Genomic DNA, 57,671 nt, shown 5'->3' with positions numbered 1-57,671 from the left:
AGCCGCGGCAGCAGGAGCTGCCGCTGGAGCTGGCTCAGATCCTTGGCCGGCTGCGGCGAGGACATCCTGCTTACGGATGCGACCGCCAACACCAGTTCCTTCGATTGCATTGAGGTCAACGCCGTGCTTGTCTGCAAGCTTGCGAACCAACGGAGTCACGTAAGGAACATTCTGGTTATTGACTGGCTTTGCAGCCTCCTTAGCAGGTGCTTCCTCTTGCTTAGGCTCTTCCTTGGCAGGCGCTGCCTCTGCCTTGGGGGCTTCTTCCTTAGGCTCTTCCTTGGCGGGTTCTGCCTTGGTTTCTGGTTCGGAGCCTGGTTCGCCGATGCGGACGATGACCTCGCCGACGTCAACGGTGTCGTCTTCGTTGAAGAGGACTTCTAGGATGGTGCCTGCAACGGGGGAAGGGACCTCGGTGTCTACCTTGTCGGTGGAAACCTCGAGCAACGGCTCGTCAACGTCGACGGTGTCGCCGACAGACTTGAGCCATTGGGTGATTGTTCCTTCGGTGACGGATTCGCCGAGTTCTGGCATGACCACGTCGGTGGAGGAACCGGAGCTCTTGGGTGCTTCCTTGGCTGGTTCTTCTTCCTTTGGCTCTTCCTTCTTCTCATCGGAATTGCCAGCTGCAGGAGCCTCGCCTTCCTCACCGATGATAGCGATAACCTCGCCGACATCAACGGTGTCGTCTTCGTCGAAGCGAGCCTCCAACAGAACGCCCGCAACTGGGGAAGGAACCTCGGTGTCAACCTTGTCAGTGGAAACCTCGAGCAACGGCTCGTCAACGTCGACGGTGTCGCCGACAGACTTGAGCCACTGAGTAATTGTTCCCTCAGTGACGGATTCGCCCAGCTCAGGCATTTCAACGGAGTGCGCCATAGTGTTTAGACTCCTCGAAAGTCGTGTAGATCAAAAAGCTAATACCTAACGAGCGTACCGCCTAACCCAAACAGATGTGATGTTAAGGGGGGATTCTCTGTAGATTTTGCCCCTACAATGAACTTCTGTGTTCAATTTTTTCGGACGAAAGACCCCCAGATCTAACATCAAACCGCCCCGAGGGCCGGGCGACACTGTTCGTGAAAAAGACTTGCTCTACCTCAAACAATGGAGCGAGTCGCGCGCAGTGGTTGAGGGTTTTGTGGAGCCTGAGACCATTGTCAACGAGATGTCGATGGTGCTTGTGGACATTACGGGCGATTTCACGCGACGTAGGATTGGCGGCCCTAAAGGCATCGACGTCGTAGCAAAAGAACTGGGAATTCCCGTGTATGACGTGGAAGAAACTGGGTACCCGCAGCGCATGCGGGAAAAAATTGAGCGTGACAGGATTTTGCGTAAACGCGAAGAACAACGACTCCGGCGTGCGCAGTTTGAAAAAGACAACGACACCAACTCTTAGCCGTTTATAGCGTGTCGACGCCCCTCTTGAACCCAAGAATCGAATATTCAAGGGAAGAAAAAACCGATGACGGCCAGGCGACTGCCTCGACCATCAGCGGAATATGCGAGCTACTTTTCCTCAGAAATTTCTGCAAGAGCCGCTAGGAAGGTGCGCACCGGCACACCTGTTGCACGCTTCGGGGTGTAGCCATACACCCCTGCGCTGTTGTATGCCGGGCCAGCAATGTCTACGTGGGCCCAGTTGATACCTTCTGCAACAAAATGGCTGAGGTACCATCCTGCGGCTAGCATGCCGCCAGAGCGTGACTTGGTGATGTTGCGAATATCCGCAACAGGGGACTTGATTGCTTCGCCGAGCTCTTCCGGAAGCGGCATAGCCCAGGCCTGCTCGCCGACGGAGCGACCGATTTCTGCGATGCGGTCACGGAAAGCGTCAGAGCCCATGACACCAGCCGTGCGGTCGCCAAGGGCCACGAGCTGTGCGCCGGTGAGTGTTGCAGTATCGATCAGGTAGTCGGGCTTATCCTCGCATGCCCGCGCGATGGCGTCGGAAAGCACAAGACGGCCCTCTGCATCGGTGTTGAGGATCTCCGAGGTAATTCCGCCGTAATGGGTGATAACGTCGCCTGGTCGATAAGCATCCCCGCTGGGCATATTTTCTGCGAGTGGGATCGTCGCTGTGATCTTCACCTTGAGGTCCAGGCGGGCTGCGCCGATGACGGTTGCCACGACTGCAGCGGAACCGCCCATGTCGGAGATCATGTCATCCATGCCAGCACCAGGCTTGAGCGAAATTCCACCGGTGTCAAAGGTAATTCCCTTTCCGACCAGCGCAACGCTCTTCTTGGCTTTCTTGGGATCCCAGGTTAGCCGCACAAGGCGTGGCTTGCGTGCAGAACCGTTGCCGACCGCAAGGATGCCGCCGAAGCCCAATTTTTCGAGTTTCTTTTCATCGAGGATCTCCACGTCGATGCCGTGGCCTTCTGCTTCCTTCTTGATGATCTCAGCGTAGGACTCGGGGTAGAGGTGAGAGGACGGTGCGTTGACCAAATCACGGGCGAACATGACGGATTCTGCCGTGATCTGCGCGGCCTGGAATTCCACCTTGGCGGTTTTCTTATCGCCCAGGGACAAGAAGGTGACCTTGCCTACCGGCTTCTTGGCTGCGACAGCTTCCGCGGACTTAGAACGGATGCCCTTGTAGTCATAAGCTCCCAGTGCAAAGCCCTCTACTGCTGCGCGCAGACCAAAAGTGCCGAGGGTGGTTGCTACGGAGTCCACTCCGACCAAGGAACGAGCCGCGGTGCCAGCGGCACGACGCAGAGCCTCGTCGTCGAGCTTGTCGTTGTCGCCTAGGCCTACGCCGACGATGAAGTCCACTTCAATGCCTTCGATAGAAGGAACTCGGTGGATTTCTCCCGCCTTACCGGTTGCACCAACAGCGCTAAAGAGCTCCCAGATTGCCACCTCTAGGTCGTCATCAAAAAGCCCAGTCGCAGCAAACTCCAAACCGTCCTCGCCGGCGAAGAGCGCAACTACAAGGGCAGTGGTGTCGTCGGGAAGCTTCTTTGCGAGCGCAAGTTCTGTCGCAGAGCCACGGGACGCAAGTGAAAACTGAGTGCTCAAAGTTTAGTACCTCCAAAAGTTGGTAACGAGGCCTTTAAGACCGCGTGGAAAACGTTATTTATCAGACTATCCAATTGAGCAGAGCAATGTGGGGTGTACCTTTGGGTCATGACGTCTCTCAACTTCAGCATCCATAAAACCGAATCTCCGACTTCCGCCGAAGAACTTGCGGATATCCTTGCTAACCCAGGTTTTGGTAAGCGCTTCACTGATCACATGGTGACCATTGACTGGGACGCAGAGCAGGGGTGGCATGACGCACAGGTTGTTCCTTATGCGCCACTTACTCTTGATCCTGCCACCAGCGTCTTGCACTACGGTCAGGCGATTTTTGAGGGCATTAAAGCGTACCGTCATGCCGATGGCACGATTAAGACCTTCAGGCCGGAGGCCAATGCTGCTCGATTCCAGCGTTCCGCAGAGCGCATGGCCATGCCGGAACTCCCCACGGAGGTGTTTGTTGAGTCGCTGCGTCAGCTCGTAGACATTGATCGTGACTGGGTGCCAGTAGCTGGGGGCGAGGAAGCTTTGTACCTGCGGCCGTTTATGATCGCTACTGAGGCGACACTCGGAGTGCATCCTTCGAGCTCCTACCGCTACGTGGTGATTGCGTCGCCAGCCGGCGCGTATTTTTCGGGTGGCATCAAACCGGTATCGGTGTGGCTCTCCGAGGACTATGTTCGTGCTTGCCCCGGCGGTACGGGCGCTGCAAAGTTCGCGGGCAACTATGCGGCATCTCTGGTAGCTCAAGCTCAGGCCGCAGATAAGGGCTGCGACCAAGTGGTGTGGCTGGATGCTCACGAGCACCGTTACATCGAAGAAATGGGCGGAATGAACCTCTTCTTTGTCATGGGTGAGGAATCCGCTCCTCACATCGTTACCCCTCAGCTCTCTGGCTCGCTCTTGCCGGGAATCACGCGTGATTCCCTCCTGCAGATCGCTCGCGACCTGGGGTACACCACAGAAGAGCGTCTTATCTCTACGGAAGAATGGCAGGAGACGGCCACAAACGGCTCCATGCGAGAGGCGTTTGCTTGCGGCACTGCTGCGGTGATCACCCCCGTGGGATTTGTTAAGTCAAACCACGGTGACTTTGAAGTCAACCACAATGTCGCTGGCGATATCACTATGAAGCTGCGCGACATACTCACAGGAATCCAGCGTGGCACGGTAGCCGATCCCCATGAATGGATGCACACACTGATATAGGTCCGGGGACGTTTGGGCCATAAGTCGGTGCAGAGAAGAGCTTCGGCTTATGGCTTATGCATTCCCGCTGAAGAAATCCGGGGAAAAGGGGAGCACTTAGATAACGCATACCCCGATAGCTAAGAAAACCGCCGATGCTGCTGTACAAGAATGCATAATAAAGCCGGTGGTGTCTCCGTTCATCCCATCAAAACGCCGGCTGCAATGCCTGATCTCTATCACGGCAACACCGATGCTGAGTAGGAGGGCGATGATGACGACTACAGCTATGACGGGGCTTCCGACGAACAGCGGGATGGACACGGACACTGCAGAAATAATGCTGAACCATATCGCGATTGTGGCCGTAGGGACTGTACCGATCATCATGGCGCCAAATCCAGTCGGTTGCATCGGGTTTAAAGAGGAATGCGCACCAAAGATTGCGCATAGTCTGCCGATCATCGGTGCAAAGAAAATCATCCACCAATAGCCTCGTTCGATGAGGGCGTCAAAGCTCGCGATTTGAAGCGTCAACGAGATAAAAGCAGCGCCCATTCCGATAAGCCCGGTGGTCGGGTCCGCAATAATTTCCCTCGCTCGCTCAGGGGGCGCGTAGCTGCCTAGCGCATCGGCTACGTCTGCGAGTCCATCAAGGTGCATGAATCGTGTGAAAAGTTCCCAGAAACAAACAATCACAACTGCGATTAAAAAGGGCGTGATGTGGAAGTGAACGCCTAGTCCCGCCAACGTAGTGCCAAGAGCCCCGAGCAAAATACCGATAAGGGGGACTGAGGCCAACACCCGTCCACCAGTGATGCGGTCAAAGGCTGTGGCTCCCTGAACCGGCAGAATGGTGAGCCAGCTTAAGGCAGTGAGCGGGCCCTCGATAATCGCAGGACGATGTTCGCCTTCCACAAATCCGACTTTGCCCGACATTGTGAGAAACCAACTTTCTGTGTGAAGGGTGCACACTGAATACTTAGGCTGGCAGGAACCAATTACCACAGGCCTCAAAGGGCTTTGAGCAGTGTATTAACCCATACGGTTGGTGGGAACAGCGTCTGCCCCGAAGACCCCAGCGCTATCAAAATTAGCCATGTCATTCATAATGTCTGCGCTGATGCGAAGCAGCGGGAAAGCCGCAGCAGCTCCGGAACCTTCTCCTAGTCGCAGGCCCAAGGTCAGTAGTGGCTCAAGCCCTAAATAGTTAAGCGCAAAGCGGTGGGCAGGTTCTGCTGAAAGGTGCCCTGCCTGCATCCATTTTCTGGCACCGGGAGCAAGCTGCTCCGCAAGCATGGCTGCGGCGGTGACCACGACGCCGTCGAGAAGCACGGGCGTGCGGCGTACAGCAGCCTGCGCGATGAAGGCACCCATAGCGACCAACTCAGGCGAAGTAACCTTTTGCATCATGAGCAGCGGGGTATAGCGCAAATCGCGGGCACGGAACATTGCATCGCGGACGGCAGAGACTTTTCGCTTCCAGCCCTCATCATCAACGCCTGAGCCGCGGCCCGTGACCACCACCGGTTCTTGATTAGCCAACAATCCGATGATCACGGCAGAGGGTGTGGTATTGCCAATGCCGAGGTCTCCTGCCATGAGGACGTCCGCGCCGGAATCGACTTCCTGATCTGCGATGCGCTTTCCTATCTCAATGGCGCGTACCAGCTGATCCTGCGTCATCGCGTCCTCCCGGTCAATAGACCCGCAAGAACGCGACACCCTTTCATCGTCCCAAACATCGTGGTTTAAAGAAATATCGGCAACGCGTACGCTAATGCCGGAAGAATGTGCCACTGCGTTGATCCCGGCACCACCATTGCGGATATTTTCCGCCATTTGGATTGATACCTCGATGGGATAGGGGGAGACATTATTGGTAGCGATGCCGTGGTCGCCAGCAAAGACCACCATGCGAGGGCGCACGATTTTTTTAGGAGGAACCTGCCCCTGGCAGGCGCTGAGCCATACCCCAAGATCCTCCAAGCGTGACAGCGAACCCGTTGGTTTAGTGAGCGTGAGCTGGAAAGCTCGTGCCTGATCCGCTACCTCGGAACTCGGGGCATCGATCTTGGGAAAGAAATCGGATGGCTGCATGTTGTTGCACTCCCATGTGTTTGGCTATCGCGATGTAGTACGTAACGTCAAAGAACGCTTTTTAACTGTAATGGTTGTCCGGCTATAACAAGGAACACTCGATCGCAGACATCCGCAATCATGTGATTAAGCCTGCCTATCTCATCCCGGAATAACCTGGCTGAATGATGCTCGGGGATAATGCCCATTCCCACCTCAGGAGTGACAAGAACCACGTCGCGGTCGGTGGGGAAGACTCGGAGCAAATCTGCCAGACGCACTGATTCCAAAGTGGTGCTGCCAGCAGGGGAATCCCAGGCATTTTTAGTATCAATGAGATGGGTAAGCCATGTGCCGAGGTCGTCGACAAGCAAAGAATGCTCTGTGTGTTGCCGCAGATATGCGGGGGAGAGAACCTCACAGAGGTCTGCGCGATCCTCTGTGACCCAGTGTGGTGGGCGGCGTTGCACGTGCTGGGAAATCCGGCGTTGGAAATCCGCATCAAAGTTGTCATCACCGTAGGGGCGGGCCGTTGCCACATAACGGCAAGAGCCCGCCCCCACAAGTGCCTCCGCAAAAGCAGACTTGCCGGAACGGGCCCCTCCCAAAACCAAACTACGCACGGAATTACGCTACCGTGTCACCGATGCTGACCTGTGGTTTTGGTGTGCGCCAGCGTCGTGGCTGGGTTACACGGCCGTATGCGTAGGCGCCGATACCAAAGCCTGTTTCAGAGGTATCAGGGAAGCGTTCGCGCACCGCTCGGGCTGTTTTTCTACCGAGCACGATGGCCTCGATGGCAAAGGAAGCGATGAAGATGAGCGCTACAAAGGACATTGCGCTAGCAAATGCCGGTACCCATCGTCCGATAAAGAGAATGACAAGAAGAATCAGGGCAAGGGGCATAACAAAGTTGCCGATGTAGCGCTTGGAGTCTACGAGATCGCGGACATAACGACGCTCTTCGCCGCGGTCGCGCTGTAGGAGGTAGCGCTCATCGCCACGATCCATGGCAGCTTGAGCTTCTCGACGTCGCTGCTTGCCTTCGTCCGCGCGCTCCCGTTTATAAGCCTTCCACTCCTCCTTGGTCATGGAAGCTTTGAGCTCCTTGCGCTTCTTGCGCGATTCTCCGTAGCCTTCGCGAGCACCAAAACGAGCCTCGAAGGTTCCCGGATGTGCCTGAGACTGCTTGCGAGAAGGAGTAGCGTGGCCTTTTTTAGGTGTATAAGCCTTGGAACGATTCGCGGCATCGCCGAGACCTGAATTATGAGAAGTCGAAGAGGCCGAAGAAGCCGCTGTAGCTGCCGATGAGGAGGTACCAGTACTGGCAGAATCTTGAGAGGAGTCTTTGTTCCAAGGTAATTTCACGGTTACTAGGCTACAAGGTATCGCCATAAAAGTGGAACGCGGAAGTAACCATTGTGTGTAGGGTGCCTATAAGAGGTTAAAAACGCCAGGTAGAGCGATATATCACGGGCCTTGTATGATCTGCATATCATGCGTGGGGAGATCCCGGAGATGTCTTGGGAAGTCCTTGGTTCCACGAGTGCTTAAAGCTTTGGAATAAAATATGGCGATGTGTAGTTCTTTTATAGGAGCCAGCAGAGTCGTGGCGGAGATAAACTCCATGTCGGATTTTGCCGGACTCAATCGCTGAAAATAGAGGGTATAGTTGTCGGCTATAGCTTCTTGTAGAAGATGACAGCCGTACTTGTTGTAAGTAAGGGAACCTGTTGTGGGTTCTGTCAGGGTGCGCAGCGTCTACCACATGGGGTGGACTGCCGCATGGTGCGGACACTGCACACATCTACACGAACACGAAAGAATGAAACCGAGTAACCGCAGCGGCGGAGAACTCGAATAAGGAGACATGATGACTGCACCTACAACCTCCAACACAGGCGTTATCCTCAGCGCAGCCGCAGCTGCCAAAGCCAAGGCGCTCCTTGAGCAGGAGGGACGCACCGATTTGTCTCTGCGTATTGCAGTGCAACCCGGTGGCTGTGCAGGCTTGCGCTATCAGCTGTACTTCGACGACCGGGACCTCGATGGCGATAAGGTCGACGTTATCGATGGCGTCCGTCTTGTTGTAGACAAGATGTCGGTTCCCTACCTCGCCGGGGCAACCATTGATTTTGCGGACACGATTGAGTCGCAGGGCTTTACCATTGACAACCCCAACGCAGACGGCTCCTGCGCTTGTGGAGACTCATTCAACTGATTTTTGGCATAATACCCCTTTTAGTGGGAGATAATGCCGGTTATAAAAAATCCTCCTAACGGTGATGCATTCACGATTAGGAGGATTTTTGCTTTTCCTAGCTACGTTTGTCTGAGCCGCAAAAGACCAAGAAAAGGGAGAAAGTCCCAGGTAGAAAGAAAAATGGGCGGTGGGATTAGATGAACTACCGTCTAATCCCACCGCGGCGCGAGGGGCGCCCCACTATTCTACCGTTAGAGGTAGACCGGATAATCCTTTTTCTCGATTCCAGGATCGATTCGGTTCTCTATAAAGATTCCATGCCACACCATGAAGGCAAGCACAGTCCATAGCCTACGAGAATGATCGCTGGCTCCTGCACGATGCTCATTGAGCATGTCCAAGACGGCCTTCTTATCAAAGATATGGTCTGTGAGGGACTCCGTAATGGTGTCTTGGGCCCAGCCGAATAGTTCATCGCCGGCTAGCCAATGGCGCATAGGAACGGGGAAACCGAGCTTCTTACGGTGCAAGACATGTGGCGGAACGATCTGTTCCATTGCCTTACGTAGTGCGTATTTGGTGGTGCCCTGCGTGACTTTCAAACTATGGGGGATAGTTTCAGCTACGGCAAACACTTCTTTATCCAAGAACGGAACGCGGAGCTCAAGGGAATGCGCCATATTGATTTTGTCGGCTTTAACCAAAATATCGCCGCGCATCCAGGTAAATAGATCAAGGTGCTGCATGCGCGCGACCGGATCCATATGCGTGGACTGAGCGTAGATCGGGGCTGTTACTTCACGGTGGTCCCATTCCTTCTTGGCCCAAGGCAGAACGCGTTGCATCTGCTCAAAGTTAAAGGAGCGGGCGTTGCCATAGTAGCGTTCTTCCATCGGCATGGAACCGCGTTCCAGCAAGGATTTGCCACGCATTCCCTCGGGGAAGACCTTTGCGAGTTGCCCTAGTCCTCGACGTAGCGGAATCGGGATTTTTTCAAAGGGAGCGAGAGACAACGGCTCTTTATAAATCGTGTAGCCGCCGAAAAGCTCGTCCGCGCCCTCGCCGGAGAGGACAACCTTGACGTGCTTCCTAGCTTCTTGAGCCACAAAGAAGAGCGGAACAAGGGAAGGATCGGCCACGGGGTCGTCCAAGTACCACATGATCTGAGGGATGGCGTTGGCGTATTCCTCTGGCGACACAACTTTAACGATGTGTTCCACGCCGATCGCAGCCGCAGACTCAGCAGCAACATCAACCTCTGAGTAGCCCTCCCGCTCAAAGCCAGTGGTGAAGGTCAACAAATTAGGGTTATGGCGCTTGGCCAATGTAGCTATCGCAGTGGAATCGATGCCGCCGGAGAGGAAGGACCCGACGGTGACGTCGGCACGCATATGCTTTTCGACGCTGTCCTCTAACGCGCGAGCGATTCGATCAAAAAGATCTTGTTCCTTGCCCTTGGGAACTTCCTGTGCTGGGAATTGGGGGCGGAAATAACGAGTCTGCTTGACCTTGCCGCCGGGGACAAGCTCCCCGTAGCAACCCGATTCGAGCCGGCGGATGTGCGTGTGAAGGCTCTCTGGCTCTGGTACGTACTGCAGGTCAACGTAGTGCTCAATAGCCCGTTGATCAAGGCTGAGATCTAGACCCAGATCCTCGGCGGCCTCCAAAATGCATTTCTTCTCCGAAGAGAACATGGTTCCGGCATCTGTGGTTGCGTAATACAGCGGCTTGATGCCGAATTGATCGCGGGCGAGGAAGAGTTTTTCTTCCTGGGAATCCCAAATGGCAAAGCCAAACATGCCACGCAGGTGCTGGACGACGTCCGCACCCCAGTGGTGATAGCCGACGACAATGGTCTCGCCATCGCCTGAAGTATTAAAGGTGTAGCCGAGTTCCTGTAGCTCTGCCCTGAGCTCCACATAGTTATAAATTTCGCCGTTAAACGTCATCGCATAACGATCGGCCTGGTCTTGTGGTCCCCATTTCAGTGGCTGATGGGAGTGTTCGAGATCGATGATAGAAAGGCGATTGAACCCAAAGACGGCTTGCTCGTCATGCCACGTTCCGGCTTCGTCTGGCCCCCTGTGACGCATACACGGTAGCGATTTTTCGATGGCTGGGACGTACCTTTGGGCATCCCTTGTGCTCGTAAGCATGCCAAGAAGTCCGCACATAGTTCGCCGCTCCTTCTTATATATGAACAAAGTACTTAGCTGTCTAAGGGTACCCCGTTGGGGTTGTAGAAGGTATTGCGACGATCAGCTCTGTGGAATGTGAGCGAAAACGCTCTTAAATCCCGGGGGAGGGGACTTGGAGGCGTTCCTGATTTCTCTTATTTTTCCGTGCTGCGGCTTAAGCGGAAACGGTTTTTTGGGGCACTAACGTGCTGTTTTCTTGGGGAGGGTATACATAAGGTTGATTGCCCGTTTAGTTCCTGTGATTTGGGGCACTATATTCCGGCGTGATCTGTGCTACTGGGGTGGATTTTCCTAGGAAACCCGAAGGTTCTCGGAGAAAATACAGTGAGAAGAAGGGGGAGAGCGTGCCATGACATTCAGGAAAACAAAGAGGGGTGGACTATCCTGCACTAATAGGCGTGGGTTTTGGACTGTCCCCAATCAGAATCTGATGAGTTACGGATGGCCTAAGACTCCAAGGAAATAAGTGCGACAGGAAGGCAAACGCGCGTGGAACAGCAGCAAAAGCGTGGCATTGGGCGCAAAGCATTGCTTGGTGGCGCCATCGGCTTTGGTGGCCTTACCCTTGCGGGATGTGACGTAGATGCACCAGGCGGTGTTTTGGGTAAAGCTCTAGCCTTTGGTTGGCCAGAAGGCGTTACGCCCGAAGCTACTTCGATGTATAACTTCTGGGTCTGGGTCTGGGTAGCTGCCTGGATCATCGGCTTCATCATGTGGGGGCTTTTCATCTACGGCATGTTCGCATGGAGTGCTAAGCGTGCGGAGAAGGCCGGCAAAGATGAGTTCCCTCGTCAGACTCAGTACAACATTCCGTTGGAACTGGTGCTAACGATAATCCCGATCGTTATTGTTATGGGCCTCTTCTTCTTCACCGTCCAGACCCAGGACAAGGTAACCGCGATGGATAAAGATCCTAAGGTCACCGTGGACGTTACTGCCTATCAGTGGAACTGGAAGTTTGGCTACTCGGATATTGCTGCCGAGTTTTCGCCCACCGGTGCTGAATATAAGGGTGTCGACGAAGCTCGCCAGGCTGCAGCCGAGGCAAGCAAGGTAGACCCTAACGGCAAGAACCCAATCAACGGAATGTCTAAGACTGACACGTCTTACCTCCACTTCAACAAGATTGAGACTTTGGGTACTTCTGAAGAGATCCCAGTGTTGGTTCTCCCAAGTGACACCGCAATTCAGTTTGACTTGGCTTCTGCCGATGTCTCCCACGCATTCTGGGTTCCAGAGTTCTTGTTCAAGCGTGACGTGTACAACCACCCGGAGCAGAACAAGCAGCAGCGTCGTTTCCAGATCGCAAAGATCGAAAAGACTGGTGCGTTCGTGGGTCGCTGTGCGGAGATGTGTGGCACCTACCACGCAATGATGAACTTTGAGATTCGCGTAGTCACTCCAGAGAAGTTCAAGCAGTACATCTCTTTCCGTAATAGCAATCCGCAGGCTACAAACTCTGATGCTCTCAAGAGCATTGGAGAGGAGCCCTACGCAACCACCACGCACCCGTTCAACTCTGAGCGTGCTACGCGTGATGGCGACAACTTTGATAAGACCAGCCCCGCTGCGTAGGAACAAGGAGAAGTAGAGAACATGAAAGCTACATCCAAGATCATGTATTCGATGGCAACGTTCCTTGCCGTCATGTCAGTGATCTATGTTTTTGCCACAATGTACGTTAGGGATTCTGGTAGCCACCCTGGTTTTGAATGGGCTGGTGGAGTTTCGCTGATTCTGGCGACGCTACTCACCCTGATGTTGGGCGGGTACCTGCACTTTACTGAAAACCGCATTGACATCCTTCCTGAGGACTGGGAAGAGGCTGAGGTTGCAGATGCTGCTGGAACTCTCGGATTCTTTAGCCCTAGCTCTATCTGGCCTGCGGCTATGAGTGGTGCCATTGCTGTTCTTGGCTTTGGCGTTATCTTCCTTCACTACTGGCTCATTGCAGTTGGTGCGGCATTGCTTATCTACACCACAACCATGCTGAACCTTCAGTACGGTATGCCAAAAGAAAAGCACTAGTTGTATAGTTAGCCTTCCGCTTTTGGTCGTACCCGAGGCGCACTTTCCTTAGAAAAATAAACCCGATCCCCACTGTCGTTATGACGGGTGGGGATCGGGTTTTATCTTTGTATCTCGGCTGTCTGATTAAAGACACTGTCGATGGGTGGGAAAAGTTCCCGCGGGGTTAAAAATAATTTTAAAGGGGCAAAAAGCGTCAGACTATCCGATATTGCGCATAAAAGCGCAGGTAGTTGGGGGTCATACTAAAGTTGCAACCTTGGCAGATGCCTTCTCTTTGGAATGTGAAATATCTCTCAGGCAAATAGAGGGAAAAATAAAACTGAAGAGAACTACGCCTGAGGCCGGGGAAAGGGCTTGTGGGAAAAACTGGGCAACCTTCAGGTTTCTACTGTGGTGACCTGCGGAAACCCTCCGTCGTATGGAAAGGGTGTTTAGTTCCCGTTGTGTCTAAGAAAAACTGTGGGCTGTGGAACAGAAAAAATATTGCTATGTGCAAGAAATGAGGACCTAAAAAAGGCGGGGGCAGAATGTGACTTGATCGGAAGAAACGACCATACTAATTAACGTGACGAGCGCAATAGGAAACAAAGATATGGCAGCACCGCAGCGTGTTGCGGCACTGAACCGGCCAAATATGGTCAGTGTCGGCACGATTGTGTTCCTGTCCCAGGAATTAATGTTCTTCGCCGGTTTGTTCGCGATGTACTTCACCTCGCGTGCAAATGGAATTGGTAATGGCTCTTGGAAAGAAGGAGCTGCGCACCTCAACGTGCCTTACGCATTGGTGATCACCGCTATCTTGGTGTCCTCCTCTGTGACGGCTCAGTTTGGCGTGTTCGCGGCGGAACGCGGAGATGTTTTTGGTCTTCGTCGTTGGTTCTCTCTGACCATTTTGCTGGGAGCAATCTTCTTGCTCGGTCAGAGCTATGAGTACTACCACTTGATCGAGCATGGAATGACGATCCCGAGCAGTGTGTACGGTTCTGCGTTCTACATCACCACGGGCTTCCATGCAGCACACGTGCTTGCGGGTGTTTTGGCATTTGTGGTTGTGTTGCTTCGCATTTCTAAGTCGAAGTTCACACCTGCACAGGCGACTGCTGCGATGGTGGTGTCCTATTACTGGCACTTCGTTGACGTGGTCTGGATCGGCCTGTTCATCACGATCTACTTCATTCAATAGGCGGTCTTGGCTCATATAACCGCTCAATCCGGTTATATGAACTGAGATAGCCCCTCACTTTCCGTATTCGAGAACATTAAGGGAAATGATGGATACCACCCAGAACAAGACTGAAGCGGTAGAAGTACCCTCAGCTTCAGTCTCCAAGGCCAAGAAAGTTCGAGCACGCCGCAAGGTGCGCCGGACTGCTGTTGGTGCTTTAGCGCTAGCTGTTGGCCTTACCGGTACCGGACTTTTAGTTAACGCTGTGACGCCTGACGCTCAGGTAGCTACGGCGCGCCAAGACGAGCAAGCAATGATTCAGGAAGGTAAGGACCTTTATGACGTTGCTTGTATCACCTGCCATGGCGCAAACCTCCAAGGCGTGAAAGACCGGGGTCCTTCGCTGATTGGTGTTGGCTCCGGTGCAACGTACTTCCAGGTTCATTCTGGACGTATGCCAATGCTGCGCAATGAGGCGCAGGCCATGCGCAAGGCTCCACGCTACTCTGAAGCACAGACCCTAGCGTTGGCCGCATACGTTGAGGCTAACGGTGGCGGCCCCGGCATCGTATACAACGAGGACGGCTCTGTCGCACTAGATACTCTTCGTGGCGCTAACTACAACGGAAAGATCGATCCAGCCGATGTCGCTCGCGGCTCGGATCTCTTCCGTTTGAATTGCGCTTCTTGCCACAACTTCACGGGGCGCGGTGGCGCACTTTCTAGTGGTAAATACGCACCTGTTCTAGACCCTGCAAATGAGCAGGAAATCTACCAGGCAATGCTTACTGGTCCTCAGAACATGCCTAAGTTCTCGGATCGTCAGCTCTCCGCTGATGAGAAGAAAGACATTATTGCTTACATCAAGTCTGCTAAAGAGACACCTAGCCCAGGCGGCTGGAACTTGGGCGGCCTAGGCCCAGTCTCTGAAGGCATGTTGATGTGGCTCGTTGGAATCGTGGTCTTGGTGGCCGCTGCTCTGTGGATTGGATCTCGCTCATGAGCAATAGCAATGAAAAGAAATACACAACGCAAGAACTAGAAGCGATGTCTAACGACGAGCTAGCACGTTTGGGTACAGAGCTCGACGGTGTGACTGTTGCTTATCGTAAAGAGCGTTTTCCAGTTGAGGGCGATCCGGCTTCCAAGCGTGCTTCTATAAAAGTTGGCGTTTGGTTCGGCATCGGCATCGTCTCAGCCTTGGCATACTTGGCTATTTACCTGTTCTGGCCATGGCACTATAAAGGCCTCGGCGATGACGGATTGTGGACCTACACGCTGTATACTCCGCTGCTTGGTTTGACCGCAGGTCTTGCCATTTTGGCACTGGGCTTCGGCGTGATCATTTGCATCAAGAACATCATCCCTGCAGAGATCTCTGTACAGCGTCGCCACGATGGACCTTCGGAAGAAGTGGATCGTCGTACGATCACCGCACTGCTCAATGATTCTTGGGAAACCTCCACCTTGGGGCGTCGTAAAGTGCTCAAGTCGATGCTTGGCGTCGGCGGACTCCTTGCGGGACTAGTTATTGTTGCTCCGCTCGGCGGCATGGTGAAAAACCCATGGAAGAAGGGCGAGCTAGGCATTCAGGGTGACGGAACCCTGTGGACCTCCGGTTGGACGTTGCATGAGAAAGGCGTGAAGCTTTACCTAGGGCGCGACACCGGAACGACCGCTGAGAAGCACAGCACCTCTGTTGGCACGCACTACACGACGCACGGCGTTAGCCGCCTGGTTCGTATGCGTCCGGAAGATCTGTCTGCTGCTGCAATGGAAACCGTTTTCCCGCTCCCAGAAGAGCTGGTTAACGATGGCGATAAGTACAGTGCAAACGCTGACGTGTACACGGAGCAGATGCACTCGATTCACGGCCCTCGAAACGCAGTCATGCTTATTCGTCTTCGTGCTTCTGATGCTCAAAAAGTTGTTGAGCGTGAAGGACAGGAAGAGTTCCACTACGGCGATTACTACGCCTACTCCAAGATCTGCACGCACATTGGTTGCCCGACGTCCCTCTACGAGGCTCAGACGAACCGCATCCTTTGCCCGTGCCACCAGTCGCAGTTCGATGCATTGCATTACGGCAAGCCGGTCTTCGGCCCAGCCGCCCGTGCTTTGCCTCAGCTGCCGATTACCGTTGACGAAGAGGGTTACCTCATTGCCGCAGGAAACTTTGTTGAACCTGTCGGCCCGGCATTCTGGGAGCGTCGTTCATGAGCAACAAACTAGCTGACATTGGCAATAATATTGACTCTCGATACACAGCTGCTGCTGGTATTCGTCGTCAAATTAATAAGGTATTCCCGACGCATTGGTCTTTCATGCTCGGCGAGATCGCTCTCTACAGCTTCGTTATCCTGTTGCTGACCGGCGTATACCTAACACTTTTCTTTGACCCTTCCATCACCAAGGTCATCTATGAAGGCGCTTACTTGCCTTTGAATGGTGTGGAAATGTCTCGTGCATACGAGACCGCGCTGAACCTTTCCTTCGAGGTGCGCGGTGGTCTCTTCATCCGCCAGATGCACCACTGGGCTGCGTTGACCTTTATGGTTTCCATGACGGTTCACATGCTCCGCATCTTCTTTACCGGTGCGTTCCGTCGCCCGCGTGAAGCTAACTGGATCATTGGCTGCGTGCTTTTGTTCTTGGGCATGGCGGAAGGCTTCATGGGTTACTCCCTTCCTGATGACCTGCTTTCCGGCGTCGGTCTGCGCATTATGTCTGCCATCATTTTGGCTCTCCCCATCATCGGTACCTGGTTGCACTGGTTGATCTTCGGTGGAGACTTCCCATCTGATTTGATGCTCGACCGCTTCTACATCGCACACGTGCTCATCATTCCAGGCATCATCCTTGGCCTGATTGCGGCTCACCTTGCTTTGGTGTGGTACCAAAAGCACACTCAGTTCCCGGGTGCTGGTCGCACAGAGAATAACGTCGTCGGCGTTCGTATCCTGCCGGTCTTCATCCTGGAGACCACCTCCTTCGGTTTGGTTACCTTCGGTTTCTTGGCACTCTTGGCTGGTTTGACCTCTATCAACGCTATTTGGAACCTGGGTCCTTATAACCCGTCACAGGTTTCAGCTGGTTCGCAGCCTGATATTTACATGCTGTGGACTGACGGTGCAGCGCGTGTGATGCCGGCTTGGGAACTCTACTTTGGTAACTACACGATCCCTGGTGCTTTCTGGGTTGCCCTTCTTTGTGGTGTCCTTGTCGCACTGCTCGTGGCTTACCCGTTCATCGAGAAGAAGATCACTGGCGACGACGCCCACCACAACCTGTTGCAGCGTCCCCGCGACGTTCCGGTGCGCACGTCCCTTGGCGTGATGGCAATTGTCTTCTACTTCTTGCTCACGCTCTCTGGTGGTAACGACCTATTCGCGTACCACTTCCAGGTTTCCCTGAATGCTATGACATGGGTTGGACGTATCGGTCTGATTGTTCTTCCCCCGTTGGCTTACTTCATCACCTACAGGATCTGCCTTGCTCTGCAGCGCTCTGACCGTGAGGTTCTGGAGCATGGTATTGAAACCGGCGTTATCAAGATCATGCCTAACGGTGCCTTTGTAGAGGTTCACCAGCCGCTCGGCCCAGTCGACGAGCATGGACACCCAATTCCGCTTCCATACGCTGGTGCTGCTGTTCCTAAGCAGCTCAACCAGCTTGGCTTCGGCGGAAGCCCTGGCCGTGGTTCATTCTTCACTCCAGATTCGGAGTCTATCGCGGCGAAATACGATGAAATTGAGCATGAGAATCATCGTGAAGAAGTTGAAATGTATGAGAATCTGCAGAAACAGAATCGCATCAAAGATGGGGTAGAGAAAGACTAGCCCTAAAACGTTCTCGAATACGACAGTGTCCTTCCTGGTTAACGGGAAGGCCACTGTCGTCTTTATAGGATTACTCCTTATATATAAGGAGACAACGCAGAAGACGCGACTGCAGGAGGGGGAGATAAAACAGCCAGGGGCACAAGCGTAATAACGCTGAAGTCTGTGTTGTTGGTTCCTCATTATTACGTGGCTTATCTAGTTATTGATGTGACCTAAGTGCTTCAAGTGTCTCGGAATGCTATGTAGTGGCTGTTACTTTTGATGCTTTAGTTACGTGAGAGGCGTCTTTACGTAGGGGAAATGGATGACATACTGCGCTTTTTCCCGTGGGGAAAACGGTATTGGTGACCTTGGATATGGAGAAAATTACAAAACGTGACCGGGATCATACATATTTATATTTCGGCGATTGTGGCGAAAGTGTGGTGGGGGGTTGGGGTGTTTTTCGCTTCTAAAGGAAGTTCCTATTAGTGCAGTTCGATGGGGGGATTTTGCCACTCAATGCCACTGCCTGCCGTCAGTGGGGGTGAACTTATCTAAATTTAAGGAATGGAGACGTTTGTTAAGTAACGGTTTTATAACGTGTGGATCTTTGTTGATGGGTGGACATGAAGCGTTGCCGTTTCGTAACCTAATCGAGACATTTGAGTTGGTCCCGTGTGATGGGGCTGCACGTACTTGAAGATAGGGTCGCCTGCTTCCTTGAAAAGGGAAAGCAGCCACTATGTGGCAGACCGATAAGGATTTGGAGTTTCTTTCGTGGCTAAGCACCGTCGCAGCAATCAGAACACCGCACGTAATGCAGCAGCTTCTGCTGTCGTGGTGGGTGCCACCGCAACTCTTACCGGACAGGCACATGCCGCTGAGGTTGTAGTTCCTAACACAGGAATCAAGTTTGAGGTTCAGGGAATTGAAAATGTACCTGGCATTGCAAACGTTCCGGGTAGCGATCAGTGGATTCCTTCTCTGCAGGGACAGGGTGGGAACGCTAACTACTCTGCACTGGTAAATGTTCCTACCATCAGCTCTTCTCCGGCAACTTCTTCCGGCCAGGCCGTGGTTGATGCTGCACGTTCCAAGATTGGTTCCCCTTACGTCTGGGGTGCTGCAGGTCCTAGCGCTTTCGACTGCTCTGGTTTGACCTCATGGGCATACGCGCAGATCGGCAAGTCCATCCCTCGTACTTCCTACGCACAGGCTGCAGGTGGAACAAAGGTTGCTCGACAGGATCTTCAGCCTGGCGACATTATCGCTTTCTACTCTGGCGCTTCCCACGTTGGAATCTATACCGGCAATGGCACTGTTATTCATGCCTTGACTGAAGGAACTCCGCTTTCTGAGTCTCCCATCGATTACATGCCTTATTACAACGCAGTTCGGTACTAAATAGACCGATGATTAATAGTGAAGGTTCGGCTGTGCATGCCGGACCTTCACTATTTTCACTTTGCTTACAGTTATGCAGGGCAATGCTTGTTTTTTGCTGTGTGGGCTATATAGTTGTTGTGTTCATCTAGCTAGACATTATGGGGAAAACAGTGAAAAAAACGCGCCGAATGCTTTTCGTTGCACCTTTGCTGGTCATGGTTTCTGTAGGTGGATCTTTGGCGCCGGCTGTTTTTGCAGACGATGTCGAATCACTCATTAGCTCGATGGAAGCTATTTCCCAAGATGCAAACGCCAAGAATGAGGCGGTGAAACAGCTGGAGCTTGATTTAACGGCAGGGGAAGAGTCTTTGCGGAATCTTCAATCTGATGTTGATCGAGCTACCCAGGAAGCGGACGAGGCGAAGGCTAAAGAAGACGTCTATCGCAGTGAGATCAATCGTCTGGCGGCTTCAAAATATCGTGGCGCTGTTATTGATCCATTAACTAATGCTGTTTCTGCAGAAAATCCCCAGAACGCTATTGACCGTGCCGCGTATATGTCGGTTCTCACGAGGAATGCACAGGCAGCTTTAGGCGAGTTGTCTAAAGCAACAGAAAACTCTGCAGTCAAGCGAGGATCTGTTACTCGTGCGATTGCTGAAGCGAAGTTTAAGCAAGCTGAGCTTGAAAGACAGCACGGGGTTTTACTCAAAGAGCAAGAAGCGCTCAAGACCAAGACTGAAGATCTCCGTAAACAGGTAGAAAGTCTCAGTCGCGAAGATAGGGCGCGGTGGGAAGCTAAGAATGGCCCTGTAGCATATTCGCTCGATGGAGTTGTCGGTTCCAACCCCGAGGGGATGGGTGCTCTGCAGGCGGCGATGACTAAACTCGGTTCGCCCTATGGGTGGGGTGCGGTAGGACCGTCGCAATTTGATTGCTCTGGATTGGTGTATTGGTCTTACCAGCAGCAGGGCAAGTCGCTTCCACGAACGTCCCAGGCGCAAATGGCTGGTGGAACTCCTGTTTCTCGTAGTGAGCTACAACCGGGAGACGTCGTCGGATATTATCCTGGTGCCACGCACGTGGGAATCTATGCAGGCAACGGCATGCTCGTGCATGCGTCGGATTATGGCATTCCAGTTCAGGTCGTGCCTGTTGACTCAATGCCTTTCTATGGAGCTCGCCGTTACTAATCTTCGCAGTGCATGCCCGACGATCAATGATCGTCGGGCTCTCACTATTCATGGGAGAATCAAAGCATGACCCGGGTGCTCTTAGTTACTAATGATTTTCCGCCGACGCTTGGCGGAATCCAGTCGTACATTCGTGACTACTTGGATGAGCTGGAGCCACAGGATGTGGTTGTGTTCGCTTCTACGCAGGATGCCGCTGCTGTGGAGGCTTATGATGCGTCTCTGCCTTATGTGGTGTATCGCTGGCCGCACAAGATTATGCTTCCTATCCCTGCTACGGCTCGTCGAATGGCAGAGATTATAGAGAAGGAACAGATAGACACCGTGTGGTTTGGTGCGGCCGCTCCATTAGGGCTTCTTGGCGGAAGAGCTAAGAAAGCCGGCGCGCGTCGGGTTGTTGCGTCGACTCATGGGCATGAGGTGGGCTGGGCAATGTTACCGATAGCACGCCAGCTATTGAGGCGCATCGGTCGATACAGTGACGTAGTCACGTATATCTCTGAATTCACGCTTGGTCGTATCCGAGGGGCCTTTGGTTCTCACGTTGAGTTTGCGCATCTTCCTTCAGGTGTGGATGTGGAGCGCTTTCATCCGGTAGAAAACGGTGTAAGGGCGCGTATCCGTGAGGAACTGAGGTGGGGCGAGGATGAGTTTGTTATCGCATGTATTTCTCGTTTAGTTCCTAGGAAAGGGCAAGACCGGCTCATCGAGGCTCTTCCTGAGATACTTAGCGGAGGCCAGTCGGTTCGGCTGGTGCTCGTGGGCGGGGGGCCGTATGAAACTAAACTAGTGGAACTAGCGGAAAGGCATGGGGTAACAGATTACGTAGCTTTTATGGGCAGAGTCTCTGAGGAATGCATGGTGGAGATTCTTCAGGCCTGTGATCTCTTTGCTATGCCGTGTCGAACGCGGGGGCGCGGGCTTGATGTCGAGGGGCTAGGGATCGTCTTCTTGGAGGCCCAGGCGTGCGGCGTGCCGGTCATTGCTGGGGACTCTGGTGGCGCACCGGAGACGATCGCTCCTGGGGGTGGTGTGGTTGTGGATGGGCATAGTGCGGCGGCGGTGGCTCTTGCCGTGAACTCTCTTGTAGCAATGGGCGGGGAGCGCCGACAAGCTATGGCAGGCAAAGGGCGGCAGCACGTGAAAGAGCAATGGAGTTGGGAGATTATGGGGCGGAGACTACGCGCATTGCTATAAGCGTAAATGTGATATTGGGGTGGCGGCTCGCTATACTCTGTTAGTTATGCTTTGTGCGCTTCCATAGTGCGTGGCCGCATAGAGTGCGCGTTTTCCAAAAAGTCGAGGACAGTTGAGGCGAGATATGTCTGAAAGATCCGACGCAGTCACCGTGGGCTTTGATATTGGTGGCACTAACATGCGGGCGGCGGCGGTGACTTCGGATGGTCAAATCATTAACTCTATGTCGGTTCCTACGCCATCGACTCCTGAACTGCTTGAATCGGGCATTATCGGGCTCGTAGATAACCTGCGGCAGCGGCATGATGTCTCCGCAGTGGGGCTCGCGGTAGCTGGTTTTTTGGACCCTGATTGTGAGGTCGTTCGTTTTGCTCCGCATCTTCCGTGGCGAGATCGGGCTGTCCGCGCAGAGCTTTCGGAAGCTCTAGGCTTACCTGTCCGGCTTGAACACGACGCAAATTCGGCAGCATGGGGAGAATACCGGTTTGGTGCCGCACAGGGGGCATATAACTGGGTCCTCTTTGCAGTAGGAACGGGAATTGGTGCAACCCTTATGCATCAAGGAGAAATTTATCGTGGGGCGTTTGGCACGGCGCCGGAGTTCGGCCACCTCACTGTGGTGCCAGGGGGCCGAGCGTGCTCTTGCGGCAAGCGGGGATGCCTTGAGCGCTATTGCTCAGGAACGGCTTTGGAAACTACTGCTCGTGAAATGATCGCGGCGGGCAAGGCAACCGATTCCGTGCTTATCGACGACCTAGCCAACGGTTCCCTAAGCGGTAAGCGCATTATGGCTGCAGCTGGTGACGGTGATCAGCTGGCGTGTGCTGTAGTGGAAGATTTTGCGCAATGGATGGGGCGCGCCCTCTCAGTGGTGGCGGATGTCCTTGATCCTGGTCTTATCGTGATCGGTGGGGGAGTATCCACTGCAAGCGCACTTTATATTGATACTGCCGTGGAGACGATGGCTGCATCTATGGTGGGGGCAGGATACCGCCCCCTTCCCAAAGTTTCGTGTGCGAAGCTAGGCGGAGATGCGGGTATGATCGGGGTATCTGATTTGGCTCGCCAATTGGTCTGATCGCCCTCGCTCTCTGATATTCAAGGATTCCCTGATGCACAACAAGTGGTACTGGACCTTCAAGCACATCCTGCTAGGTCCTATTCTGCGCCTGTATAATCGGCCCGAGGTTGAAGGAGTAGATAAAATCCCTTCGTCGGGAGCAGCGATTCTAGCCTCGAACCATCAGTCGGTTCTGGATTCTTTCTATTTTCCTTTGGTGTGTAGTCGTCAGATCACTTTTCCGGCAAAGAGCGAGTATTTTACTTCCTCGGGGTGCATCGGCCGGTTGCAAAAGTGGTTTTTTACTTCTGTAGGCCAGGTTCCTATTGATAGAAACTCTCCGACTGCTGCTGTGGAATTGATCAGTACGGCTCGTGAGATCTTGGGGCGGGGAGACGTGTTCGGGATTTATCCTGAAGGTACGCGCTCACCTGATGGGCGGGTTTATAAAGGGCGGACGGGAATGGCCCGGATCGCGTTTACCACCAATGATCCGGTGATTCCCGTCGCCATGATTGGAAGCCGTGAGGCTAATCCGATCGGCTCGTGGATACCACGTCCTTATAAGGTTCGGATGAAGATAGGCGATCCGATCATTCCCTCTGAATTTGCTGCGAAGCGGGGGCTGGACCCAGAATCTCACGAGGCATATCGTGCACTCACTGATTATGTGATGCATGAGCTTTCGTGTTTGAGTGGCCAGCCGTATGTGGACATGTACGCAACGGATGTAAAAAAATCCCTTGAAGAGGACAAAGGATATCCCGCGGGCGCGGAGTAAATTTGGGTGCCCTTAGTTTTAGCTGCTCTGGTGATCAACTAGGCTTATGGTCATTTCGCATGGCTATGTGCCTATGTCCAGAGCTCGAACATTCTGCAACAGTGGAATGGGCTCGTTGACAAGCAAAGCATAGGGCGGTCAATTCAAAGACAGTGCAGCCGGTTTTAGGCCGGCGCTTTGCTTTGTATAGCAAGAAAACGAGTAAGGCGACAGCCTGTAGAGGGAGCATAATGGATCGGCGAGTAGTAAAGCCGCGTGTTTTTCGCTTTCCCTCTAGTGTGAGACTCCCTGGAAAAAAGAAGACGCAAGCAAACAAGAGCAAGAACGCTGCCTGCAGAATGCGGGATTTTCGATGCGAGCGCCCTCTCTACAGGTCTAGCGACGTCGTGTCTTTAGAGGAAAAAGCCCACGAAGCTACTCGAATGCACCTTACAGTGGTCACTGAGCCTCAGAAGTCTTTGGCGATCCCGGCAGCAGCACCGCCAGCAACGGTGCCGGCAACAGCTCAGAAGAAACCGCGCATGGCATGGCCCGATGTGGCCAAAGGGTTGTCGATCATCGGGGTGGTGCTGCTCCACATTTGTTTGTCTGTTCCTGATGGGATGTACACGGCGGCGGCGCAGGTAAATGAACTTATTGCGCCTCTTCGGATGCCGTTATTTTTTCTGGTAAGCGGTTTTTTCTCCATCAAAGTATTCCGGTTTAGCTTTGCGGAGCTATTTGTACATCGCCTGTGGTTCCTTTTGGTTCCCTACGTGCTGTGGACTCCACTGGAGTTATTTGCCAAGCGGATAGAGTTTTTTGTGTTTTGGGATGAGCCTCTCCCGGACCAGGACTTCTACGTGGAAGCCTTGTGGACTTCTGAAAATATGTATTGGTTCCTCCACTCCCTGTTCTTCTTTACTATCGCGCTGTGGAGTACAAAGTTCCTGCATCTGTGGTTGCGTTGGTTTATCCCACTCGCCATTATCGTGTGTGCGCCGATAGCTCCGGAAACTCCCATGACAGAAAAAGTCGTGGCGTATCTTCCGTGCTTCTTGATAGGCGCTTATGCACGACCCTTGATTGAGCGCTATGCGGAGAATGCTCTTAAACCCGTAGAGCTTGCAGTGGCGTGCGGGACGCGGCTCTTGAGCCGCGAAATATCGCATGTGTCGGTGTCAGAAGTCTGGGAGCTTTCCCTGCTTACGCTCACGCATCTGTTGTATTTGCCCGCTGCTATCGTATGTGCGGTTCTGCTCTCTAAGGTCTCATTAGTAGGGGAGGGACTGCAGTGGATTGGTCGGCATACATTGGTTATCTATCTGAGCCATCCCATCGTGTTGACTCTGCTCTTCGGATATTTCTTCCGCTATCGCGAGGAGGGGATCGAGCTGTATAGCGATACTCTCCTAGGGTCTTCTGAGGTGTGGGTTTTGCTGTGCATCGGTTTTACGATCGCCGGAGCTGCAGCGATGGAGCTTTTGTCGCGTCTTCCCCTCATTGGGCGTTCCATCGCGCCACGCGGGTTGGTTCCCCGCCAGGCGGGCGTCGCAAAGCAAACACCCGTAGCGGCTAAGACTTAAGCTAGGGGGCGATGCATGGCCGATGCATGGTGGTTTATTACTGTGGTGATTAATTGACAGATAATGTGCGCTGGGGCTTTCTTTGCCTCTGTGAGACGCATGACAAAAAACCGTTGATTTTATCGCAGTGAGGCAAGGTCGGATGAGGTATTTTTATGACACCGAGTTCATTGAAGACGGCCGCAGTATCGAACTTGTCTCGATCGGCATTGTCGATGAGGACGGGCGAGAGTACTATGCAGTGTCTACCGATGCTGATCACTCCAAGGCGGGGAAATGGGTTCGGGAGAATGTGTTAAACAAACTGCCAAATCCTTCGAGTGAACTATGGAAGACTAACGCGCAGATCCGTGATGATATCGTGGAGTTTCTTTTATCCGCAGACTCACATCCTGAGCTGTGGGCGTGGGTAGGCGCGTACGATCACGTGGTACTTGCCCAGCTTTGGGGTGATATGACGGGGCTACCGCGAAAGATCCCCCGTTTTACGCATGAGCTTAAACAATATTGGGAATTCGCCGGACAGCCTGCGTTGCCTAAAGCGCCTGACGGAAACCATGACGCTCTCGTCGATGCGCGGCATAACCTGCAGAAATTCAAGGTGTGCGCGATGCGTCTGCCGATCGATAAGAAGAATCGAGTATAAGCTGGCCTGTTTTTACCCTGTTTTCCACTCTCGACGAAGCGCGATTTCTGCATAAAATGTCCAAGTATAGAATTTTATGTTCCGCCGACGCGCTGATTTTAACGGTGACGTGCTAAACATAAGAGTGTGAGTTGGACAGTAGACATTCCTAAAGACGTTTTGCCAGATCTTCCGCCGTTGCCGGATGGATTGCAACAGCGATTTGAAGACGTCATCGCTCGTGACGCAAAGCAGCAGCCAATTTGGGACACGAAAACCGCCAAGAACGTTCGCAAGATCCTAGAATCGGTGCCCCCTATCGTGGTTGCGCCGGAGGTCCGCGAGCTCAAGAAGTTGCTTGCCGACGTTGCCAACGGCAAAGCCTTCCTACTCCAGGGTGGGGACTGCGCCGAAACGTTTGAGTCCAACACGGAACCGCATATTCGTGCCAACATTAAGACACTTCTGCAGATGGCAGTTGTGCTTACCTACGGTGCCTCCACGCCGGTTATTAAAATGGCTCGTATTGCGGGACAATACGCTAAACCACGCTCATCCAATCTCGATGAGAACGGTCTGCCCAACTACCGCGGGGACATCGTTAACGGGGTGGAAGCGACCGAAGAAGCCCGTAAGCACGATCCCGCACGTATGATCCGCGCTTACGCTAACTCCTCTGCTGCCATGAACTTGGTTCGCGCATTAACCTCATCGGGCACCGCTGATCTGCATCGTTTGACGGGCTGGAATAGGCAGTTCGTTGCCAGTTCTCCTGCTGGAGCGCGCTATGAGGCGTTGGCTCAGGAGATTGAGCGGGGATTGCGTTTTATGAACGCCTGCGGCGTTACGGATAACACGCTGCATTCCGCAGATATTTTCTGTTCCCATGAGGCTCTCGTCGTGGACTATGAGCGTGCCCTGCTGCGCCTGGCGGAAAACGAAGAGGGAGAAACAGAGCTTTACGATCTCTCTGCACATCAACTATGGATCGGCGAGCGTACGCGTGGCATCGAAGACTTCCATGTTAATTTCGCGGCAATGATCGCCAACCCCATCGGCATCAAGATCGGTCCTACCTGTACGCCTGAAGAGGCCGTGGCTTATGCGGATAAGCTGGATCCGAATTTTGAACCGGGTCGCCTCACCATGGTTGCACGTATGGGGCATGACAAAGTTCGTTCCGTCTTGCCGGGCATCGTCCGGGCTGTTGAGGACTCCGGACACAAAGTGATCTGGCAGTCGGACCCGATGCACGGGAATACCTTTACCTCTTCCAACGGCTATAAGACTCGTCACTTTGACAAGGTGATTGATGAGGTTCAAGGTTTCTTTGAGGTTCATCGTGCGCTCGGTACACACCCAGGCGGAATTCACATTGAACTTACTGGTGAAAACGTCACTGAGTGCCTTGGCGGTGCAGAAGACATCACGGATGTGGATCTGCCCGGACGCTATGAGTCTGCCTGCGATCCACGTCTTAACACCCAGCAATCGCTGGAGCTATCCTTCCTCGTCGCAGAGATGCTGCGGAACTAAGAACTGCTGCGCTGGTCGCGCAGTCACAGCTAATATGATCTAAAAATGCCTCGCTTTCTTAGTTAGTGAACTAGCTCAAGAAATCGAGGCATTTTGTTTCCCTACTAGGAACCTATTGTTCGTAGCTTGATCTCGGCTCCAGGGATTTCTCGACCTCCCGTGGGGGATTGCCAATAGACGCGGGAGGAAGGTTTCTTAGCCCCGGTGCCTTTGACCGTAAAACCAGCTTCTTCAAGAATCTTCTTAGCCTCGGAGTATTTCTTTCCCACGACGGAAGGAACGTTGACCTCGCCGGCAAGAACAAGATCCACGGTGGTACGCGCGGGGTCAATGAGACTGCCGGACGGCGGCATGATGGAGGTAATTTCGTCCGCAGAGTTGCCGGATTCCGACTCCGATCGCGTGACACTACTTACTCTGATTCCGGCAGCAGCGAGCTCGCTGGTGGCTTCTTGCTTGGATTTTCCACGCACGTCAGGAATCTCCACGGCCGTTGAGACCCGAAGAGTGGCAGTAGTGCCACGGGGCAGGGTGGTGCCGGCCTCAGGTAGCGTCCCGATGGCATCTCCACCGCGTATTTCTGAGTTAAATTCCTCGGTGATATTCACTTTGAGGCCAAGCTTTTCCAGTTGCTCGCGTGCTGATTGTTCAGACATTTCTGCGACATTGGGAACATTAACAGGGGCGGGACCTCGGGATAGTGCAACGGCTACTTCTGAGCCCACGCGGACTGTGGTTCCCGGTTCTGGTTTTAAGGAAACAACTTTTCCTTCGGGAACGTCATCAGAATATTCTGGCGGTGCCTCTGAATAGGATAAGGAGCGTTCCTCTAAAAGCGAGCGGACTTCCGCAATATCGTGGCTGCTTGGAATAGAAGGGACGGTGGGCTTTCCTTGGGATACCAAAAGGGTAATCTCGTTGCCTTTTACTGCTCGATGTCCGATCTCTGGTACGGCTCCCGCGACTAAATCAGCTGGAATATCATCGCTATAGACGGGGGACGTGGTTGTGCTAAAGCCCGCATCCTGAGCTAACGCAGTTGCCTCTATCTGGCTCATTCCGAGTACCTGAGGAACTTCTCCGTATCGTCCGGAGCCAAACCACCAACCACCGACTGCCACGGATGCCGTTACTACAAGGACAAGGACAAGCCAAATGATAAAACTTGCCTTTGACCTGTTAGTTATTGGAGGTTCCGCGGGCGGTTCTTCTCCTGGCACTGGGGGAATAGCCTCAGGAACAGCAGGCGCTGCTGCAGCATAGGGATCGGGCGCCATACTGGGGGTGGGGCGCGCAGCTTCGACTATTCCTTCGTGGGGAAAGATCTGAGTCTCTGCGGCAGCTTCTGTCGCCGGGAAGACGGATGTTTCCTGCGTGGTCGGGTACTGCGAGTGCGGGAACAATCCTTGGTCCGGGGCATCGTCGATGAGCTCAGTTGCATCCCTGGGAATATCTGTGGTGAGTAGATCCGTAGCGCTGAGTGCCCCGTTGATATTTTCGGAGGCGCGGTGGGCTGCGGCGTTAGCGGGGACGGGAACTTTGAAAGCTGGAAGCTGGAGTTCAGCAGTAACGTCATCGAGTGCCGTGAGGAACTCGTCGGCATCGGTAAAGCGATCGTGCGGGCTTAGCGTGGTGGCTGAGGCGACGAGGGCGTCGAAAAGCGGGGGAATGCCGTCAATGACGTCGCTTGGCGCGGGGACCGTGCGATCGAGACGTGAATACGCGTGGGCGATTTGCGTGTCGCCGCTAAACGGCGTGGTGCCAGTAAGTAATTCGTAGAGCAAAATACCGGCCGAATATACATCGCTGGCGGGGCCAATATCGTCACCAGAAACTTGTTCAGGGGATAAGTAGGAGACCGTGCCGATAATGCTTGCAGAGGTTGCTTGGCTTGCCGACGCAGCCCGGACAAGTCCAAAGTCTGCAAGTTTTACCTGATGATCGCCATTGATAAGAACGTTGTCGGGTTTGATATCCCGGTGCACCATTCCTGCTTTGTGCGCAACGGACAAACCGGTAAGAACAGAGTGCATAACGGCTGCCGCTGCATGAGCAGGCATGGGGCCGCGTTCTGCAAGCAGCTCACGCAGAGTGCCACCTGTTATGAGCTCCATGATCAAAAAGACTTGATCGCCATCGGAGGAGAAATCGTATACTCCCACTAAGCATGGGTGGGAAAGCTGTGCCATAGAGCGCGCTTCACGCTGGAAGCGCTGGCGAAATACAGGATCGTCGATATACCGGGCATCCATCACTTTTGCAGCGACGTGGCGCTCCAAACGTAGGTCTAAACAGCGATAAACTGTGGACATGCCGCCGCGCGCGATGGGGGCCTCAATGCGGTATCGATTCTCCAGAACATCGCCTACTATCAACTCTGCCATGATAAACAGTATGGACGACGTGTACCTGCCTTTGCTAACTCGCCGCACTATTTATCGCGCAGTTCCAGCAGACAAGCTAGATTAACAAGGGTGAGTAACAACAACGTGTCACGTAGCGCCTTGCCAGACAACGAGCCCCTTCTTACCGTCCCCGATTATGCGGAACGTTTGGGACTACCTGTAACCAGAGTTTTTGATCTTCTCGGTGAGCACAAACTCATCGGTGTTTATGACAACGGTGTGCGCAAGATTCCCGAAGCTTTCCTCTCTGTGAAAGGAACCACTAATAAGTTTGTTCCTGGAGTCATTGCGTTGCTTTCCGACGGCGGCTTTACCGACGAGGAGATCTTCCAGTACCTGTTCACAGAGGATGAAACCTTGCCAGGGCGGCCTGTCGACGCCCTTCACGGACACCTTGCCCGTGAAGTCATGCGTCGCGCACAGGCAGCGGCATTTTAGACGGCCTTAGCACTCAGAGCGTCGTCGTCAACGGCGGCCTCAAAAATTGAGCGGGTCATCCACCAGCCTGCGATTACCGTGGCTACCATCCACACCGGATTGTACAGCTGGTGGTTTCCGCTTCCTGTGAATGCCATTGCTACAACGATAGAACCTCCCACGGTTATTTTCTTTAACCACAGCGGCGGCGTGAACGTACCGATGAGGGAAAGCACGCTTGCGTAGTACCAGGGGAGGGTTACTGCGTTGAAAAAGAATGCGACGGCGTATGCGGAGGCTGTGCCACGGATGGCATCGCGGTGAGTTTTCCGGAAAACCCACCAGCAGATTACAAGCCCCAGGGCCATGAGAATCATGGAGAGTACGCGTAACACACCCACAACAGCGTTGAAGGGGAACGGGTCAATCCACAGGCTTCCCACGCTAGAAATCGCAGTGGCTACGAGGGAGGGAAAGGCGAGCGGGTTAATAACCTTGGTGTTGCCGCTCAGTGCCGCAATCCAACCCCAGGAAGCCCCTGAGGCCCAGGTTACCGCGGCTAAGACGGCGAGAGTCTCTAGTGCACCGACGATTCCAGCTGCGAGGAAAACGCGCGTTTTTGTTTTCCATGAGCCCGGAACATGAGCAACAGCTATCCAGACCACGAAGGGAAGCGCGAGTGCGGCAGTCGCCTTCAAGGACATAGCAATTGCGATGATAGCGATGGCACAGAGATAATTCATTACTGATTTACGCAGTGCCAGCACTAAGCCGATGCTGACCAAGCCCACCATGATTGCCTCATTGTGCATACCCCCGATGAGATGAAAAACCATCACTGGGCTAGCTACTCCCAACCATTGCGTCATTGCAGGATTACTGCCCAGGGCGAGAGCTATTTTAGGAATAGCCCACATGATCCCCATAAAACCGAGGATCGACAGCGCTTTAAAACAAAAAATCCCGTAAGCGATGTGATTGCCGCATAGCCGCACTATGCCTTCACTAATCCATAAATGGAGTGGACCATAAGGAGTGGTGGTGTTTCGCCAATCGTGCGAGACCTCGTAAAGGATAGGGCTGGGGTTGGCGGATGCTCCTTGGGTATAGGCGTCGAAGCCGTCGCGAAGCAGCGTGCCTTGCATCAAATAGGAATAGATGTCCCGAGACATGATGGGGGCGGCAAGTGCAAGGGGAATAATCCACAAAGACAGCGTTCGGGTTACTTCCTGGACTGTCGCATGGCCCGCGACGACGCGTCGTCCGAGTAGGAACCACGCCACGACAAAGAGCGCAGAGCCGATCCACAGCGTGATATTGGAAAAACCAGCGCCGTGGCCATAAGACAAAAATTCCAGGTTGAGGATGTCCAACAGCCCGCCGCGGTTTCGGATGGCGCCGCCGCCAAAAGAACCTAGAGTGATTAAGACCGTGGCTATCAGGCCTGTTCGGACTGGGGAAAGCGAATAGAGCTTTGTTAACACAAGAGTCATTGTTGTCACGCAGAATTACATTGAGCGGGCTGTGGCTTTATGAGCCAAAGATACGAGTATGTTGCGTGCGTCGTCACTGATATCTGCAGTACAAAGGTGAGAAATTCCCCGTTCTGCGAGCTCGTCAATGCGCTTTTCCACGCCAGCTTCTGCGCCAGTTTGCCGAATCGTATCGGCCAAGCGCGCAATATCATGTGGCTCGGTAACCGTTCCTACGCCTTTTCGGATGGCTTCCACGGCATCTGCGTTATCCGTGGCATGCGCAAGCTCTAGAGCCTTGGCCACGAGAACAGTGCGCTTGCCCTCGCGCAGGTCATCGCCTGCTGGTTTCCCCGTGACCTCGGGGTTACCAAATACACCGAGTAGATCGTCGCGAAGCTGGTATGCCACGCCGATGTCTCTTCCGTAATCGCGGAGTGCACGCACAATATTTTCATCGGCACCGGCTATAGCAGCGCCGATGTGTAATGGGCGTTCAATCGTATAGGCCGCAGTTTTAAAGCGATTGACGTTTTCTGCAAGTTCGATGCTTTCGCTTCCCGCAGACTCTAGGAAGACATCCAGGAGCTGTCCGCCAATAACTTCTGTGCGCATACCTCGCCAGGCATTAGAAGTCCTGGCGATAGCTGCATCGCTTAGCCCAGAAGTCCTAAACATATCGTCTGCCCAAGCAAAAGCAAGATCGCCAAGCAAGATTGCAATCGACTCGCCGAAGTGCGCAGAGTCGCCATTCCAAGCGCTATCCCTATGACGAGCCTCCGCGGTTCGGTGAACAGTCGGCCGTCCGCGACGCGAATCGGAGGCATCGATGATGTCGTCGTGGATTAAAGCGCAGGCCTGGATGAGTTCGAGAGAGCTTATCGACGCCAATACGGCTTCCGGATCTTCTGCGCCTTCCAGTCCGTTACCCGCCAAAAAACCGGCCCATGCATAGCTCGGGCGAATCCGCTTGCCGCCGCCTAAGACAAAATCTTCCAGATAAGTCACCACGCGAGATACTGGCTCGCCGATGACGGAGATTTTGTGGGAGCGTCCTTGGAAAAATTCGCGCAGTTTTTGTCCCACAGCCGGTTCGATTTCGGAGAAAGTTAAGGAACGTGCATCGAATTGAGGAGACGGAGTGGAACGAGACACTGTAGCGGGATCCTTTTCTCTTACAGGAGATGCGGCGTGCGCGTCTCGGAAGTGGTGCATATCGCTCAAGCCTATATCTAAGTGGCACATCTGCTGGCGCGCCACTAGGAAAGTCGAGAACAAGGGGATATCCGAATGTACCCCTCACCTTGTACACAAAGAGTGAATAAAACAGGTCGATGTACCCTCGAAACGCGAAGATTTTGTTTCTCACCCTTTAAGATACCGAGTCATGTCTGCTTCGCATATCCCCGCTGCCTATCAGCGTTCCATCACTGAGGTACTTAAGATGCCTAGTCCTGGTCGGGTCCCATTTTCTGTGGAGTTTATGCCACCTCGGGATACATCGGCGGAACAAAGACTGTGGAAAGCAGCTGAGGCATTCCATGATTTAGGAACAGCTTTTGTCTCCGTAACCTACGGGGCCGGTGGGTCGAGCAGGGAACGCACGATGCGCGTAGCCCATAAGCTATCCAAACTTCCGCTTACAACGCTCGTTCACTTAACCCTGGTGGAGCATACAGAAGCCGAATTGGTAGAGATTCTGGATGATTATGCTGCGCATGGCCTGTCCAACCTTCTTGCGCTCAGAGGTGATCCTCCCGGAACTAATCCCATGGCGGAGTGGGTTGCCACTCCCGGAGGCCTGGAATATGCCAGTGAACTCATTGAGCTCACCAAGAAGAACCCGAAAACATCACATTTTCAAGTGGGCATTGCGAGTTTCCCGGAAGGTCATTATCGAGCGCCGTCGTTGGACGCAGATACAGAGTTCACGTTGCAGAAACTGCGCGCCGGGGCTGACTTTTCCATCACCCAGATGTTCTTTGACATCGAGCATTTTCTTCGGCTCCGTGATCGCCTAGCCAAAGCGGACCCTGAGCATGGTTGCAAACCTATTATTCCTGGCCTTATGCCGATAACAAGTATTCGTTCTGTTCGACGGCAGATGGAGCTAGCCGGTGCTTCTTTGCCACGCGAGCTGGAAAAACAGCTTCTCGACGCCGCCAAGAGGGATGAAGAATCCCATAAAGAAGACATACGTAAAGTTGGGATCGAGCTGACAACTCAGATGGCGGAGAAACTTATTGCTGAGGGAGTGCCTGACATTCACTTCATGACGATGAACTATGTGCGGGCTACCCAGGAAGTCCTACATAACTTAGGTATGGCTCCTGCGTGGGGAACCGATCATGGGCATGACGCAGTGCGTTAACCGACGTTGAGCACTTTGTGCTCTTTGCCGAGCTCTGCCCGGAGGATGGCAAAAGCCCTGGAGTCGCCTTGAAAATAAAAGTCGCGTAGTAAGTCGTAGAAACCGTGGCGTCGATAAAGCGAAAAAGCTGCGTTTGACTCGTTGGGTACTTCCGGCGTGGAGAGCAAAACTGTTGTTGACTGCGCGTTACGGAGCAACGACGAGAGTAATTTATGGCCAATGCCCTGGCCCTGAGCTGTGGGGGACACATGGATCTCCGCGAGCTCAAAATAGTGATCGGGCATGGATGCGCTCGTTCCTGAGACGGTTGCCTTGGCGTTTCTAATCCCTCGGCGAACTTGTCGATTCCACCAGTGCTCGCGCCTGCCGAGAAAACCATAGGCGACTCCGGCTATGCCATCGCCATAAGTATAGGAATGGCCCTCATCCGATTCGACTGCGCATACGGCAGTGAACCCGGATTCCATCACGGCTCGTCGCCACACAGAGATTCTGGAGTGGCGGAGAGTCGGGTTATACCCCATCGCATCGATATAAAGATCGACAAAGTCGGGGCAATGGAATGCAAAGGCTGTACTCGAAAGACTCTGAATGGAAATGGACACAATGTTATGGAATCACTTTTTTGCGGTGAGCGTGAGGAGTTTTCGGGAAAAGTTGTCAAATACTCACCCTAGCTTTTAATCGAACACCAGTACTATAATGGGTGGTGAGTGTTGAACATGCTGGATAGTATTCTCTCAGCTTGAACGTAAAGGACTATGGCCTGCGGATACCGATGGGAAAGGGGAAGGAATCATGTCGAATGTCGTATCGGCTACTACGCGTTTTGTGCAGCGTGCCGGGGGAGCGCAGCGGCTGCTTGACGGGGCCCATATTCATCTGGTGCAGGCCGGTGAGCTATCCCACCAAGGTGACATGTGCTCTGCATTGGAATATGCATATCGTGCGGCGTTGAGGGCTGCGGGGGCGCGGGTTGCTATGTCTCCAATAGCGACTCGCAAGCGTAAGCCAACTAGCGCGATTGAGCAATTGCGCTTGGTGGGGGCAGCAGAAAGCATGTGGGCGGACAAGATCGCTGGTTATTCACGGTTGCGCTCGCGAGTCTCTACTGGTTTGGAAACGGAAGTTTCGGCGCAAACCGTTCGGGGGCTTATATCTATTGTTTCAGATTTCCTGGACGATATTGAGTGTGCTCATGGTGGTCCTGTAGTGGCCTGACCTGCTATTTTTCAAGGTCTCCCTGTGTGGTTTTGAATTAGCTGGGAAAAACCTAATCTGGAGGGAACTTTCCTACTAGTGTTGGCGTTAGCATAAGTAGCTAGTTAAAAAGCAAAACGTCCCTTGGGAGGTCGAAGTGTCACTTTCAGAGCAGGAGCAGCGTGCGCTGCGAGAGATTGAACGCTCTTTATTGGCGGAAGACCCCAAGTTTGGCGCTTCTATAAGGGATGCGGGCTTGGTGCCTTCCGGCGGAATGGTTACCCTTCGGGGAATTGCGATCATTGCTATCGGATTGGTAATGCTCATTGGGGGCGTTGCGCTGAGCCAGCAAACACTACTGTTTGTGCTCCTTGCTATCGCTGGTTTTATCGTGATGCTTGGCGGTGCGATATGGATGCTTCGTGCGCCTTCTGGTGGGAAGGTCTCGTCTTTTGGGGCGACTCGCTCCTCGGGAAAGTCGAACCGCTCTTCACGCTCCGACGGAATCGGCAATCGCATGGAGGAAAATTTCCGTCGTCGATTTGAGCAATAGTTTTTTTAAAAAAGACAGTCGGTCACCCTCGGGTGGCCGACTTTTTTTCTGTGTGGGGCTCGTTGTCTGCGGCTTATGTATAGTCTCCCAAGGTTCCCCACTTTCCCCCACCTTTTCAGATGTGTCTGTCATTCCCCGTGGAAATATTGTGAAGAAGTGGGCATGTGGCGTTGCTGGCTACATTTTTTAAACGTGGATAAAAGTCGGCATTTCACCTTGTTGTGGTGATTATTTATCGTTTTTTCTAGCGTGTCACTGTGTCAAGGATGGGGTGTTGTGATTTGTGAAAAGGGGGAGAACTGGTGTGATTATTGGGTGTGTTGTGAAAAATTCTCCACTTTTATATCAGCTGGTAGAAGCCGATATTTTCACGTTTCCCAAGGTAAAAACGCAGTGATGCCTGTTGTCAGTGGGGGAAAGTGGGGTAAGGTGGTTTGCAGTGACGGGATAGTGGTTATTCTGCTACCCCGGAACTGGCAAAGACGTTGAGGCTTGCGTTATCGGGAAGGCAGGTGCCTAGCCAATGTTTCTTGGCACCTATACGCCGAAACTTGACGACAAAGGCCGTCTGACGCTTCCTGCAAAATTTCGAGATGAACTTGCCGGTGGCCTGATGGTTACCAAAGGGCAGGATCATTCGCTATCGGTCTATCCGCGTGAAGAGTTTGCAGCTCGTGCGCGTAAGGCCGCCGCGATCTCTAGGGCAAATCCTGAGGCGCGTGCGTTTATTCGAAATTTAGCTGCGAGTGCTGATGAACAACGTCCGGATGGGCAAGGTCGCATTACCCTCTCAGCCGCACATAGGGACTATGCAGGGCTGACAAAGCAATGCGTAGTGATCGGCTCCGTGGATTTCTTGGAGATCTGGGATGCCGAGGCTTGGGAGGCGTACCAAGCGGAAACTGAAGCCGCATTCTCCTCTGCTGAGGGCGACTTCTTAGGCGGTCTGTTATAGGTCAGATAACTACATATCGTATGGCGTGCGGAGTGTACGTACGAACTCTGCTCGAAGTGAAACTCTGGTGTACTTCCCCGATATCAGAGTGGGTTCTTCGTGCAGGGCTCTGTGTACACCCCGCTTTTAATTAACGTGCCGCTGAAGGGCGACGCATAGTTCTACTGAAAGGGGGACTTCATAGTGACCAGTGGTAGAGATTCTGCGTGGAACTACGATATTCGTGATAATCACGGGCACGTCCCCGTGCTCAGGGAACGCATGGCGGAATTGATCGCTGCTCCAGTGACCGCGATGGGGACATCCGCAGTCATTGTGGACGGGACTCTCGGCGCTGGTGGACATTCCGCCTTCTTCCTGGAAACTTTCCCAGAAGCCTGCGTTATTGGGTTGGACCGTGATCTTCATTCACTGGCTAACGCTCGGGAAAGACTAGCGGTTTATGGCGATCGCTTTCTAGGTATCCATACCCGCTTTGATCATTTCCTTCCTAAGTTGCAACAGAGTGCGGAGGAAGGCAATGAGATTGCGCAGAAAGCAATGCGCCACGGTATCAGCGGAGCACTGTTCGATCTTGGGGTTTCTTCAATGCAACTCGATCAAGCAGAGCGCGGATTTGCGTATCGGGTAGATGCGCCGCTTGATATGCGAATGGATGATTCCAAGGGGATCACTGCGGCGGATGTTCTCAACACATATGCGCATGGTGATTTAGCCAGGATCTTGAAAGTCTACGGCGAGGAGCGTTTCGCCGGAAAGATCGCGAGTGCCGTGGTAAAAGAACGCGAAAAAGCGCCTTTTACGCACTCTGGCCGGCTAGTAGAGCTGCTTTACGCTACTATCCCCGCTGCTACTCGACGAACCGGCGGACACCCAGCCAAAAGAACATTCCAGGCTCTGCGCATCGAAGTCAACAAAGAGCTGGAATCAATAGAGAATGTTCTTCCTGTGATAACAGGCCATTTGGCTAAAGGCGGCCGAGCGGTGTTCATGTCCTATCAGTCTTTGGAAGACAAGATCGTGAAACGCTACTTCGTGGACATTAGTACTTCTAAGTCTCCGCCAGGACTTCCTGTGGATCTCCCCGGGATGGAAGCGGGATTCAAAGTAGTAACACGAGGCGCAGAAAAGGCAAATGAACAAGAAATCGCAGAGAATCCTCGAGCCGCATCGGTGAGAGTCCGAGCGATTGAGGCACTTAAAGAACCAACCACAGCCAATCAGCACCTGGAGCAATAGATGACGATGACGGAAGGCACACGCCGAGAGTCAAGCTACCGGTCCCGTGACTTAAGCTCCGGAACCGCTACTGCGTTGCTAGATTCTCCAAGCAGGACTGCACGCCCCAGCTATCATGCGCTGTCAAAATCCCGGCGCAGGTTCCAACATGTGCCAGGCTCCCAGCAGGTTATTTCCTATCGGGGGCGGCGCATCGAGCGTCCCAAAGTCGATAAGGGGCGGGTGCGTTTTGTTGCTGGTATTTTGTTGCTGATGATCGCAGGAGTTGCCGTGACACTAGTTTTGTCAGGCTTGTCGACCAAACAAACCTTTGCTATCCAGCAGCTACAGAATCAAGAAACCACCCTAAAAAATCAGATTGAGACCCTCAATCGGGATGTAGAAAACGCGTCTTCTTCTGCAGAGATCGCGCGTAAGGCTAGTGCCATGGGGCTTGTAGTCCCTGATGCTGCAGGTGTTCTTGCGCACGATGACCACGGAAACCCAGTGGTTCAGCGGGAGGCTAATGATGCAACGCATCCTCTCGTGGACATCAACGGCGACAAGATTTCTCCTTCTGCATCCAGCGATCCTGCCAAAACGAATGAAGTAGCGGGTAGCCTTAATGCTGTTCCGCAATCCGGTCCCGCAGTGAGTGCTAACACGGGTACAAATACTGGTGCCAATGGGTCTACGGTTGCTCCTTATGCAGCAACCGCAGGTCGGTAGAGGAAGTTTCACCAGGTTAGGTGGCAATAGCGAGTGAATCGATCTAATTCGGATAATGTCCCGAAGAGACAAGAATGGGCTTCTCGGGATACTTCGCGTCGCCGCAACGATAGCTTTAGGTATCGGCGTGAACAAGATCTCGGTCTTAAAAGGACCGTCAACACAAGTGCCGTCGCGGTGGACAAGGATAAGCAGCTACTCTTCCGGCTCCGTGGAGTGATGGCGCTTGCCATTATCATGATTGTTCTCTTAGTTGCGCGCCTAGCGTGGGTTCAACTCGTGTGGGGACCAGAGCTTTCACATCGCGCAGAAGCGCAGCGTTCGCGTACCTATATAGATAGTGCGCGCCGTGGCGAAATTCTAGATCGCGCAGGCAACCGTATTGCCTATACGATGCAGGCTCGTTCTTTGACTGCTTCTCCTAAACTATTGCGAAAAGAATTGCGTTATACGGCGCAGCTTAAACTGCAAAATAGCGGCGAGTATGCCAAGCTCGACAGCAGCGCCAGGGAGAAGCGTATCGACGAAGTGGTGGATGATATTCTGAACGATTATGCCGATCAGATTCTCACCATCATCAGTGACGCGAGCGCTACGACGTTGGAAGTGAAGTCCGAACAGATTCTGAAGAAGCTGAAGGCCGATACTAATTACGAGGTTCTCGTGCGCAACGTGGACCCCGATATTGCTGAGGAGATCTCCCAGAATTTCCATGGCATTGCCGCAGACATGCAGCAGATTAGACAATACCCCAACGGGGCTGTCGCAGAGAACATAGTGGGGAAGATTAGCCAAGATGGCCAAGGCCAGTTTGGTTTTGAGGCAGCTAATGATTCTTTGCTCTCTGGTATTGATGGGCAAAAAACGCTTGATGTTTCTGCTAATGGTCAGATCATTCCCGGCACAACCCGCGATGAGGTTCCTGCCACGGACGGGGCTTCCATCACCTTGACATTGGATCTGAACTTGCAGGCCTATGTTCAGCAACAGCTAGAACAAGCCGTAGCTAACTCAGGCGCGAAATCTGCCTCTGCAGTGGTCTTGGACTCTGAAACCGGCAAGATCATGTCGATGGCTAATTCCGGCACAATAAATCCAAATGGAGATATTGAAAAGCAGCTCAAAAACGGAAAAGTCTTTGATAACACTGCGGTATCTGCTCCCTTTGAACCGGGTTCGGTTGCAAAGATCATTACTGCAGCCGGTGTGATAGAAGACGGAAAGACCACCCCTGACGAGGTGCTTCAAGTTCCCGGAAGTATCAAGATGTCTGGCGTGACGGTTAAAGACGCCTGGGACCACGGAACGGTTGGATATACCACCACAGGCGTGTTTGGAAAATCATCCAACGTGGGCACCTTGATGCTGGCGCAACGTCTTGGTGAAGAACGTTTTAATGATCTCCTCCATAAGTTTGGCGTGGGGCATACGACGGGCGTGGAGTTGCCTTCAGAATCTGCTGGACTTTTGCCAGATATTTTGCAGTGGTCCGGTGGTACCTTTGCCAACCTTCCCATCGGCCAAGGAATGTCCTTGACTCTGCTGCAGATGGCAGGGATCTATCAAGCAATGGCAAACAAGGGCGAGCGCATCGAGCCACGAATCGTGGAAAAAGTCGTTGACTCAACGGGATCCGAAATAGCTCAGCCTGAGCCAAACAAGACGCGAGTGGTATCAGCGGATACTGCGCGAACAGTCGTGGATATGTTTAGGGCCGTTATCCAGAAAGATCCCACAGGCGTCCAATCGGGTACTGGAGTTGGCGCAGGCGTGGAGGGCTATCAAGTATCGGGTAAGACCGGTACCGCGCAGCAAGTTGATCCCAATACTGGTGCATACTCAAACTCCAATTATTGGATTACGTTTGCGGGCATAGCACCGGCTGATAATCCTCGCTATGTGATCGCGCTGATGCTTGATAAGCCACTGCGTGGAGTTCACGGCGAAGGCGGGCAGTCGGCGGCTCCTTTGTTCCACGATATTGCGTCGTGGTTGCTTGATCGCGATAACGTTCCTCTGTCACGACCAATGGAAGGCCAATTGGTTTTACAGGCTCATTAGTTTTGTGAATATTTCGGCTAAAGCAGGGATTCATGAAAGACTTATCGTTTGTCGTTAAATGCGTTAGTGATCTTGGTAGGGAAGGAAGCGTATGAGCGGAAAAGAGCGTGCCTTGGTAACGCTGGGTTCTCTGGCAGCGTTGACATGTGGTGAACTCCACGGTGACAAGGACATTGTCATTGAGGAGATCAGTCTTGACTCCCAGGAACTTCCTCAAGGAGGTCTCTTCGCCGCACTTCCGGGTACCCGCAGCCATGGTGCTGTTTATGCTCAAGGAACACAAGCAGCTGCGATTTTGACGGATGCTGCTGGTGCGGCGATTTTGCAGGAGAGCGGAGATACCCGCCCGCGGCTGTTAGTCGAGAATGTTCGGGACATCCTTGGCGCAGTCAGCGCTGAGATCTATGGACACCCTTCAGAGTCGCTGCAAGTCATTGGAATTACTGGCACCAGTGGCAAAACAACAACGAGCTATATGCTTGAAGCCGGTCTGATTAACGCTGGAAAATCAGTAGGGCTCATCGGCACGACCGGGACTCGAATCAATGGGGCGAAGATCCCCACCAAGCTCACTACTCCTGAAGCGCCGATGCTACAAAAGCTATTTGCTCAGATGCTTGACCAGGGCGTAACCCATGTAGTGATGGAAGTATCCAGCCACGCCTTGTCTCTGGGTCGGGTGTCGGCTACGCATTTCGCTGCAGCTGGATTTACCAATCTTTCCCAAGATCATCTGGACTTCCATCCGACGATGGACGAGTACTTTGAGGCGAAAGCATTGCTGTTTGATCCAGCCTCTGCTGTGCACACAAACAAGGCAGTCGTGTGTATAGACGACCCATGGGGTCTGCAGATGCTAGAACGAAGCGGAGCGGATGCTCTATCGGTGTCTACGACTTCGGAAGCACAAGCAGATTTTGCTGTCTCGGGTCTTACCGTGGATGCCGCTGGTGGCCAGCGTTTTGTGGTGACGCATGGAGAGTGGAACATCGACGTTGATCTGCCTATTCCAGGGGTTTTTAACGTAGCTAATGCAGCGCTTGCAGTAGGTTTGGCCAGCAGCATCGGCATCGACCTTGATCGCTTTGTCGCAGGGCTCACGGCGGTAAGTGTCCCTGGGCGTATGGAGCGGGTTAACCGAGGCCAGGATTTCTTGGCGATCGTAGATTATGCGCACAAACCTGCGGCAGTGGCTGCGGTATTGGACGCGGTTCGTCGTCAAGCAGCCGGGCGCGTGGCGATAGTCGTGGGCGCTGGCGGCGATCGAGATAAAGGTAAGCGCTCAATCATGGGGGAGGAGTCCGCCCGCAGAGCCGATTTAGTGATTGTTACTGACGATAATCCGCGTTCGGAAGATCCTGCACTGATTCGGGAAGCCGTTCTGCGTGGTGCCCGTGAAGCCGCGACGACTGCGGAAATCCGTGAGGTAGGAGATCGTCGAGAAGCTATAAAGCAAGCTGTGGCGTGGGCAAAGCCCACCGATGCCGTCATTATTGCGGGCAAAGGCCATGAGGTAGGACAGCTCATCCAGGGAGTAAATCATCACTTTGATGACCGGGAAGAGCTGGCCGCCGCGCTCGAAGAGATAAGAAATAACAGCTAGCGCGCGAACTCATCCTGCTGATGGTCTAACCTGCGGCAGGCGTTAACCAGAGAGTCGAAGTACATGGGATTGAAGGGAAAACAATGATTGAGTTGTCTTTGGGGACAATCGCCGAGATCGTCGGCGGGAGTCTTACCTCGGGCACCGATCCGACGGCGTTAGTGACAGGATCTGTTGAGTTCGATTCCCGCAAAGTTACTGCCGGTGGGCTGTTTATCGCGCTCAACGGGGCGCGTATCGACGGCCACGACTATGCCGCGAAAGCAGTCACGGATGGCGCCGTGGGCTGCCTTTTGTCCCGTCCGGTTATGGATGGTGGACACCCTGTTCCTGGCGTTATCGTCCCGCCAATCCCGGAAAAAGAACGGAAACGCGATAGCTATGCCACAGAAAACGATGCCGATGGGTCCGTGGCCGCGGTATTACGTGCGTTGAGCCTGATAGCTCGTCACGTTATAGATGCTCTTACCCAGGAAGGCCTCGTGGTAGTCGGGGTGACGGGTTCCGCAGGAAAAACGTCCACCAAGGATATGATGGCTACCATCTTTTCTGCAGCAGGGAGCACCGTTGCTCCTCCGGGGTCGTTTAACAATGAAATCGGTCATCCCTATACTGCCCTGAAGTGCACCACAGAGACCCAATTCCTTATCGCGGAAATGTCCGCGCGGGGGATAGGCCACATCGCACATTTGGCTGCAATCGCACCTCCCAAGATCGGTGTGGAGCTCAACGTAGGAACTGCCCACGTCGGAGAATTTGGTTCCCAAGCTGCTATCGCCCAGGCGAAAGGTGAGCTGGTAGAGGCTCTACCAGACAATGGTGAGGCTGTTCTCAACGCGGATGATCCGCTGGTTTTGGCGATGGCGTCGCGGACTAATGCACGCGTGATCTCCTACTCTGCGATATCCACAGAGGCCACCGTACATGCAACGAACATCAGCTTTGATCACAATGCCCGCGCTAGTTTTATGCTGCACATTCAGGGCGAGAACGCCCATCAGATTACTCTTCTTGTCGCAGGAGAACATCAGGTATCTAATGCCCTTGCGGCAGCTGCGGCAGCATATGCGGCGGGGATCGATTCTGAAACGATTGCACGTTCCTTGAACCGTCATGTGGGTGCTTCAGCACATAGAATGTCGCTCGTTTCTTGTCCTCGCAACATTACGGTGATTGACGACGCCTACAACGCCAACAATGAATCGATGCGTGCCGGGCTATCCGCACTGGTACATACTGCCCGGGCTCGGGGAAGTAGTGGTTGGGCAGTGTTGGGACCGATGGGTGAGCTTGGTCAAGAATCTCACACAGTCCACACGGCACTCGGCGCTGAGCTTAAAAACATGGGTGTGCATGGGCTTATCGCAGTAGGTGAGAATCCTGACAGTCGCGCCTTAGCCGCTGCAGCAGAGAAGACGGGTATAACTACTCTGGTTGCTCGCACTAATTCGGAAGCCGCGCATATGCTTGCTTCTTTGCTGCATGCGGACGATGTGGTGCTGGTCAAAGCATCCAATGCGTTTGCCCTTTGGGAGGTAGCAGATGAGCTGGTAGCCGTGATATCCGACCAAGAGCTAATAAACAAACCCCACGTGAACGATCAACATAAAGAACGAAATACAGCAGGTGAATAGCAAGTGACTCAAATCCTTATCTCCGGAGCCATTGGATTGTTGGTCTCCATATTTGTCACACCCGTGTTGATTCGTCGTTTTAGCGCGGAGGGGCTAGGGCAGGAAATCCGTGAGGACGGCCCAAAGTCTCACTTGCGTAAACGTGGCACCCCGACAATGGGTGGCATTGCTATCTTGGTGGGAATCACAGTCGCGTACCTAGTGACTGCGATTTATGGGGAAATCAGCGGACAAGGCGGTTTCACAGTTTCCGGAGTCCTGGTGCTTGGCTTGACTCTGGCACTTGGCGGGCTTGGGTTCGCAGATGACTTTATCAAGCTGTACGAAGGCCGAAACCTAGGCTTGAATAAGACCGCCAAACTCGTGGGACAGCTGGCCATAGCTCTCATCTTCGGCGGCCTGGTTCTGGGGTTCCCAGATGAAAACGGACTCACACCAGGGTCCACGCACTTGAGCTTCTTGCGAGACCTAGACACGGTGGACTTAGCCGTTGGTCCCACCGTTGTGGGAATCGCGATCTTTTTGATCTTCATTTACATTTTGATTTCTGCCTGGTCGAATGCCGTGAACCTCACCGATGGACTCGACGGCTTAGCCGCTGGCTCGACGGCTATCGTGATGGGAACGTACACCCTGATTACCTTCTGGCAGTTCCGTAATGCATGTACTGCTGGTGCGGAACCTGGCTGCTATGACGTACGCGATCCTTTGGACTTGGCTATTTTGGCAGCCGCAGGGTTGGGCGCATGTTTGGGTTTCCTCTGGTGGAATGCCGCGCCGGCGAAGATCTTTATGGGAGACACCGGTTCCCTGGCCCTCGGCGGTCTTGTCGCCGGTTTGTCAGTAGCTTCTCGCACCGAGCTTCTCATGGTGATCGTTGGTGCTCTGTTTGTTCTTGAGGCCGCATCGGTTGTTATTCAGGTAGTCGGGTTCCGGACTAAGGGAATCAGAATTTTCCGTATGGCTCCGTTCCATCATCACTTTGAAAATGGCGGGTGGGCCGAAACCACTGTCGTGATTCGTTTTTGGCTCATCGCTGCTCTTGCCGCTTTGATTGGCGCATCGGTGTTCTACGGTGAGTGGCTCTCGCTGGCGGGAGTCTAAGCGATGAAGAGACTTCCTCAAGAACTCCAGGGGCGCGTTCTCGTCGCTGGTGCTGGCGTATCGGGACTGGGAACCGCAGCTTTGTTAAAGAGCCTGGACGTAGATGTGGTTGTTGCAGACTCGCGTCCAGACGCCCTGGAAAACATCCACGCGCAGACCGGTGCCGCAGTCTGCGTGGACACAGATGTACAGCTTGAAGGTTTTTCATCTGTTATCACGTCGCCTGGTTGGAAGCCGGACACGCCTTTATTGGTGCGTGCTCAAGACTTAGGGATTGAAGTCTTGGGTGACGTGGAACTGGCATATCGCCTTGACCGCGCAGAAGTATTTGGGAAACCACGCCAGTGGCTTGTAGTAACCGGAACAAACGGGAAAACTACGACCACTGCGATGCTGGAAGCAATCATGAAACGTGCTGGCGTCAAGGCACAAGCGGTGGGCAATATCGGGGTTTCAGTGGCAGAAGCGCTGAACAGCGCTGAGCGTATCGACGTTTTCGTGGCTGAGCTTTCCAGCTTTCAGTTGCATTGGTCGGAGCAGCTTATCCCTGATGTGGGTATCTTGTTGAACCTCGCAGACGATCACATCGACTGGCACGGGAGTTTTGACAGCTACGCTGCTGCCAAAGCGAAGGTTCTGCGCGCCCCTATCGCTATTGCCGGTGTGGACAACGAACACGTAGCACGGATTCTGAGCACCACTCAGACGCAAAAGCTCGTTGAGTTTACCGCTGCCGACCCACGCGCAGGCCAGCTGGGAGTGCGCAATAAGATGATTGTGGATTGCGCTTTTGCCGATTCACTTGAGCTTGTATCCGCTGAAGGCATTGAGCCGCCTGGGCCAGCGGGAGTTTATGATGCCCTTGCTGCTGCGGCAGCGGCCCGAGCTATGGGAGTTTCTGCGGACACGATTGCGGCGGCACTAGCGGACTTCCACGTAGCAGGGCATCGCAGTCAGATCGTGGGTAATGTGCGCGGCATTGTGGCCATTGATAATTCAAAGGCCACAAATCCCCATGCAGCAGGCACCGCACTGGCTGGACACGAGTCGATCGTATGGGTTGCAGGAGGCCAGCTCAAGGGGGCAGAGATTCGAGACCTTGTTCTTGAGCATTCCCCACGATTGAAGGCGGTAGCCTTACTTGGTATCGATGCTCCGATTATCGCAGAAACAGTGCGAGAGCTTGCTCCACATGCCGCTATTATGGTGACGGAGAGTCAGGAACCCCGTGAGGCGATGAATGATGTTGTCGCGTGGTCTGTGGCACACGCGGCACCAGGTGACGCGATCATCCTCGCTCCTGCGGCGGCAAGCCTGGATATGTATACCGGAATGGGACAACGCGGAGACATCTTTGCTGAGGCCATAGCGCGAGAACTTCACGATTAATCGCTAAGGTGAGTTCCATAACCATCACGACAACCAGCGGCTAGGGGCAGTAATGACAAGCACCACAGCACCACAACGAAACACTGGATCTCCGCTTCGGATGATCGGTGATCGGGTGAGCGCGCTGTTCCAGCGGCCGCTTGCCAACTACTACATCATTTTGTCGATAGTCGGGTTGCTCGTCCTTTCCGGAGTCTTGATGGTAGTGGCCAGCTCGATGACGTGGTCTTTGGCAGAAGGCAGCGGCGTCTGGGGTTCTGCTCTCAAGCAGATGGTGATGGTAGTGATTGGCCTGGTCAGCATGTGGTTGATGCTGTGGTTGCCCCCAGGCGTAGTGCGAAGATTTTCCACTTTAGCCATGGCCTTTACGGTTTTCCTCTTGGTTCTGGTTCTTATACCTGGATTTGGTACAGGACGAGAAGAAGTGGGTTCGCAATCGTGGATTGTTCTAGGACCATTGCGGCTGCAGCCCTCAGAGGTCGCTCGTGTCATGATCGCGGTGTGGGGAGCGCACTTTTTTTCTCGCCCGAAATTTAAACCGACGGGTAAATGGAACGACTACATCGTTTACTCACTGTTCTCAGGAGTGGTCGCCGTTCTCATCGCGGCCGAAGGCGATTTGGGAATGACGGTTACCTTTTCTTCTGTGGTGATCGCGATGCTATTTTTCGCGGGCGTTAAAAAGACCTACATGTTGACCGCTGCAGCAGTTATTGTTTTTGGTGCATTGGGGATGGTGGTCGGAACCAGTTTCCGAAATGACCGTTTCACTGTCTACTTTGACGCGCTGCTAGGGCACTTTGAAGACACTGCAGATAAGGCCTACCAGTCGTATCAAGGCTTCCTTTCGCTTTCCGACGGTTCCCTCACCGGCGTAGGAATCGGGCAGTCGCGTGCAAAATGGTTCTACTTGCCAGAGGCACGTAATGACTTTGTTTTTGCCATTGTTGGAGAAGAATGGGGTTTTGTTGGCGGAGCGATTATCATCGTGCTCTTTGCCTGCCTACTTTTCTTTGGGATGCGCACGGCTGCAAAAAATTCCAATCGCTTTCTAGCTCTTGCCGCCGCGACGCTGGCAACAGGCGTATCTGCACAGGCCTTTGTCAACATTGGGTATGTGATTGGCTTGCTCCCTGTGACCGGTATCCAGCTACCGATGATCTCTGCTGGCGGAACTTCAGCGATTATTACTTTGGCCTCCATGGGCCTTTTGGCCAACTGCGCACGGCATGAGCCGGAGGCAATCTCAGCGATGCAATCTTATGGGCGCCCTCCCATCGACCGCCTCCTGGGGCTGAGAGAACCAAATGTGGAAGGACTTTCCCCTAAAGCCCCCATTTTTGGGCGTTCTGCTGCTAAAAACCGTCTCGCAGAGCGACGCATGCCGCCGCCAGCACCCAAGCCACACCAGGCTTCCTCGCCTGCTGCCCGTGGACCCCGGAGAGAATCAACTCATCGTAGCTCCTACGTAGTGGAGGAACAACGCACTACGCGAGGCAATCAAAGTCGTGATTGGCGGGACAATAGAGCAAGAAACACCGATACGCGTTACTCTTCTGGATCCGCATAACGCGGAAATAGGTGGGCGTCGGAAAGCAATAATTACGGCACTGGTAGCGTCGGATACCGTAGGCGGGACGGATGGTCCTCGCAGAACAATAAAGACGATAGGCGTAGGAGACGGTAATGCAATCCCCACACGTAGTAGTAGCAGGTGGCGGAACCGCGGGGCACATCGAGCCGGCGATGGCGGTCGCAGAGGAATTGCGAGGTCGCGGTGCTCATGTGATCGCGTTGGGGACATCTAGAGGGCTGGAGCAGACAATCGTTCCTGCGCGAGGGTTTGATCTTAAACTTATTGATCCCGTTCCTGTGCCTCGCAAGATTAATGCGGATTTGTTCAAGCTCCCATTGAGGCTGCTGCGTACCGTAAAACAGACCCGCGACGTGCTCAAAGCACACGACGCCTCCGTGCTTATCGGATTTGGCGGATATGTTTCTGCTCCCGGATACCTTGCGGCTAAGACATTGGGGATCCCGTACATCGTTCATGAGTCCAATGCGCGCTCGGGAATGGCCAATAAACTGGGCGTGCGGATGGGCGGGCTGGGACTCAACGCAGTAGCCGGCTCTGGCATGCCTGGGCGAGTTGTTGGGATTCCAATCCGTAATACGCTTGAGGTTAACTCTGAGGCTCGGGAACGCGGACTACAACTGTGGGGGCTAGATCCCGCTCGGAAGACCGTTTTGGTTACCGGCGGTTCACAAGGAGCCGTCTCTATTAACCGAGCCGTGGCAGCGGGAATTGATTCTTTACTTTCGCAGGGATACCAAGTTTTGCACTCTTATGGCGCAAAAAATGATGCTCCTAGCGCGCGCGAGCACTATGTTCCGGTTCCCTACATCGAGGACATGGCGGCAGCGTACTCGGTCTCTGATCTCATTGTCTGCCGTGCAGGGGCGATGACCGTCGCAGAAAACACTGCTGCTGGAATTCCAGCGATATACGTCCCCTTGCCCCACGGTAACGGTGAACAGGGGCTGAACGCGGCAGAAATCGTTGCTGCAGGTGGGGCTATTCTCGTTGACGACGAGGTTTTCGACGGTGATGCGTTTGCTACCAGTGTCGGAAAAATTCTGGGTGCCTCTGAGATATACCGCACTATGAAAGACGCAGTGGCTCACTCGCAGGCCGGTAATGCGGCTGCGGTCATTGCCGATATTGTGTATCACATTGTTAAAGACCACGATGCGGAGCATCTGCCCGCGTAGCTTGTTAGTCTGAGCCTGCCTTCTGAGAGAGGCTCCCTGTGGGTGCTGCCATCGCCCGCTTTATGATCATTCTTTTTTGTGTAAAAACGCTGGAAACATCAGCTTTTGTAATTCCCCACGGAGGATAAATGACCACTTCGGATTCAGCCATCGATCTTAGCCGGGTTCACCTCATCGGTATCGGCGGTGCTGGGATGTCCGGCGTTGCACGAATTTTGTTATCGCGAGGCGCAACCGTCTCAGGATCTGACGTGAAAGATTCGCGACCTGTTCTGGCGCTTCGATCCATGGGTGCACACGTGGCGGTTGGACATGCTGCAGAAAATCTCACCATCACGGGGGAAACGCCGACGGTAGTGGTGACATCCTTTGCGGCAATTCCACAGGATAACCCGGAATTAGTCGCAGCTCGTGAGCGCGGTATTCCTGTTATTCGTCGCTCTGATCTCCTAGGGGAGCTCATGGAGGGCAGCACGCAAGTTCTGATTGCTGGCACGCATGGGAAAACATCCACTACATCTATGGCAGTGGTAGCGATGCAAGCAGCGGGTATGGATCCGAGCTTTGCCATCGGTGGACAACTCAATAAAGCTGGGACGAACGCTCACCAAGGTACCGGCGACGCCTTTGTAGCAGAGGCCGATGAATCTGATGCCTCGTTGCTGCGTTATAAGCCGAATGTAGCGGTCATTACCAACATTGAGCCGGATCACCTTGACTTTTTTAAGTCGGAGGAAGCCTATTTTGAGGTGTTTGAGAAGTTCGCTGAGCGTTTGGTACCTGGCGGTTCCTTAGTCGTGTGCTTGGACGACCCCCACACCGCTACGTTGGGACAAAAAGTTCACGAGGAGCACAGCGACATCAACGTCGTGGGGTATGGCACGTCAGCTGCTGCGGCGGATTATCCGGATATCGCAAAGACAGTGGTGAAGTCCTTCGAGGTTACGCATTCCGGCACGGCGGCAACCATCATCGTCCAGGGCAAAGGGGTAGAGGTCCTCCTGCGGACACCCGGCCAGCATATGGTTCTCAACGCAGCGGCTGCATTAACTGCAGGCGTGATCGCAGGTGGGGATCTATCCAAGTTAGCCGCCGGGATCAGCGATTTTAGCGGTGTACGCCGCCGCTTTGAATACCACGGTGCCGTTGCAGAGGGAGACTTTGCAGGCATTGAGCTTTACGACGACTACGCGCATCACCCCACCGAGGTGACTGCTGTCTTAACCGCTGCTCGTGCCAAGCTGCAAGCTCGCGGTCGGGGACGCCTCATCGTCGTCTTCCAGCCTCACCTATACTCCCGAACAATGAATTTTGTGGATGAGTTTGCTGCCGCGTTGTCTTTGGCTGACGAGGCTATTGTCCTGGACATCTATGGGGCGCGGGAGAAACCCGTTGAGGGTGTGGATTCCAGAATCATCACAGATAAAATGACCATCCCCGCGCATTTTGAACCTGATTTTTCGCATGTTCCCGATGCCGTCGCAGATCTTGCAGCACCGGATGATCTTGTGATTACGATGGGGGCAGGAAGCGTGACAATCCTTGCGCCGGAGATTTTAACGCGCTTGCGATCAGAAACAACATAGGAATTTCGTGGAGTTATGAAAAAGAAAACGATCTTGGGAAGCATAGGAGTACTTGTTGCTGTAGCCCTTGTTACGGCTGTCCTTTTTATTGTTCCTGTGATCAAAGTTTCAGGTTTTGACGTAGAAGGAAACATTCACACTCCACAAGAAGAAATTGTGGCTGCGACGGGTATCGCTTTGGGAAGCAACCTGTTACGGATTGATGCGAGAAAAGCAGCTACCGGTGTTTCGCGATTGCCGTGGGTGGCGTCTGCCTCAGTTGATAGGGCCTTTCCGCAATCTGTCAAGGTAAAAGTGACCGAGCATAATGCCGTGCTTTTTGCTGAGCGTTCTGACGGAGATCATCTTTTCGACGAAAAAGGGCGGGCCTTTGTTATCGATGTACACCCTCAAGAGGCGATCCGGGTTACCGGGCAAGACGACGATGCCTCGCCCGCGTATGCGGCGGTAGGGGCCATGGTGGAAGGACTTTCCTTTGAGATTCGTGCTCAGATTGAGTCCGTCGATGCTCCTAGCGCGTATGAACTGAAAATCCAGCTTAAGGACGGGCGCAGTGTCTACTGGGGTTCGCAGGAGAACTCAAAGGATAAAGCAGTTGCGCTGAAAAATGCTCTCACGCGTCCGGAACAGAGCCTGGATGTGAGTGGTGCACCGCTTATTGCCGTGAAATAAAATTCCTTAAAAAATGGAGTGCTCTCTTTTGTTGAATGGCACTCCATTTTATTGTGATGGGGTACAGAGGCCACTGGTACTTTTTCTGTGCTGAGCAGGCAAGCGAAACCCTTGAGGGAGGTGTCTAAACCTCCCTGTTTCTGCACGTCAAACCCTAAAGTTAAGGTTGAGACTAGAGACACGCCGCCGCAAATGTCCGACAAAAATCCCTGAAAGTAGTCGATGATGTATTGCAGTGCAGCGTCGCATTTTGGTCGTTTCCCTTGCGTCGCTGAATGAAGAAGTAAAAATACTCAATGTGAAAGGCGAGTCGCTCATGACTTCCCCAGATAATTACCTCGCCGTAATCAAGGTTGTTGGCGTCGGCGGTGGCGGCGTCAACGCTGTTAACCGCATGATCGAGGAAGGTCTTAAGGGCGTCGAATTTATTGCTGTCAATACCGATTCCCAAGCGCTGATGTTCTCTGATGCGGACGTCAAGCTTGATATTGGGCGTGAAGCTACCCGTGGCCTTGGTGCTGGAGCGAATCCAGAAGTTGGACGCACCTCTGCGGAAGATCATAAAAACGAGATTGAAGAAACCCTCAAGGGTGCAGACATGGTGTTTGTGACTGCGGGAGAGGGCGGCGGAACCGGTACCGGCGCAGCTCCAGTTGTTGCGAGCATCGCCAAAAAGATGGGTGCCCTGACCGTTGGCGTTGTTACCCGTCCCTTTAAGTTTGAGGGCCCGCGTCGTACGCGCCAGGCAGTAGAGGGTATCGATGCGTTGCGGGAAGTCTGCGACACGCTTATCGTGATCCCGAATGATCGCTTGCTGCAGCTAGGTGACACGAGCCTTACCATGATGGAAGCTTTCCGTGCTGCAGACCAGGTGCTGCACAACGGAGTGGAAGGTATTACCAACCTCATCACCATCCCCGGCATGATTAACGTCGACTTCGCCGACGTTCGCTCAGTCATGGCCGATGCTGGATCTGCGCTCATGGGTGTGGGCTCAGCACGTGGGGACAATCGGGTACTCACGGCTGCTGAAGAAGCCATTAATTCGCCATTGCTTGAGTCCACCATGGAAGGCGCCAAGGGCGTTTTGCTCTCTATTGCCGGCGGCTCAGATCTTGGCCTCCAGGAAGTCAATGACGCAGCCTCGATGGTGCAGGAGAAGGCTGATGAAGACGTCAACCTGATCTTTGGAACGATCTTCGATGACAACTTGGGTGACGAGGTCAGGGTCACTGTTATCGCCACGGGCTTTGATGGTGCAAAAAATGCTGTGGAAGCACCCGCTCCTAAGGCAGAAGCAGCTCCTGAGCCTGCCGTAACACCGACCCCTGCCCCTGAGCGTGCTTCCACATCAATCTTTGGTGAGGAATCCGATTCTTCAGCTCGCCACCTGCGGATAGAGGAGCCACCGCACCGTGGCAATGCTGGCGGTGGCGACGGCCTGTTCACCTCAAGCGATGAGCGCCGAGCAGACTACCGTAACGATTATCGGGATCGTCGCGACGAGCGCGGCGGAGATCTCGATGTTCCCGACTTCCTCCGCTAAACATGAGTAATGGAAACGACCGCTCCGTCCGCAAGGTGTTTACCACCAGAGCGGGCGGGGTCTCCCTTCCCCCATATGACTCTTTCAATCTGGGAGATCATGTGGGTGACGCGTTAGCTAACGTGACTTCTAATAGGAAACGTTTGGCGCGTGTTATCGGGTTGGAACCTCACAACATTGTATGGATGGAACAGATTCATTCAGTCAACGTTACGGTGGTTACTCAACCTCAAGAAACACCAGTGGAAGCTACCGACGCACTTGTGAGCACCACGCGTGGCCTTGCTTTGGCTGTTCTGGCAGCTGATTGTGTTCCCGTGTTGTTGTCGGACACGGAAACTGGGGTGGTGGCGGCAGTTCACGCTGGCCGAATGGGAGCTAGGAACGGAATTGTTCGTAAGACAATTGAAACCATGGCTGACTTAGGTGCCACACCTCGCAATATTCATGCACTTTTGGGACCAGCTGCCTCCGGGCGGCACTATGAGGTTCCTTTAGAGATGGCTGCGGACGTGGAGCGTCATCTGCCTGGCGCTCGGGTAAAAACTCGCAAAGGAACGCCAGGATTAGACCTTCGCAGAGGGCTAGCGCGACAATTGCTACAGCTAGGGGTCAAAGCTATAGATATTGACCCACGCTGCACGATAGAAGATAAAGAACTTTTTTCTTATCGTCGCGAAGGTACTACAGGGCGACACGCAGGGCTTGTGTGGCTTCCTTAACGTGGGCAATGAGGCAGGCAATTTTCTCCACAAAATTCATACCGGCTCGGAAAAATGCTGTGTCGCAGCGGCATTGAGCCACCATAAGCAAGTAGCTTTAGGTGCTAGTACCAGCTTTTGGACATCGCAAAAGCGGAGTACTGCATATCACACCGCATACGATGAAAGGGACACTTTATGTCGATAATGAAGAAGACCAAAGATTTCTTCGGGCTTTCTGGGGTAGAAGGCGATCCGTACCTCGCGGATGAGGCTTACTACGAGGAGCCACGTTACGAGGGAAGCGCAGCGTACCAGCCACAGCGCTACCGTGAATCCGCATATCAGGATGCACACGCCTATGACCGCGTTTCTCGTCGTGCTTCGTCGAATATTGTCCCTGTAACCATCAATAGCTACTCGGATGCCGCAACCAAAATTGGTGAGCCTTTCCGCGACGGTGATTCTGTTGTCTTTGACATCAATCGCTTGGGAATGGATGAAGGCAAGCGCATCGTTGATTTTGCGGCAGGCCTGTGCTTTGCTCTCCGTGGCCAGATGAAAAAGATCAGCCACATGGTTTTTGCTATTGTTCCCGAGAACGCAGATGTGACCACTGCAGATTTGGAGCGCGCCGCCCGCGTATAGGACCTTCCGTCAGGGTCTGGGAGAAACTTTTCTTACCCCTTGGCGTTATAAAGATGGATATGTCCCAACCATCCTTATAACGCCAAGGGGTTTTGTGTATCTCCCGAGGATAAAAGAATATGGATATTGATTGGGGGTTGATGTGGCACAATGCTGCGCTGGCTTCCACGATCATTGTGCTGATCAACTTGTCTTAGGGCACATTATTATGAATAAATACTAGGAAGCTAGATGAAGTTAGATAAATTTTTGCAAGGCGGAAGGGCACATCATTGCACACTCTGTTAAATATTCTGATTTTGATTGTCCAGATTTATACCTGGATCTTAATCGGACGAATCTTGGTGGAAATGATCGTGAGCTTCTCTCGTAATTTTCAGGCCCCACGATTCATGGTTATTGTCTTCGAGGTTTTGTTCAAACTAACGGATCCTCCGGTGCGCCTTTTGCGTCGTTGGATTCCTCCGCTAAAGCTCGGAAATGTTGCGCTGGATGTATCTATTTTGGTACTTTTCTTCGCGCTTTCGTTTGTCAGAATTTTGCTCAGCATCGCTCTTTATTCCGTATAAACTATAAATAACTTATGTCTCGGGTGCCCCTAAAAGAGGGCGGAGATGTCCAGTTTTCTGCTTGCTCGCCCGATTTCTTTCATTTTTGTTGAAAAAACACCAAAAAGTAGGAAAACGAGAGCTGTTTTGGCCTGTACTGGGCTGCATAAGCGCCTACACGCGTTATCATGGGGGAGGTATTGCGTATAAACGTTTGATCATCTTCTTGACGTTTGAGTGTGCAAGTAAGTTAATGTGAATTGTTAACCCCCCGCGCACAAGGAATTAGGTTCTTGGGCGCAGAAGAAATCTCGAAGGGAAGAGCTCCATGCCGCTGACTCCAGCCGATGTGCACAACGTCGCTTTCAGTAAGCCTCCAATCGGCAAGCGAGGCTACAACGAGGACGAGGTCGATCAGTTCTTGGATCTGGTAGAAGACACCCTCGCTGAGATTCAGGAAGAGAACGAGGATCTGCGTCAGCAGATAGAGGAACTAAAGGCGGAAGCTAAACAGGGCGGAATATCCAAGCCTGCTATGGCCTCTGCCTCTTTTGCTAAGCCCTCTGTCGATGAGGCTGCGATTCGTCGTGAGATCGAATCCAAGCTCAAGGCTGAATACGATGCCAAGCTAGCCGACGCGCGGAAGTACTCCGATAAGTCCTCGACCGATATCGCTGCTTTGCGCTCTGAGTTGGAAGCCGCCAAGGCCGAGGCTAAGAAGGCCAACGAAGAGGTGGTCAAGGCTAAGGCTGCTGCAGCAAGCCCCAAGCTGGACGTTTCCAAGGCAGCTTTCGCTGCGGCGGGCGCTGGCGCTGGAATCGCTACTGCAGAAACACACATGCAGGCAGCTAAGGTGCTTGGACTAGCCCAGGAGATGGCAGACCGCCTTACCTCTGAGGCGCAGAACGACTCTAAGTCCATGCTGGATGAGGCTCGTAGTGCTTCTGAGCGTCAGATTCAGGATGCGGATGTGCGTGCTAGGGCAACGCTTGCCGACGCGCGCGCGAAGGCCGACAAGCAGCTTGCAGAGGCTGACTCCCGTTCCCGCGCTTTGGTTGAGGAAGCTCAGAAGAAGTCCGAGCAGACCCTCAGCGAGGCAAACTCTCGTGCTGAGGCACAGGTACGCCAAGCTGAAGACAAAGCAAACGCACTTCAGGCGGACGCAGAGCGCAAGCACACGGAGATCATGGCGACCGTCCAGCAGCAGCAGTCTGCACTGGAGAAGCGCATCTCTGAGCTCCGCACCTTCGAGCGTGAATACCGCACTCGCCTCAAGACTCTGCTGCAGAGCCAGCTAGAAGAGCTTGAGAGCCGTGGCACGACCGCACCCGATGAGAAGCGTTAAGGCCTTTCAGGATAGACGCATATGTTCACGTGGCCCCTAGCTGAATGAGCTGGTGGGCCACGATTTCTTTATCAGTAAGTTCCAAGGAGCCTTGAATATGTTGATCGCTGCCATTGTGCTTTCGATCGCAGGGTTTATCTTTCTCGTTTTATCTCTGAGCAGCACTGGTGAGATTTGGGAATGGCTCTTGTTTGGAACTGTAGTTTTAGGCATGATCTTGTTGTTTGTGGACATGTTTAAAAAGCGACGTACGCGAGGCTCGAGCGGTAAACACTCTGGTGGCAAGCACTCCGCACGATAATGTAGATTGTACCAAAGGCTCGGAGAATCAAACGCGAAAAGGCGCTGTCAAAACGCGACAACGTCGTAAGCCTTATCCCCGATACGATGCGGACAACGTAGGGGTGCAGTGAGTTCGTCGCACATGGTTTATCGGGTATACTAATCGGCTACAAGGCGCTGATCCGGCAATCACCGGGGAGCCTCCGGAAGAAAAGCGATGCGCAGAAACGCACAGGCTGCCAATTGTGGTGGCTTTTCTCGTTGTGTGATCGTGGATGCTGAGTAGAACCGGACGGGTAGGACCGTCATCTCCTTCACAATGAAGCGGGAGCACTGTGTGCTCCAAGCAGGGTGGTACCGCGCTATAGATAGCGTCCCTGCGGCAGCGAATGCGATAGTGAAGGAGATTTTATGACCAACCAGGTAGGTGGCGTGTATCCCAAGGTGGACATGTCTGGTGGTTCCAATCGTTTCCCAGATATGGAACGAGAAGTTCTTAATTTTTGGTCTTCAGATAACACATTCCAGGCTTCTTTAGAGCAGCGTTCTGATTCCCCAGAGTATGTATTTTATGACGGCCCTCCCTTTGCTAACGGACTTCCACACTACGGGCACCTGCTGACCGGATACGTCAAAGACATCGTTCCGCGTTATCAGACTATGAAGGGCAAGCTCGTCGGGCGCGTTTTTGGTTGGGACTGCCACGGACTTCCAGCTGAGCTCGAAGCGGAAAAGCAGCTCGGTATCAAGGACAAAGGCGAAATCGAGTCGATGGGCTTGGAAGCCTTTAACGATTACTGCGCGAAGTCCGTTTTGGAATACACCCAAGAATGGAAAGACTACGTAACTCGGCAGGCACGCTGGGTCGACTTTGATAACGGCTATAAAACCATGGATCTAGATTTCATGGAGTCGGTCATGTGGGCATTCAAGGAGCTTTATGACAAAGGCCTGATCTATCAGGGATTCCGGGTCTTGCCTTACTCGTGGGCTGAACACACGCCGCTGTCCAATCAGGAAACGCGTTTGGATGATTCCTACAAGATGCGGCAAGATCCAACCCTTACGGTGACTTTCCCTATCACTGGGGTCGTCGAGGGAACGTCGGCAGATACCTCGCTCGTTGGTGCTTATGCGCTCGCATGGACTACTACTCCTTGGACGTTGCCTTCCAACTTGGCTCTCGCTGTTAATCCGGGCGTGAACTACGTTGAGGTGAAAGTAGGCGAGGATGGTGCCGAGGCTATCCGTGGCCAGCGCGTTCTTCTGGCGGAGGCTCTTATGGGGGCCTATGGCAAGGAGCTTGGAGAACACCACGAGGTACTGGCGGTTCACACTGGTGCGGACCTCGTTGGCCTAAAGTACCAGCCGATCTTTGACTACTTTGCAGATACGGAGA

At 53.4% G+C, this 57,671-nt stretch carries 51 protein-coding genes (2 of these 51 cut by a window edge); 40 read left to right on the top strand and 11 right to left on the bottom strand.

Going from position 1 to position 57,671, the window contains the following annotated elements; all coding sequences use genetic code 11:
• On the bottom strand, positions 1-879 hold the 5' portion of the coding sequence (gene sucB, locus CBE74_RS20785) for a 2-oxoglutarate dehydrogenase, E2 component, dihydrolipoamide succinyltransferase (RefSeq protein ID WP_087454304.1). Its footprint begins 774 nt before the window's first position; only the first 879 of its 1,653 coding nucleotides appear in the window; the start codon lies at positions 877-879; its stop codon lies beyond the left edge, outside the window.
• A gap of 127 nt (positions 880-1,006) precedes the next feature.
• Here sucB and CBE74_RS20780 point away from each other — a divergent pair, with 127 nt between their 5' ends.
• Positions 1,007-1,402: an oxidoreductase gene (locus CBE74_RS20780; protein WP_087454303.1), complete on the top strand. Its 396-nt coding sequence runs from the start codon at positions 1,007-1,009 to the stop codon at positions 1,400-1,402.
• A 110-nt stretch (positions 1,403-1,512) separates the two neighbouring features.
• On the opposite strand, the gene CBE74_RS20775 is transcribed toward CBE74_RS20780, so the two are convergent.
• Entirely contained in the window at positions 1,513-3,030 is a 1,518-nt protein-coding gene (locus CBE74_RS20775; RefSeq protein ID WP_087454302.1) for a leucyl aminopeptidase, read from the bottom strand.
• Between the two features lie 108 nt (positions 3,031-3,138).
• On the opposite strand from CBE74_RS20775, the gene CBE74_RS20770 reads away from it, so the two are divergent.
• Positions 3,139-4,239 carry a branched-chain amino acid aminotransferase gene (locus tag CBE74_RS20770; RefSeq protein WP_134315963.1) on the top strand — a complete coding sequence of 367 codons (1,101 nt, stop codon included), beginning with the start codon at positions 3,139-3,141 and terminating at the stop codon, positions 4,237-4,239.
• Between the two features lie 96 nt (positions 4,240-4,335).
• Here the strand turns inward: CBE74_RS20770 and CBE74_RS20765 are convergent, their stop codons facing one another.
• The 4 genes from CBE74_RS20765 to CBE74_RS20750 form a co-directional block, all read right to left on the bottom strand.
• Positions 4,336-5,157, bottom strand: a complete 822-nt coding sequence (locus CBE74_RS20765; protein ID WP_087454301.1) for an adenosylcobinamide-GDP ribazoletransferase — start codon at positions 5,155-5,157, stop codon at positions 4,336-4,338.
• Between the two features lie 96 nt (positions 5,158-5,253).
• Positions 5,254-6,318, bottom strand: a complete 1,065-nt coding sequence (gene cobT, locus CBE74_RS20760; protein WP_087454300.1) for a nicotinate-nucleotide--dimethylbenzimidazole phosphoribosyltransferase — start codon at positions 6,316-6,318, stop codon at positions 5,254-5,256.
• A gap of 47 nt (positions 6,319-6,365) precedes the next feature.
• A complete protein-coding gene (locus CBE74_RS20755; protein ID WP_087454299.1) occupies positions 6,366-6,920 on the bottom strand; it encodes a bifunctional adenosylcobinamide kinase/adenosylcobinamide-phosphate guanylyltransferase in 555 nt (184 codons plus the stop codon).
• Between the two features lie 4 nt (positions 6,921-6,924).
• Positions 6,925-7,665: a DUF3043 domain-containing protein gene (locus CBE74_RS20750; RefSeq protein ID WP_087454298.1), complete on the bottom strand. Its 741-nt coding sequence runs from the start codon at positions 7,663-7,665 to the stop codon at positions 6,925-6,927.
• A 505-nt stretch (positions 7,666-8,170) separates the two neighbouring features.
• On the opposite strand from CBE74_RS20750, the gene CBE74_RS20745 reads away from it, so the two are divergent.
• Positions 8,171-8,518, top strand: coding sequence for a HesB/IscA family protein (locus CBE74_RS20745; protein ID WP_087454297.1), 348 nt, complete (start codon positions 8,171-8,173; stop codon positions 8,516-8,518).
• 233 nt (positions 8,519-8,751) lie between these two features.
• Here CBE74_RS20745 and asnB read toward each other — a convergent pair whose 3' ends face one another.
• Positions 8,752-10,674, bottom strand: coding sequence for an asparagine synthase (glutamine-hydrolyzing) (gene asnB / locus CBE74_RS20740; protein WP_087454296.1), 1,923 nt, complete (start codon positions 10,672-10,674; stop codon positions 8,752-8,754).
• Between the two features lie 513 nt (positions 10,675-11,187).
• Here asnB and ctaC point away from each other — a divergent pair.
• From ctaC to CBE74_RS20670, 14 genes are all read left to right on the top strand, one after another.
• Entirely contained in the window at positions 11,188-12,273 is a 1,086-nt protein-coding gene (ctaC, locus tag CBE74_RS20735; RefSeq protein WP_087454295.1) for an aa3-type cytochrome oxidase subunit II, read from the top strand.
• 21 nt (positions 12,274-12,294) lie between these two features.
• Positions 12,295-12,726: an aa3-type cytochrome oxidase subunit IV gene (ctaF, locus tag CBE74_RS20730; RefSeq protein ID WP_087454294.1), complete on the top strand. Its 432-nt coding sequence runs from the start codon at positions 12,295-12,297 to the stop codon at positions 12,724-12,726.
• Positions 12,727-13,294: 568 nt separating this feature from the next.
• Positions 13,295-13,912 (top strand): aa3-type cytochrome oxidase subunit III, encoded by a 618-nt coding sequence (gene ctaE, locus CBE74_RS20725; RefSeq protein ID WP_087454293.1) that lies wholly within the window; start codon positions 13,295-13,297, stop codon positions 13,910-13,912.
• Positions 13,913-14,000: 88 nt separating this feature from the next.
• On the top strand, positions 14,001-14,897 hold the full coding sequence (gene qcrC / locus CBE74_RS20720; RefSeq protein ID WP_013911895.1) for a cytochrome bc1 complex diheme cytochrome c subunit: 897 nt from the start codon (positions 14,001-14,003) through the stop codon (positions 14,895-14,897).
• Complete coding sequence (gene qcrA, locus CBE74_RS20715; protein WP_087454292.1) at positions 14,894-16,114, top strand: cytochrome bc1 complex Rieske iron-sulfur subunit; 1,221 nt, start codon at positions 14,894-14,896, stop codon at positions 16,112-16,114. The genes qcrC and qcrA overlap by 4 nt, the downstream gene beginning before the upstream one ends.
• Positions 16,111-17,733 carry a cytochrome bc1 complex cytochrome b subunit gene (gene qcrB / locus CBE74_RS20710; RefSeq protein ID WP_087454291.1) on the top strand — a complete coding sequence of 541 codons (1,623 nt, stop codon included), beginning with the start codon at positions 16,111-16,113 and terminating at the stop codon, positions 17,731-17,733. The genes qcrA and qcrB overlap by 4 nt, the downstream gene beginning before the upstream one ends.
• 762 nt (positions 17,734-18,495) lie before the next feature.
• On the top strand, positions 18,496-19,122 hold the full coding sequence (locus tag CBE74_RS20705) for a C40 family peptidase (protein ID WP_087454290.1): 627 nt from the start codon (positions 18,496-18,498) through the stop codon (positions 19,120-19,122).
• A 170-nt stretch (positions 19,123-19,292) separates the two neighbouring features.
• On the top strand, positions 19,293-20,297 hold the full coding sequence (locus tag CBE74_RS20700) for a C40 family peptidase (protein ID WP_087454917.1): 1,005 nt from the start codon (positions 19,293-19,295) through the stop codon (positions 20,295-20,297).
• 66 nt (positions 20,298-20,363) lie between these two features.
• Entirely contained in the window at positions 20,364-21,494 is a 1,131-nt protein-coding gene (locus CBE74_RS20695) for a glycosyltransferase family 4 protein (RefSeq protein WP_087454289.1), read from the top strand.
• A gap of 124 nt (positions 21,495-21,618) precedes the next feature.
• Entirely contained in the window at positions 21,619-22,572 is a 954-nt protein-coding gene (locus CBE74_RS20690) for an ROK family protein (protein ID WP_087454288.1), read from the top strand.
• A gap of 34 nt (positions 22,573-22,606) precedes the next feature.
• The gene (locus CBE74_RS20685; protein ID WP_087454287.1) at positions 22,607-23,335 is read left to right on the top strand and encodes a lysophospholipid acyltransferase family protein; all 729 of its coding nucleotides are present in this window, start codon (positions 22,607-22,609) and stop codon (positions 23,333-23,335) included.
• A 230-nt stretch (positions 23,336-23,565) separates the two neighbouring features.
• Positions 23,566-24,900, top strand: coding sequence for an acyltransferase family protein (locus CBE74_RS20680; RefSeq protein WP_087454286.1), 1,335 nt, complete (start codon positions 23,566-23,568; stop codon positions 24,898-24,900).
• A 142-nt stretch (positions 24,901-25,042) separates the two neighbouring features.
• Positions 25,043-25,546 (top strand): polyadenylate-specific 3'-exoribonuclease AS, encoded by a 504-nt coding sequence (locus CBE74_RS20675; protein ID WP_087454285.1) that lies wholly within the window; start codon positions 25,043-25,045, stop codon positions 25,544-25,546.
• Between the two features lie 126 nt (positions 25,547-25,672).
• Positions 25,673-27,061 (top strand): class II 3-deoxy-7-phosphoheptulonate synthase, encoded by a 1,389-nt coding sequence (locus CBE74_RS20670; RefSeq protein ID WP_087454284.1) that lies wholly within the window; start codon positions 25,673-25,675, stop codon positions 27,059-27,061.
• A gap of 104 nt (positions 27,062-27,165) precedes the next feature.
• On the opposite strand, the gene CBE74_RS20665 is transcribed toward CBE74_RS20670, so the two are convergent.
• Positions 27,166-29,445: a PASTA domain-containing protein gene (locus tag CBE74_RS20665; RefSeq protein WP_166740991.1), complete on the bottom strand. Its 2,280-nt coding sequence runs from the start codon at positions 29,443-29,445 to the stop codon at positions 27,166-27,168.
• 90 nt (positions 29,446-29,535) lie between these two features.
• Here CBE74_RS20665 and CBE74_RS20660 point away from each other — a divergent pair, with 90 nt between their 5' ends.
• The gene (locus tag CBE74_RS20660; RefSeq protein WP_166740992.1) at positions 29,536-29,904 is read left to right on the top strand and encodes an Rv2175c family DNA-binding protein; all 369 of its coding nucleotides are present in this window, start codon (positions 29,536-29,538) and stop codon (positions 29,902-29,904) included.
• On the opposite strand, the gene CBE74_RS20655 is transcribed toward CBE74_RS20660, so the two are convergent.
• Positions 29,901-31,376, bottom strand: a complete 1,476-nt coding sequence (locus CBE74_RS20655; protein WP_134315993.1) for an alpha-(1->6)-mannopyranosyltransferase A — start codon at positions 31,374-31,376, stop codon at positions 29,901-29,903. The two genes, CBE74_RS20660 and CBE74_RS20655, sit on opposite strands and share 4 nt — an antisense overlap.
• A 15-nt stretch (positions 31,377-31,391) precedes the next feature.
• Positions 31,392-32,570: a polyprenyl synthetase family protein gene (locus CBE74_RS20650; protein WP_087454281.1), complete on the bottom strand. Its 1,179-nt coding sequence runs from the start codon at positions 32,568-32,570 to the stop codon at positions 31,392-31,394.
• A 172-nt stretch (positions 32,571-32,742) separates the two neighbouring features.
• Here CBE74_RS20650 and CBE74_RS20645 point away from each other — a divergent pair, with 172 nt between their 5' ends.
• Positions 32,743-33,726: a methylenetetrahydrofolate reductase gene (locus CBE74_RS20645; RefSeq protein ID WP_087454280.1), complete on the top strand. Its 984-nt coding sequence runs from the start codon at positions 32,743-32,745 to the stop codon at positions 33,724-33,726.
• Here the strand turns inward: CBE74_RS20645 and CBE74_RS20640 are convergent.
• Entirely contained in the window at positions 33,723-34,331 is a 609-nt protein-coding gene (locus tag CBE74_RS20640) for a GNAT family N-acetyltransferase (RefSeq protein ID WP_087454279.1), read from the bottom strand. The genes CBE74_RS20645 and CBE74_RS20640 overlap by 4 nt on opposite strands.
• A gap of 193 nt (positions 34,332-34,524) precedes the next feature.
• Here CBE74_RS20640 and CBE74_RS20635 point away from each other — a divergent pair, with 193 nt between their 5' ends.
• From CBE74_RS20635 to ileS, 21 genes are all read left to right on the top strand, one after another.
• The gene (locus CBE74_RS20635) at positions 34,525-34,947 is read left to right on the top strand and encodes an SAV_6107 family HEPN domain-containing protein (protein WP_087454278.1); all 423 of its coding nucleotides are present in this window, start codon (positions 34,525-34,527) and stop codon (positions 34,945-34,947) included.
• A 136-nt stretch (positions 34,948-35,083) separates the two neighbouring features.
• A complete protein-coding gene (locus CBE74_RS20630; RefSeq protein ID WP_087454277.1) occupies positions 35,084-35,479 on the top strand; it encodes a DUF3040 domain-containing protein in 396 nt (131 codons plus the stop codon).
• Positions 35,480-36,002: 523 nt separating this feature from the next.
• Positions 36,003-36,434 (top strand): division/cell wall cluster transcriptional repressor MraZ, encoded by a 432-nt coding sequence (gene mraZ / locus CBE74_RS20625; RefSeq protein ID WP_087454276.1) that lies wholly within the window; start codon positions 36,003-36,005, stop codon positions 36,432-36,434.
• 183 nt (positions 36,435-36,617) lie between these two features.
• On the top strand, positions 36,618-37,673 hold the full coding sequence (rsmH, locus tag CBE74_RS20620) for a 16S rRNA (cytosine(1402)-N(4))-methyltransferase RsmH (protein WP_087454275.1): 1,056 nt from the start codon (positions 36,618-36,620) through the stop codon (positions 37,671-37,673).
• Positions 37,674-38,381 carry a cell division protein FtsL gene (gene ftsL / locus CBE74_RS20615; protein ID WP_087454274.1) on the top strand — a complete coding sequence of 236 codons (708 nt, stop codon included), beginning with the start codon at positions 37,674-37,676 and terminating at the stop codon, positions 38,379-38,381. It begins immediately after the preceding gene.
• A gap of 33 nt (positions 38,382-38,414) precedes the next feature.
• Positions 38,415-40,442: a peptidoglycan D,D-transpeptidase FtsI family protein gene (locus CBE74_RS20610; RefSeq protein ID WP_087454273.1), complete on the top strand. Its 2,028-nt coding sequence runs from the start codon at positions 38,415-38,417 to the stop codon at positions 40,440-40,442.
• Positions 40,443-40,533: 91 nt separating this feature from the next.
• Positions 40,534-42,045, top strand: a complete 1,512-nt coding sequence (locus tag CBE74_RS20605; protein WP_087454272.1) for a UDP-N-acetylmuramoyl-L-alanyl-D-glutamate--2,6-diaminopimelate ligase — start codon at positions 40,534-40,536, stop codon at positions 42,043-42,045.
• A gap of 83 nt (positions 42,046-42,128) precedes the next feature.
• Entirely contained in the window at positions 42,129-43,679 is a 1,551-nt protein-coding gene (locus CBE74_RS20600) for a UDP-N-acetylmuramoyl-tripeptide--D-alanyl-D-alanine ligase (protein ID WP_087454271.1), read from the top strand.
• A 3-nt stretch (positions 43,680-43,682) separates the two neighbouring features.
• A complete protein-coding gene (gene mraY / locus CBE74_RS20595; RefSeq protein WP_087454270.1) occupies positions 43,683-44,783 on the top strand; it encodes a phospho-N-acetylmuramoyl-pentapeptide-transferase in 1,101 nt (366 codons plus the stop codon).
• Positions 44,784-44,786: 3 nt separating this feature from the next.
• Positions 44,787-46,172 (top strand): UDP-N-acetylmuramoyl-L-alanine--D-glutamate ligase, encoded by a 1,386-nt coding sequence (murD, locus tag CBE74_RS20590; RefSeq protein WP_087454269.1) that lies wholly within the window; start codon positions 44,787-44,789, stop codon positions 46,170-46,172.
• A gap of 52 nt (positions 46,173-46,224) precedes the next feature.
• Complete coding sequence (locus tag CBE74_RS20585; RefSeq protein WP_375167308.1) at positions 46,225-47,742, top strand: FtsW/RodA/SpoVE family cell cycle protein; 1,518 nt, start codon at positions 46,225-46,227, stop codon at positions 47,740-47,742.
• 116 nt (positions 47,743-47,858) lie between these two features.
• Positions 47,859-48,944 carry an undecaprenyldiphospho-muramoylpentapeptide beta-N-acetylglucosaminyltransferase gene (gene murG / locus CBE74_RS20580; protein ID WP_087454268.1) on the top strand — a complete coding sequence of 362 codons (1,086 nt, stop codon included), beginning with the start codon at positions 47,859-47,861 and terminating at the stop codon, positions 48,942-48,944.
• A gap of 128 nt (positions 48,945-49,072) precedes the next feature.
• A complete protein-coding gene (gene murC / locus CBE74_RS20575) occupies positions 49,073-50,530 on the top strand; it encodes a UDP-N-acetylmuramate--L-alanine ligase (protein WP_087454267.1) in 1,458 nt (485 codons plus the stop codon).
• 15 nt (positions 50,531-50,545) lie between these two features.
• Entirely contained in the window at positions 50,546-51,202 is a 657-nt protein-coding gene (locus CBE74_RS20570) for a cell division protein FtsQ/DivIB (protein ID WP_087454266.1), read from the top strand.
• Positions 51,203-51,518: 316 nt separating this feature from the next.
• Complete coding sequence (gene ftsZ / locus CBE74_RS20565; protein ID WP_087454916.1) at positions 51,519-52,748, top strand: cell division protein FtsZ; 1,230 nt, start codon at positions 51,519-51,521, stop codon at positions 52,746-52,748.
• Between the two features lie 2 nt (positions 52,749-52,750).
• Positions 52,751-53,470: a peptidoglycan editing factor PgeF gene (gene pgeF, locus CBE74_RS20560; RefSeq protein WP_087454265.1), complete on the top strand. Its 720-nt coding sequence runs from the start codon at positions 52,751-52,753 to the stop codon at positions 53,468-53,470.
• A gap of 177 nt (positions 53,471-53,647) precedes the next feature.
• Positions 53,648-54,097 (top strand): cell division protein SepF, encoded by a 450-nt coding sequence (locus CBE74_RS20555; RefSeq protein ID WP_087454263.1) that lies wholly within the window; start codon positions 53,648-53,650, stop codon positions 54,095-54,097.
• Between the two features lie 272 nt (positions 54,098-54,369).
• Positions 54,370-54,666, top strand: coding sequence for a YggT family protein (locus CBE74_RS20550; RefSeq protein WP_087454262.1), 297 nt, complete (start codon positions 54,370-54,372; stop codon positions 54,664-54,666).
• A 307-nt stretch (positions 54,667-54,973) separates the two neighbouring features.
• Positions 54,974-55,990, top strand: a complete 1,017-nt coding sequence (gene wag31 / locus CBE74_RS20545) for a DivIVA-like cell division protein Wag31 (protein WP_087454261.1) — start codon at positions 54,974-54,976, stop codon at positions 55,988-55,990.
• 97 nt (positions 55,991-56,087) lie between these two features.
• Positions 56,088-56,291 carry an SdpI family protein gene (locus CBE74_RS20540; RefSeq protein WP_087454260.1) on the top strand — a complete coding sequence of 68 codons (204 nt, stop codon included), beginning with the start codon at positions 56,088-56,090 and terminating at the stop codon, positions 56,289-56,291.
• Positions 56,292-56,683: 392 nt separating this feature from the next.
• On the top strand, positions 56,684-57,671 hold the 5' end (the start) of the coding sequence (ileS, locus tag CBE74_RS20535; RefSeq protein WP_087454259.1) for an isoleucine--tRNA ligase. The gene runs 2,174 nt beyond the window's last position; 988 of the gene's 3,162 nt are visible here — the first part of the coding sequence; it begins with the start codon at positions 56,684-56,686; its stop codon lies off the right edge, out of view.

Origin of the sequence: Corynebacterium silvaticum (assembly GCF_002162115.2) — a bacterium.
GTDB classification, from domain to species: domain Bacteria; phylum Actinomycetota; class Actinomycetes; order Mycobacteriales; family Mycobacteriaceae; genus Corynebacterium; species Corynebacterium silvaticum.
Note: the sequence above shows the minus strand (reverse complement) of the source record. Positions and strands in the feature narration are given on the sequence as shown.

Coding starts and splice junctions, on each gene's coding strand:
- CBE74_RS20665 (WP_166740991.1), bottom strand. CDS start 29,445: ATGGCAGAGTTGATAGTAGGCGATGTTCTGGAGAATCGATACCGCATT.
- CBE74_RS20650 (WP_087454281.1), bottom strand. CDS start 32,570: ATGCACCACTTCCGAGACGCGCACGCCGCATCTCCTGTAAGAGAAAAG.
- CBE74_RS20675 (WP_087454285.1), top strand. CDS start 25,043: ATGAGGTATTTTTATGACACCGAGTTCATTGAAGACGGCCGCAGTATC.
- qcrB (WP_087454291.1), top strand. CDS start 16,111: ATGAGCAACAAACTAGCTGACATTGGCAATAATATTGACTCTCGATAC.
- pgeF (WP_087454265.1), top strand. CDS start 52,751: ATGAGTAATGGAAACGACCGCTCCGTCCGCAAGGTGTTTACCACCAGA.
- CBE74_RS20700 (WP_087454917.1), top strand. CDS start 19,293: ATGCTTTTCGTTGCACCTTTGCTGGTCATGGTTTCTGTAGGTGGATCT.
- ftsL (WP_087454274.1), top strand. CDS start 37,674: ATGACGATGACGGAAGGCACACGCCGAGAGTCAAGCTACCGGTCCCGT.
- murD (WP_087454269.1), top strand. CDS start 44,787: ATGAAGAGACTTCCTCAAGAACTCCAGGGGCGCGTTCTCGTCGCTGGT.
- cobT (WP_087454300.1), bottom strand. CDS start 6,318: ATGCAGCCATCCGATTTCTTTCCCAAGATCGATGCCCCGAGTTCCGAG.
- CBE74_RS20570 (WP_087454266.1), top strand. CDS start 50,546: ATGAAAAAGAAAACGATCTTGGGAAGCATAGGAGTACTTGTTGCTGTA.
- ctaF (WP_087454294.1), top strand. CDS start 12,295: ATGAAAGCTACATCCAAGATCATGTATTCGATGGCAACGTTCCTTGCC.
- wag31 (WP_087454261.1), top strand. CDS start 54,974: ATGCCGCTGACTCCAGCCGATGTGCACAACGTCGCTTTCAGTAAGCCT.
- CBE74_RS20555 (WP_087454263.1), top strand. CDS start 53,648: ATGTCGATAATGAAGAAGACCAAAGATTTCTTCGGGCTTTCTGGGGTA.
- asnB (WP_087454296.1), bottom strand. CDS start 10,674: ATGTGCGGACTTCTTGGCATGCTTACGAGCACAAGGGATGCCCAAAGG.
- qcrC (WP_013911895.1), top strand. CDS start 14,001: ATGGATACCACCCAGAACAAGACTGAAGCGGTAGAAGTACCCTCAGCT.
- CBE74_RS20745 (WP_087454297.1), top strand. CDS start 8,171: ATGACTGCACCTACAACCTCCAACACAGGCGTTATCCTCAGCGCAGCC.
- CBE74_RS20770 (WP_134315963.1), top strand. CDS start 3,139: ATGACGTCTCTCAACTTCAGCATCCATAAAACCGAATCTCCGACTTCC.
- CBE74_RS20680 (WP_087454286.1), top strand. CDS start 23,566: ATGGATCGGCGAGTAGTAAAGCCGCGTGTTTTTCGCTTTCCCTCTAGT.
- CBE74_RS20635 (WP_087454278.1), top strand. CDS start 34,525: ATGTCGAATGTCGTATCGGCTACTACGCGTTTTGTGCAGCGTGCCGGG.
- CBE74_RS20695 (WP_087454289.1), top strand. CDS start 20,364: ATGACCCGGGTGCTCTTAGTTACTAATGATTTTCCGCCGACGCTTGGC.
- qcrA (WP_087454292.1), top strand. CDS start 14,894: ATGAGCAATAGCAATGAAAAGAAATACACAACGCAAGAACTAGAAGCG.
- CBE74_RS20600 (WP_087454271.1), top strand. CDS start 42,129: ATGATTGAGTTGTCTTTGGGGACAATCGCCGAGATCGTCGGCGGGAGT.
- CBE74_RS20605 (WP_087454272.1), top strand. CDS start 40,534: ATGAGCGGAAAAGAGCGTGCCTTGGTAACGCTGGGTTCTCTGGCAGCG.
- mraZ (WP_087454276.1), top strand. CDS start 36,003: ATGTTTCTTGGCACCTATACGCCGAAACTTGACGACAAAGGCCGTCTG.
- CBE74_RS20685 (WP_087454287.1), top strand. CDS start 22,607: ATGCACAACAAGTGGTACTGGACCTTCAAGCACATCCTGCTAGGTCCT.
- CBE74_RS20765 (WP_087454301.1), bottom strand. CDS start 5,157: ATGTCGGGCAAAGTCGGATTTGTGGAAGGCGAACATCGTCCTGCGATT.
- murC (WP_087454267.1), top strand. CDS start 49,073: ATGACCACTTCGGATTCAGCCATCGATCTTAGCCGGGTTCACCTCATC.
- CBE74_RS20645 (WP_087454280.1), top strand. CDS start 32,743: ATGTCTGCTTCGCATATCCCCGCTGCCTATCAGCGTTCCATCACTGAG.
- CBE74_RS20540 (WP_087454260.1), top strand. CDS start 56,088: ATGTTGATCGCTGCCATTGTGCTTTCGATCGCAGGGTTTATCTTTCTC.
- CBE74_RS20585 (WP_375167308.1), top strand. CDS start 46,225: ATGACAAGCACCACAGCACCACAACGAAACACTGGATCTCCGCTTCGG.
- murG (WP_087454268.1), top strand. CDS start 47,859: ATGCAATCCCCACACGTAGTAGTAGCAGGTGGCGGAACCGCGGGGCAC.
- CBE74_RS20655 (WP_134315993.1), bottom strand. CDS start 31,376: ATGACTCTTGTGTTAACAAAGCTCTATTCGCTTTCCCCAGTCCGAACA.
- CBE74_RS20690 (WP_087454288.1), top strand. CDS start 21,619: ATGTCTGAAAGATCCGACGCAGTCACCGTGGGCTTTGATATTGGTGGC.
- ftsZ (WP_087454916.1), top strand. CDS start 51,519: ATGACTTCCCCAGATAATTACCTCGCCGTAATCAAGGTTGTTGGCGTC.